Annotated in this window: 50 protein-coding genes and 3 pseudogenes; 30 read left to right on the forward strand and 23 right to left on the reverse strand. The window is 70.5% G+C overall.

Annotated elements, in window-relative coordinates:
- Positions 1 to 91: 91 nt before the first annotated feature.
- From ACZ53K_RS38060 to ACZ53K_RS38070, 3 genes are all read right to left on the reverse strand, one after another.
- Entirely contained in the window at positions 92 to 622 is a 531-nt protein-coding gene (locus ACZ53K_RS38060; protein WP_468846327.1) for a toxin-antitoxin system HicB family antitoxin, read from the reverse strand.
- Positions 623 to 904: 282 nt separating this feature from the next.
- Entirely contained in the window at positions 905 to 1,465 is a 561-nt protein-coding gene (locus tag ACZ53K_RS38065; protein WP_468846330.1) for a cysteine hydrolase family protein, read from the reverse strand.
- A gap of 141 nt (positions 1,466 to 1,606) precedes the next feature.
- A complete protein-coding gene (locus tag ACZ53K_RS38070; RefSeq protein ID WP_468846332.1) occupies positions 1,607 to 3,262 on the reverse strand; it encodes an FAD-dependent monooxygenase in 1,656 nt (551 codons plus the stop codon).
- A gap of 88 nt (positions 3,263 to 3,350) precedes the next feature.
- Between ACZ53K_RS38070 and ACZ53K_RS38075 the strand changes: the two genes are divergently transcribed.
- Positions 3,351 to 3,980 carry a TetR/AcrR family transcriptional regulator gene (locus ACZ53K_RS38075; RefSeq protein WP_468846335.1) on the forward strand — a complete coding sequence of 210 codons (630 nt, stop codon included), beginning with the start codon at positions 3,351 to 3,353 and terminating at the stop codon, positions 3,978 to 3,980.
- Between the two features lie 602 nt (positions 3,981 to 4,582).
- Here the strand turns inward: ACZ53K_RS38075 and ACZ53K_RS38080 are convergent.
- Positions 4,583 to 4,744 (reverse strand): annotated as a pseudogene (locus ACZ53K_RS38080) (helix-turn-helix domain-containing protein); the annotation flags it as partial.
- Between the two features lie 79 nt (positions 4,745 to 4,823).
- On the opposite strand from ACZ53K_RS38080, the gene ACZ53K_RS38085 reads away from it, so the two are divergent.
- From ACZ53K_RS38085 to ACZ53K_RS38100, 4 genes are all read left to right on the forward strand, one after another.
- Positions 4,824 to 5,450 carry a class I SAM-dependent methyltransferase gene (locus ACZ53K_RS38085; protein WP_468846338.1) on the forward strand — a complete coding sequence of 209 codons (627 nt, stop codon included), beginning with the start codon at positions 4,824 to 4,826 and terminating at the stop codon, positions 5,448 to 5,450.
- A gap of 43 nt (positions 5,451 to 5,493) precedes the next feature.
- Positions 5,494 to 5,994, forward strand: a complete 501-nt coding sequence (locus tag ACZ53K_RS38090) for a DinB family protein (RefSeq protein WP_468846340.1) — start codon at positions 5,494 to 5,496, stop codon at positions 5,992 to 5,994.
- A 165-nt stretch (positions 5,995 to 6,159) separates the two neighbouring features.
- Positions 6,160 to 6,510, forward strand: a complete 351-nt coding sequence (locus ACZ53K_RS38095; RefSeq protein ID WP_468846343.1) for a hypothetical protein — start codon at positions 6,160 to 6,162, stop codon at positions 6,508 to 6,510.
- A 143-nt stretch (positions 6,511 to 6,653) separates the two neighbouring features.
- A complete protein-coding gene (locus ACZ53K_RS38100; RefSeq protein WP_468846345.1) occupies positions 6,654 to 7,088 on the forward strand; it encodes a VOC family protein in 435 nt (144 codons plus the stop codon).
- Positions 7,089 to 7,201: 113 nt separating this feature from the next.
- Here the strand turns inward: ACZ53K_RS38100 and ACZ53K_RS38105 are convergent, their stop codons facing one another.
- On the reverse strand, positions 7,202 to 8,290 hold the full coding sequence (locus ACZ53K_RS38105) for an NAD(P)-dependent alcohol dehydrogenase (RefSeq protein WP_468846348.1): 1,089 nt from the start codon (positions 8,288 to 8,290) through the stop codon (positions 7,202 to 7,204).
- Between the two features lie 297 nt (positions 8,291 to 8,587).
- On the opposite strand from ACZ53K_RS38105, the gene ACZ53K_RS38110 reads away from it, so the two are divergent.
- The 7 genes from ACZ53K_RS38110 (at position 8,588) to ACZ53K_RS38140 (ending at position 17,593) form a co-directional block, all read left to right on the forward strand.
- The gene (locus ACZ53K_RS38110) at positions 8,588 to 9,628 is read left to right on the forward strand and encodes a vWA domain-containing protein (RefSeq protein ID WP_468846350.1); all 1,041 of its coding nucleotides are present in this window, start codon (positions 8,588 to 8,590) and stop codon (positions 9,626 to 9,628) included.
- A gap of 131 nt (positions 9,629 to 9,759) precedes the next feature.
- Complete coding sequence (locus tag ACZ53K_RS38115) at positions 9,760 to 10,950, forward strand: sensor histidine kinase (RefSeq protein ID WP_468846353.1); 1,191 nt, start codon at positions 9,760 to 9,762, stop codon at positions 10,948 to 10,950.
- Positions 10,943 to 11,608, forward strand: coding sequence for a response regulator (locus tag ACZ53K_RS38120; protein WP_468846355.1), 666 nt, complete (start codon positions 10,943 to 10,945; stop codon positions 11,606 to 11,608). The genes ACZ53K_RS38115 and ACZ53K_RS38120 overlap by 8 nt, the downstream gene beginning before the upstream one ends.
- Positions 11,609 to 11,891: 283 nt before the next feature.
- Positions 11,892 to 13,199: a serine hydrolase domain-containing protein gene (locus ACZ53K_RS38125; protein ID WP_468846358.1), complete on the forward strand. Its 1,308-nt coding sequence runs from the start codon at positions 11,892 to 11,894 to the stop codon at positions 13,197 to 13,199.
- Positions 13,200 to 13,715: 516 nt separating this feature from the next.
- On the forward strand, positions 13,716 to 14,996 hold the full coding sequence (locus ACZ53K_RS38130) for an LAETG motif-containing sortase-dependent surface protein (RefSeq protein WP_468846361.1): 1,281 nt from the start codon (positions 13,716 to 13,718) through the stop codon (positions 14,994 to 14,996).
- Positions 14,997 to 15,425: 429 nt separating this feature from the next.
- Complete coding sequence (locus ACZ53K_RS38135; protein ID WP_468846363.1) at positions 15,426 to 16,316, forward strand: AraC family transcriptional regulator; 891 nt, start codon at positions 15,426 to 15,428, stop codon at positions 16,314 to 16,316.
- Between the two features lie 59 nt (positions 16,317 to 16,375).
- Complete coding sequence (locus ACZ53K_RS38140; RefSeq protein ID WP_468846366.1) at positions 16,376 to 17,593, forward strand: epoxide hydrolase family protein; 1,218 nt, start codon at positions 16,376 to 16,378, stop codon at positions 17,591 to 17,593.
- Here ACZ53K_RS38140 and ACZ53K_RS38145 read toward each other — a convergent pair.
- Both ACZ53K_RS38145 and ACZ53K_RS38150 read right to left on the reverse strand, forming a co-directional pair.
- Positions 17,532 to 18,527, reverse strand: a complete 996-nt coding sequence (locus ACZ53K_RS38145; RefSeq protein WP_468846441.1) for a GNAT family N-acetyltransferase — start codon at positions 18,525 to 18,527, stop codon at positions 17,532 to 17,534. The genes ACZ53K_RS38140 and ACZ53K_RS38145 overlap by 62 nt on opposite strands.
- Before the next feature lie 241 nt (positions 18,528 to 18,768).
- Complete coding sequence (locus ACZ53K_RS38150) at positions 18,769 to 19,632, reverse strand: SDR family NAD(P)-dependent oxidoreductase (RefSeq protein WP_468846368.1); 864 nt, start codon at positions 19,630 to 19,632, stop codon at positions 18,769 to 18,771.
- A 58-nt stretch (positions 19,633 to 19,690) separates the two neighbouring features.
- Here ACZ53K_RS38150 and ACZ53K_RS38155 point away from each other — a divergent pair, with 58 nt between their 5' ends.
- The gene (locus tag ACZ53K_RS38155; protein ID WP_468846371.1) at positions 19,691 to 20,425 is read left to right on the forward strand and encodes a TetR/AcrR family transcriptional regulator; all 735 of its coding nucleotides are present in this window, start codon (positions 19,691 to 19,693) and stop codon (positions 20,423 to 20,425) included.
- An 8-nt stretch (positions 20,426 to 20,433) separates the two neighbouring features.
- On the opposite strand, the gene ACZ53K_RS38160 is transcribed toward ACZ53K_RS38155, so the two are convergent.
- The gene (locus ACZ53K_RS38160; protein ID WP_468846444.1) at positions 20,434 to 21,186 is read right to left on the reverse strand and encodes an alpha/beta fold hydrolase; all 753 of its coding nucleotides are present in this window, start codon (positions 21,184 to 21,186) and stop codon (positions 20,434 to 20,436) included.
- Between the two features lie 192 nt (positions 21,187 to 21,378).
- Here ACZ53K_RS38160 and ACZ53K_RS38165 point away from each other — a divergent pair, with 192 nt between their 5' ends.
- From ACZ53K_RS38165 to ACZ53K_RS38185, 5 genes are all read left to right on the forward strand, one after another.
- Positions 21,379 to 22,278: a helix-turn-helix domain-containing protein gene (locus ACZ53K_RS38165; RefSeq protein ID WP_468846373.1), complete on the forward strand. Its 900-nt coding sequence runs from the start codon at positions 21,379 to 21,381 to the stop codon at positions 22,276 to 22,278.
- A gap of 127 nt (positions 22,279 to 22,405) precedes the next feature.
- A complete protein-coding gene (locus ACZ53K_RS38170; RefSeq protein ID WP_468846447.1) occupies positions 22,406 to 22,903 on the forward strand; it encodes a SigE family RNA polymerase sigma factor in 498 nt (165 codons plus the stop codon).
- A complete protein-coding gene (locus ACZ53K_RS38175) occupies positions 22,896 to 23,315 on the forward strand; it encodes a hypothetical protein (RefSeq protein WP_468846376.1) in 420 nt (139 codons plus the stop codon). Before ACZ53K_RS38170 ends, ACZ53K_RS38175 begins: the two co-directional genes overlap by 8 nt.
- A gap of 271 nt (positions 23,316 to 23,586) precedes the next feature.
- Complete coding sequence (locus ACZ53K_RS38180; protein ID WP_468846378.1) at positions 23,587 to 24,657, forward strand: mannosyltransferase family protein; 1,071 nt, start codon at positions 23,587 to 23,589, stop codon at positions 24,655 to 24,657.
- Between the two features lie 164 nt (positions 24,658 to 24,821).
- Entirely contained in the window at positions 24,822 to 26,216 is a 1,395-nt protein-coding gene (locus ACZ53K_RS38185) for an amidohydrolase family protein (RefSeq protein WP_468846380.1), read from the forward strand.
- 88 nt (positions 26,217 to 26,304) lie between these two features.
- Here ACZ53K_RS38185 and ACZ53K_RS38190 read toward each other — a convergent pair whose 3' ends face one another.
- On the reverse strand, positions 26,305 to 27,054 hold the full coding sequence (locus ACZ53K_RS38190) for an SDR family oxidoreductase (RefSeq protein ID WP_468846383.1): 750 nt from the start codon (positions 27,052 to 27,054) through the stop codon (positions 26,305 to 26,307).
- Between the two features lie 190 nt (positions 27,055 to 27,244).
- Between ACZ53K_RS38190 and ACZ53K_RS38195 the strand changes: the two genes are divergently transcribed.
- On the forward strand, positions 27,245 to 28,045 hold the full coding sequence (locus tag ACZ53K_RS38195; RefSeq protein ID WP_468846385.1) for a helix-turn-helix transcriptional regulator: 801 nt from the start codon (positions 27,245 to 27,247) through the stop codon (positions 28,043 to 28,045).
- A gap of 39 nt (positions 28,046 to 28,084) precedes the next feature.
- Here ACZ53K_RS38195 and ACZ53K_RS38200 read toward each other — a convergent pair whose 3' ends face one another.
- The 8 genes from ACZ53K_RS38200 to ACZ53K_RS38235 all read right to left on the reverse strand — a co-directional run bounded on the left by ACZ53K_RS38200 (position 28,085) and on the right by ACZ53K_RS38235 (position 40,252).
- A complete protein-coding gene (locus tag ACZ53K_RS38200; RefSeq protein ID WP_468846450.1) occupies positions 28,085 to 28,744 on the reverse strand; it encodes a response regulator in 660 nt (219 codons plus the stop codon).
- Complete coding sequence (locus ACZ53K_RS38205; RefSeq protein ID WP_468846387.1) at positions 28,639 to 30,012, reverse strand: sensor histidine kinase; 1,374 nt, start codon at positions 30,010 to 30,012, stop codon at positions 28,639 to 28,641. Before ACZ53K_RS38205 ends, ACZ53K_RS38200 begins: the two co-directional genes overlap by 106 nt.
- 83 nt (positions 30,013 to 30,095) lie before the next feature.
- Positions 30,096 to 32,747, reverse strand: coding sequence for an ABC transporter permease (locus ACZ53K_RS38210; protein ID WP_468846390.1), 2,652 nt, complete (start codon positions 32,745 to 32,747; stop codon positions 30,096 to 30,098).
- Positions 32,748 to 32,749: 2 nt separating this feature from the next.
- Complete coding sequence (locus ACZ53K_RS38215) at positions 32,750 to 33,496, reverse strand: ABC transporter ATP-binding protein (protein WP_468846393.1); 747 nt, start codon at positions 33,494 to 33,496, stop codon at positions 32,750 to 32,752.
- A 226-nt stretch (positions 33,497 to 33,722) separates the two neighbouring features.
- Positions 33,723 to 34,964, reverse strand: a complete 1,242-nt coding sequence (locus ACZ53K_RS38220) for a cytochrome P450 (protein WP_468846395.1) — start codon at positions 34,962 to 34,964, stop codon at positions 33,723 to 33,725.
- 87 nt (positions 34,965 to 35,051) lie between these two features.
- Positions 35,052 to 36,281 carry a cytochrome P450 family protein gene (locus ACZ53K_RS38225; RefSeq protein WP_468846398.1) on the reverse strand — a complete coding sequence of 410 codons (1,230 nt, stop codon included), beginning with the start codon at positions 36,279 to 36,281 and terminating at the stop codon, positions 35,052 to 35,054.
- A complete protein-coding gene (locus ACZ53K_RS38230) occupies positions 36,278 to 39,697 on the reverse strand; it encodes an amino acid adenylation domain-containing protein (protein WP_468846401.1) in 3,420 nt (1,139 codons plus the stop codon). Before ACZ53K_RS38230 ends, ACZ53K_RS38225 begins: the two co-directional genes overlap by 4 nt.
- 60 nt (positions 39,698 to 39,757) lie before the next feature.
- Positions 39,758 to 40,252 (reverse strand): pyridoxamine 5'-phosphate oxidase family protein, encoded by a 495-nt coding sequence (locus ACZ53K_RS38235; protein WP_468846404.1) that lies wholly within the window; start codon positions 40,250 to 40,252, stop codon positions 39,758 to 39,760.
- Between the two features lie 285 nt (positions 40,253 to 40,537).
- Here ACZ53K_RS38235 and ACZ53K_RS38240 point away from each other — a divergent pair.
- The 6 genes and pseudogenes from ACZ53K_RS38240 to ACZ53K_RS38265 all read left to right on the forward strand — a co-directional run.
- Positions 40,538 to 41,344, forward strand: a pseudogene (locus tag ACZ53K_RS38240) (pentapeptide repeat-containing protein); the annotation flags it as partial.
- A complete protein-coding gene (locus ACZ53K_RS38245; RefSeq protein ID WP_468846452.1) occupies positions 41,272 to 41,694 on the forward strand; it encodes a pentapeptide repeat-containing protein in 423 nt (140 codons plus the stop codon). The pseudogene ACZ53K_RS38240 and the gene ACZ53K_RS38245, both read left to right, overlap by 73 nt.
- 53 nt (positions 41,695 to 41,747) lie before the next feature.
- Positions 41,748 to 42,071: a hypothetical protein gene (locus tag ACZ53K_RS38250; protein WP_468846407.1), complete on the forward strand. Its 324-nt coding sequence runs from the start codon at positions 41,748 to 41,750 to the stop codon at positions 42,069 to 42,071.
- A gap of 211 nt (positions 42,072 to 42,282) precedes the next feature.
- Positions 42,283 to 42,639, forward strand: coding sequence for a hypothetical protein (locus tag ACZ53K_RS38255; protein ID WP_468846410.1), 357 nt, complete (start codon positions 42,283 to 42,285; stop codon positions 42,637 to 42,639).
- Between the two features lie 89 nt (positions 42,640 to 42,728).
- Positions 42,729 to 43,370, forward strand: coding sequence for an SRPBCC family protein (locus tag ACZ53K_RS38260; protein WP_468846412.1), 642 nt, complete (start codon positions 42,729 to 42,731; stop codon positions 43,368 to 43,370).
- A 139-nt stretch (positions 43,371 to 43,509) separates the two neighbouring features.
- Positions 43,510 to 43,839, forward strand: coding sequence for a hypothetical protein (locus ACZ53K_RS38265; RefSeq protein ID WP_468846415.1), 330 nt, complete (start codon positions 43,510 to 43,512; stop codon positions 43,837 to 43,839).
- Positions 43,840 to 44,002: 163 nt separating this feature from the next.
- On the opposite strand, the gene ACZ53K_RS38270 is transcribed toward ACZ53K_RS38265, so the two are convergent.
- Positions 44,003 to 44,173, reverse strand: coding sequence for a hypothetical protein (locus ACZ53K_RS38270; RefSeq protein ID WP_468846417.1), 171 nt, complete (start codon positions 44,171 to 44,173; stop codon positions 44,003 to 44,005).
- Here ACZ53K_RS38270 and ACZ53K_RS38275 point away from each other — a divergent pair.
- The gene (locus ACZ53K_RS38275) at positions 44,164 to 44,397 is read left to right on the forward strand and encodes a hypothetical protein (RefSeq protein WP_468846420.1); all 234 of its coding nucleotides are present in this window, start codon (positions 44,164 to 44,166) and stop codon (positions 44,395 to 44,397) included. The two genes, ACZ53K_RS38270 and ACZ53K_RS38275, sit on opposite strands and share 10 nt — an antisense overlap.
- On the opposite strand, the gene ACZ53K_RS38280 is transcribed toward ACZ53K_RS38275, so the two are convergent.
- A complete protein-coding gene (locus ACZ53K_RS38280; protein WP_468846422.1) occupies positions 44,390 to 44,875 on the reverse strand; it encodes a carboxymuconolactone decarboxylase family protein in 486 nt (161 codons plus the stop codon). The two genes, ACZ53K_RS38275 and ACZ53K_RS38280, sit on opposite strands and share 8 nt — an antisense overlap.
- Before the next feature lie 172 nt (positions 44,876 to 45,047).
- On the opposite strand from ACZ53K_RS38280, the gene ACZ53K_RS38285 reads away from it, so the two are divergent.
- Positions 45,048 to 45,989 (forward strand): RNA polymerase sigma-70 factor, encoded by a 942-nt coding sequence (locus tag ACZ53K_RS38285; protein WP_468846425.1) that lies wholly within the window; start codon positions 45,048 to 45,050, stop codon positions 45,987 to 45,989.
- Here the strand turns inward: ACZ53K_RS38285 and ACZ53K_RS38290 are convergent.
- Together ACZ53K_RS38290 and ACZ53K_RS38295 are read right to left on the reverse strand one after the other, a co-directional pair.
- Positions 45,916 to 46,380, reverse strand: a pseudogene (locus tag ACZ53K_RS38290) (hypothetical protein); the annotation flags it as partial. The gene ACZ53K_RS38285 and the pseudogene ACZ53K_RS38290 overlap by 74 nt on opposite strands.
- A gap of 418 nt (positions 46,381 to 46,798) precedes the next feature.
- The gene (locus ACZ53K_RS38295) at positions 46,799 to 47,422 is read right to left on the reverse strand and encodes an ATP-binding protein (RefSeq protein ID WP_468846427.1); all 624 of its coding nucleotides are present in this window, start codon (positions 47,420 to 47,422) and stop codon (positions 46,799 to 46,801) included.
- 105 nt (positions 47,423 to 47,527) lie between these two features.
- Between ACZ53K_RS38295 and ACZ53K_RS38300 the strand changes: the two genes are divergently transcribed.
- Complete coding sequence (locus ACZ53K_RS38300; protein ID WP_468846430.1) at positions 47,528 to 47,770, forward strand: DUF397 domain-containing protein; 243 nt, start codon at positions 47,528 to 47,530, stop codon at positions 47,768 to 47,770.
- A gap of 90 nt (positions 47,771 to 47,860) precedes the next feature.
- A complete protein-coding gene (locus ACZ53K_RS38305) occupies positions 47,861 to 48,775 on the forward strand; it encodes a helix-turn-helix domain-containing protein (protein WP_468846432.1) in 915 nt (304 codons plus the stop codon).
- A 58-nt stretch (positions 48,776 to 48,833) separates the two neighbouring features.
- Here ACZ53K_RS38305 and ACZ53K_RS38310 read toward each other — a convergent pair whose 3' ends face one another.
- Entirely contained in the window at positions 48,834 to 49,649 is an 816-nt protein-coding gene (locus ACZ53K_RS38310) for an SAM-dependent methyltransferase (RefSeq protein WP_468846435.1), read from the reverse strand.
- Positions 49,650 to 49,936: 287 nt separating this feature from the next.
- Positions 49,937 to 50,434, reverse strand: a complete 498-nt coding sequence (locus ACZ53K_RS38315; RefSeq protein ID WP_468846438.1) for a hypothetical protein — start codon at positions 50,432 to 50,434, stop codon at positions 49,937 to 49,939.
- A gap of 274 nt (positions 50,435 to 50,708) precedes the next feature.
- Here ACZ53K_RS38315 and ACZ53K_RS38320 point away from each other — a divergent pair, with 274 nt between their 5' ends.
- Complete coding sequence (locus ACZ53K_RS38320) at positions 50,709 to 53,027, forward strand: glycosyl hydrolase family 18 protein (protein WP_468846455.1); 2,319 nt, start codon at positions 50,709 to 50,711, stop codon at positions 53,025 to 53,027.
- The last annotated feature ends 91 nt before the right edge of the window (positions 53,028 to 53,118 follow it).

Here is a 53,118-nt window from a genome sequence, read left to right on the forward strand (position 1 = left end):
GGCCGGACGAACTCCCACTCGGCATCCGACAGCTCATGTCGACGTATCACCCGCCCATGATCCACCACACAAGATCATTTGAAGACACCGCCTAGCGGACCCAGCCGGTGAAGCTCCGGCCGCCCGAGTCGTTGCCGCGGCCCGGCGGGCTGACGCGCTGCCCGCCGTCGACGGCGGTGGACACGGCCCGCACCAGCCAGGCGTTGACCGACAGGCCCTCCGCCGCCGCGACGGCCTCGGCGCGGGCCTTGAGGTGGGCGGGGAGACGGAAGTTGATCCGCGCCATGGCGCCGTCGTCGACGTCCGCCGGCGCGGGTTGCGGCGCGGCCGCGACGGCTTCAGCGACCGGCTCCCGTGTCTCCTGGAACGGCTCGGGGGCGGGCGGCGCCGTCACCACGAACTCCGGGTCGAGACCCCGCAGCCGTACGTCGACCGAGCCCGGCGCCAGCTCCCGCGTGACCTCGCCCATGGCGGCGGACAGCGCGTTGAGAAGGGTCAGACGGGCGGCGGACTCCAGGGGGGCGGTGAGCCGCTCGGCGAGGGCGCGGGCGTCGTCGCCGCCGGCGTCCGCGGCGACGGCCAGCTCATGCCGGAGGTTGTCGACGTAGGGCGTGAGGTCCATGACGCCATCATGGCACATTGGTGGCGCCATGGCGAGCCACTTTGGCCCCGGCGCGACTCGTCCGCCTCCGACCTGCGGTTATTGGCAGAACTTGCGGCGTACTGGTGTCACTTTGAGGGAGTGGCGGCTCGTTCTGGCGTCGCAGTGACTCCATGTCGGCACCATCCGGGCGCCGGGCTCGCGCCACAGCGCCGCCGGCGTGGCGTCACCGTCGTGTGGCACCGCGGCGGGTGGCGTTCCGTCCGGTGCCCGACAAGTGACCTGCCGCTGCTGAACCTGTCGCTACTGAGGCGCGATCACCTTGACCCACTCGTCGACGGTGAAGACATCCGCCCACTGCGGAAACAGTCGCTCGACGAGAACCCGGTGCACCTCCGGGTCGATATCCAGACAGGCGTCGGAGAGAACGGTGAGGCCGAAGTCCAGGTCGTTCGCCTGACACAGGGTGGACAGCACCACCGCGCTGGTGGCGATGCCGGTGAGCACGACACTGTCGATACCGCGCGCCCTCAACACCACGTCGAGATCACTGCCCGAGAACGCGCTCGCCCGTCGCTTGGTGATCACCACGTCGCCCGGCCGGGGCGCGACCTCGGGGTGGATCTCGGTGCCTGGGGCGCCCTCCACGTAGAGGCCGGCCTGCGCGATGGCAGCGAGAGGCTTGTTGCGCGTCCCGACCTCCGGGAAGCCGGGGCGTAGCGCGATGACCACGTAGATCACGGGTATGTCCGCCGCCCGAGCCCCGTCGATCGCCCTGCGCAGACGCGGCAGGAACCCGGAGCCGTCGTCGACGAGGTCCACGATGGCCTGTTGGACGTCCATCACGAGAAGGGCGCTGCTCATGTCGCCTCCAGGAGCGAAGTCGATCCGGCGTCGGGACGGGCCGGATTCTGGAGTCCGGATCCTATGCGGGCCCAGGCACGAGGTGGTGCGTACGTCGGGCAAGGCGGGACGCGCACCGGCGCCCGCAGCCACTCGGCCTCATCACGCGCCGATCCAGCGTGCGGCGGCCGCGTCGAGCCGCTTCGTGACATCGTCGCCGAGTTCGCTGTTCCGACCACCCGAGGCGTCCCCGGCATCCGCGGCCCAGATGACGATGCCGTCCGGCCGTACGAGCAGGCTCGGCAGCTCCGTATCGGCGGCAGGGTCGGCGACGCGGACGATCCGTTCGCCGAGATGCCGCACCGCGTCGGCGAACCGGCCGTCGTGCGTGCGGTCGACCAGGACGAAGCGGCCGTCGTGCGCGAAGTCGGCGAGTCGGCGGCCGGACGACAGGCGGACGTCGCCGACAAGGGTTCCGACAGGCGCGGTGGCGTCGTCCGCGACGTCGTAGCGCTGCATGATGCCCGATGACAGGGCGACCATCTTGTTCATCGCGCCCGGTACGGTGAGCAGTTCGCCGCCTACGACCTCGCGCAGATGCTTGGTCCGCTCGTCCCCGCGCAGGAGGGCGACCTGGGCGCGCGTCCAGTCGAGCACCCATTCGGCGATCGGAGAACGCTCCGTGCCGTAGGTGTCCAGCAGTCCGGCCGGGGCCCGGCCTTGGATGGTCGCGGCGAGTTTCCAGCCGAGGTTCACGGCGTCCCCGAAACCGAGGTTGAGGCCCTGTGCGCTGAACGGCGAGTGGACGTGGGCGGCATCGCCGGCGAAGAGCACCCTGCCGTGGCGGTAGCGCTTGACCCGGCGGGCGTTGTCGGACCAGCGGGTCGCACGGCCGTGTACGGCGTTGAGGGTTACGTTCGTCCGGGTGACGTCGCGCACCACTTCCTGCAGTTCCGCGAGGGTGATGGGTGCGTCGCGGTCCTCGGGCTGCGGGCCGAAGCGTGCGACGAGGATCCGGCCGGGGGTGGGGCCGTAGGCGTAGACGCCGCGGGGTGTCCAGTTCCAGCCGTGGTTCAGGCCGGTGGCGTCGTCGAAGTCGGCGACGGCCTGGTAGCCGACCAGCTCGGGGTCGGTGCCGACGAAGTCGATGCCGAGCTGCTTACGAATGGTGCTGCGCCCCCCGTCGGCCGCCACGACCCAGCCGGCGGCCACTTCACCCGCGTCCGTCTCGACCACGACACCGGCATCGGCACCGGCATCGGCGCTGGCACCGCCATCGGCATCGGCGGAGGCATCGGCGGAGGGAGCGTCGCCAAGGTTGCGCACTCCCTTTACGACGACGCCTCGGCGGATGTCGACGCCGAGCCGGGCGCAGCGGTCGGCGAGCAGCAACTCCACGTCGTACTGCGGCACCGCGACACCGCCCGCCACTGCCGTATGGGAGGCCAACACCGGATCCTCCTGGTCGACGAGGTCGTTGCGGAACATGATCCCCGCGAAGTGCCCCATCACCGGAAAGCGCGGCGACGTTCCCTTCATCCCGCCGACCAGTCCGCGGGTGACAGCCGTGCCGCCGCTTCCGGTGAACTTCCCGGCGGCGGCCATGCGACGGCGCTGGACCTCCTCGGCTTCCGGCAGCATGCCGCGCCGGTCGAGGATCTCTGCACTGGCCACGTTGACCGAACCGGCCTTGATGGTCGGGTCCGGCTCCCACAGGCGTTCGAGCACCGTCACCTGGACCCCCTGAAGTGCCAGCTCACTGGCGAGGAGCAGTCCGGTGGGTCCGGCTCCGACGACGATCACATCGGTCCGCTGCATGGCGCACCCCTTTACACTGAAGTCATTATTAACTCAGTACATTTACTGGGTAAGCTTTACTGGGTAAACATAACATGAGAGGTGAGTCATGCCGAACCGAGGAGATCGAGGCGGCGCGAAGACACGGGCGCGCATTGCGGAGGTGGCCACCGAGCTGTTCCTGGAGCACGGCTTCGACGAGGTCACGATCGCCCAGGTCGCGGCCGCGGTCGGCGTCTCGAAGGTGACGGTGTTCTCGCACTTCAGAAGCAAGGAAGACCTTCTGCTGGACCGGCTCCCCGGCGCGGTCGACATCCTGCGGTCCGCCGTCCGGGAGCGCGACGAGGGGGTCGGCCCCGTGGAAGCGTTCCGGGCCCTCGCTCTCACCCTGGTGGACGAGCGGCACGTCCTGTCCGGGTTGGGCGAAGGAGCCGATCCGCTCCTTCGTACGATCGCGGGCTCCCCCGCACTCATCACACGGCTCCGCGCCTTCGAGTACGAATCGGCAGCGGCCCTGACGGAGGATCTGCGCGACGACGCGCACTTCACCGGCGACCCGGACCTGGTCGCGGCGCTGCTCATCGCCGCGTACCGCGCGGTCGCCGTGGCAACGGCCCAGCGCCGGCTCGCCGGAGACGACCTCGCCGAGATCGCCACCGCGCACCGGGAGCGTCTGGAGCGGGCGTTCGACGCGGTCGAGTACGGCGTCTCACCGGGCCGCAGCACGGGGGTCGTGTGACCTGCACCCACAGCACTTCGAGTACTCCGAGTACTCCGAGCGTTCCGCGTGTGAGTTCCGCGCGGTCAGTCAATTGATCCCCAGGCCCGGTACGGCCGTTGCGGCACAGGCCCTGAGGTGTTCTGCCCGGAGGCGGTCCGCCCGGCGCCCCTTGCCCCCGGTGCGCCGGAGCGCCGCTCGCGCAGGACGTACAACGCCACGACGAGGGAGGCTGCCACGAGAAGAAGGAGCACGGCAGCGAGGACCAGGCTGATGGCCGCCGCCGCGGTCTTCCCGTCCCGCACAGCGTCGATGCCGGGTGACGGTGAAGGCCCCACCGATCACCAGCGGAGGCAGCAGCCAGGGCCACGGGTGGGGCTCGGGAACGGGTGGGGAGGACCGCCCCTCCCGAAAGACCGCGTACCAGTAGCGGGCACACCCCCACTCGCAGCCTCCGTCCTCGGCTGAGCCCGGTCTCCGTCTCCATCACCGAGAGGCGGAGCCCCCCCCCCGGCCGGGTTCACCGCTGAGTCTCGATCTGAGACGACCGGTTGGGGTCGGTCCGTACGTGCGCACGCAGCCCTTGCAGGCCGAACAGGATGAGCAGTTCGACCACACCGCCATCGGCGCTGCCCGGTCTCCAGCCTGGACAGGGTGCTCTCCGACACCGCGGTCGTCGCCGCGAGTTGGGCGAGGGTGATGCCGCGGCCACGACGCAGTGCACGGAGCCGCGGCCCCACCGCGTCGAGCACGTCGTCGTCCGTCGTGGGGTCCGTGGGGCCCATCTTGCCGTTACCGCAAGTTTTCGTGCCAGGGCGTGGTGTGCCTGGCAAGACTGGGCGCCCACCGACACAAGGAGCCTTGATGAGCACCACCGATGCGGTCGCGTTCTGGGACGGCGTCTACGCGGACCGGCCGGCCACCGGCGATCCGAAGCCGAATGTGCGTCTCACCGAGACGGTGACGGGCCTGCCGCCCGGTGACGCGTTGGACCTCGGGTGCGGCGACGGCGGCGACGCGCTGTGGCTCGCCGGCCGGGGGTGGCGGGTCACCGCCGTCGACATCTCGGCCGTGGCGGTCGAGCGGCTCGCCGCCCTCGCCCGCGTACACGGCCTGGACGACCATGTCAGCTCCGCGCAGTACGACTTGCACAGGTCATTCCCGCCCGGCGGTTTCGACCTGATCTGCGCCCACTACCTGCACACCCCGTGTGACCTGGACCGGGCAACCGTCCTGCGCTCGGCCGCGCACGCACTGCGCCCCGGCGGGCGGCTGCTGGTCGTCGATCACGGCTCGGCCGCGCCGTGGTCGTGGAAGCAGGACCCCGACACCCGGTACCCGAGCCCGCAGGAGGTCGCCGCCGGTATCGGTCTGGCACCGGATACGTGGACGGTCGAACGGGCTGACGCACCCCGCCGGATCGCGACCGGGCCGGGCGGTCGAACCGCCGAGGTCACCGACCATGTCCTTCTCATCCGCCGCACCGCCTGACACGGTGGCCGGCGCCACCTACGACGCAGGAAGGCGACCAGTGTTGTCCAGCACCACGCGCCACAACAGCCGCGGCGACAATCCGCCGCCCCGGACCGGAAGCAGCGAGACCGAGGTCCTGCGCGGCTTCCTCGACTACCTCCGGGCTTCGCTCGCCGCGAAGGTCGACGGCACACCGGAACCGCAGGTGCGCACAGCCGCGGTGCCGTCCGGTACGAACCTGCTCGGCCTGCTCAACCATCTGACCCACGTCGAGCGCGCGATGTTTCTCGGGGACGGCGTCACCGACTGGCAGGCGACGTTCCAGGCCGCACCGGCGGACAGCGTGGCCGATGTGGTGGCCCGCTACAGGCAGGCGGTCGAGCTGGCGAACGACGTTCTCGACGGGTGCGCCGACCTCGGCGCACCGGTCCCCCGACCGGGGCCGGGGCGCCCCGGCCCCAGCGTTCGCTGGGCTCTGACCCACCTGATCGAGGAGACCGGCCGTCATGCCGGCCACGCGGACATCCTTCGCGAAATGGCCGACGGGTCGACCGGCCGCTGAGTCAGCCCGGCCGCCCGTCGCACGTTCGCCCCGTGGGGCCCCTCGGCCTCAGAACGCGAAAGAGGCACCAACGACTTGTACGAACACTCTGGTGCCCCTCGGTGACACGGGCTACTTTCAGACGCGACGTGACCCACACCGGGACATCGCGACACAGGGGGACATATGCGCAAGTTTGCTGTATCCACTGCAGGTCTGGCTCTCGCTGTGGGGGCTCTCGGGCTCACCACGGCCCCCAGCGCCAGCGCGGCGACGCCCTGTCCGTCCGGGGCGGTCTGCATCCGCGAAACGAACGGCAGCATCCTCAGCAAGAACATCTTCTACAGCTACGGCGCCCACAACCTCTCGAATGTCACCGGCGACCGGGTAATCGTCAACAACCAGACAGGCGGCGCCGGTTTCCGGTTCTGCTATGGGTACAACGGCAGTGGTGGCTGCTCCGTCGTGATGCGCGGGGTGGGTGAATCCGCGCCGTACAACATGACGCCGATCAACTCCGTCGTGCTCGTGCCGTAAGCACCGGCCAGGCCAGAGTCTCCGGCCAGGGTTTGCCTGCGCATCACCGCGGTGTGAGCGGCGGGGTGAACTCTGGTCGGTACGACAACGTGCTGCCCCATGCCGGGACATGAGCAACAGCGTCCCCCTGCTATGGTGCGCCGATGTCATCTATCAAGCAGTTCCAGGTCACCTTCGACTGCGCAGAACCTGAGCGCGTCGCTCGCTTCTGGTGCGAGGTGTTGGGGTACGTCGTACCGCCGCCACCGGAAGGATTTGCCACGTGGGACGAATTCGATCGCTCACTACCGCCTGAGCGGCAGGGTTCGGCGTTCGCCTGCGGCGACCCCTCGGGCGTGGGCCCGCGGCTGTATTTCCAGCGCGTCCCCGAAGGCAAGGTCGTAAAAAATCGGGTGCATCTGGATGTGCGGGCCGGCACCGGGCTCGTGGGTGCAGAGCGCCTTGCCACGCTCGAAGCCGAGTGCGCGCGACTGGTTGCGCTCGGCGCGACACGCGTGCAGTTGCTGGCTGCCGATGAGCACAATGAGTCGTGCATCGTGATGCAGGACGTCGAGGGCAACGAATTCTGTCTCGACTGAGCATTCTTTTGAAGCGTCGAGATGGAAGCCGTCGCCCTCGGGGGCGATCCGGCCTGGTGATCGGTCACGTACGTACCGATGGTTCTTCGGCCACATGATCCGTGGACGGCGTGCTACGTGGTGAGCACAGGTTTGACGACGCGCCCCGACGATGCCGCCTGCGCGGCGGCTTCTATGTCGTCGAAGGAAAACTCGGTGATGAGTTTCTCCAGCGGAAGCTTGCCCTGCCGGTGCAGATCAAGCAGGCACGCGATGTTCTCAGCCGGCCTGCCGTCACCTTCGGTCACGCCCCGAATGGTGAGGCCTTTGGTCAGGACCGGCATGGTGTCGAATTGCGCCGTGCCGATGCCGATCAGGGCGAGCGTGCTTCGTTTACGCAGGGCACTGATGGCCTGGGACACCGCGGTTGCCTGACCGGTCGTGTCGATGGCGTGCTGCGGTCCGCCATCGGTGAGATCCCGTAGGACCGCCGCCACGTCATTCTCGGCGTCGGGATCGATGGCCGCCGCGGCGCCCAGTTCCAGGGCCAGTGTGCGACGCGCGGCAATGGGGTCAATGGCGATGACCGTGCATTCGGCGGCGACTGCGGCCATGACGGCACTCAGGCCGACGCTGCCGGCGCCGAAAACGGCCAGCGTGGTGCCCGGAGAAGGCCGCAGGACCGTACGCACCGTGCCGACACCGGTCTGGACGCTGCACCCCAAAGGGGCGGCCATGGTCGCGGGGAAATCCGCCGGGACTTTGACGGTGTTGCTCTCGGTGGTCAGACAGTGCGACGCGAAAGCGGACTGGCCGAAGAAGTTCCCGTGCACCGGAGTGCCGTCCGTACGGGAGAGCGGGGTGCTGCTGTCCGGTCGAGAGCCGCCGGCGTTGAGGGACCCGGCATGTTCGCAGTAGGCCGGTTCTCCCGTCGCACACTGCGCGCAGCCGCGGCAGCTTCGGTACGTGAGGCACACCGTGTCGCCGGGGACGAACCCGGTCACCGCGCGGCCCACCGCCTCGACGACACCGGCACCTTCATGGCCGAAGACCATGGGCAGACGCTGCGGAGGCCATACCCGTCGCATGCTCAGATCGGTGTGGCACACGCCTGCGGCGGTGATCCGCACCAGGATCTCCTCCGGCCTCGGCTCCTCGAGCTCCAGATCCTGAGTGATGAAGGGGCCGCCGGGGGCCGTCACCAGTGCCGCGCGTATCCGCATGTGTGCCTTCCGTCTCGACGCTTGCCCACGCCGAAGGTGCCATGGAGCCAGGTGATCACACGTTCGACCCTACGGGGACCGCTCCGCTCGGCAGGTCACTTCCGGACACGGTCGGAAGCAGGTGCCCCGGCAGCCCCCTGACTCCGTACTCGCTCCTTCTTCGGCGCAGAAGCCGGTGGGGCGCGACTGCTCGGCCGCGCCCTGGTGCGGTGGGAGCCGCCTCCGCCCGGCGGTCAAGATCGATTGTCAGTGGTGGGTGAGAAGGTGACTGCATCGAGTGAAAGAGGGGGAGCGATCATGTCCGGAAACCAGAACTACATCAACCACGTTGCTCTTGTGCTGGATGCCAGTTCGTCCATGTCACACCTGAGCCGCAAGGTCGTCGACGTCGCCGACCAGCAGATCGCGTATCTGGCCCGCCGGTCGAAGGAGCTGGACCAGGAGACCCGGGTCACGGTGTACGCCTTCGCGGACGAGGTGGAGTGCGTCATCTACGACAAGGACGTGCTGCGGATGCCGTCCCTGAAGCAGCTCTACCGGGTCGGTGGCATGACGGCTCTGCTGGCGGCCACGCTGAAGTCGCAGCGGGAGCTGGCGCAGACGGCCCAACTGTACGGCGACCACAGCTTCCTGACGTTCGTGCTGACCGACGGGCAGGAGAACGCGAGTCATCGCTGTCCGGATGCCCCGGCCAAGGATCCGCGTGCACTGGTGCAGGCCGTGGCCAAGCTGATCGCGACACAGAAGGACAACTGGACGCTGGCCGTCCTCGTGCCGGACCAGATGGGCAAGCGCGAGGCCATGCAGTGCGGGTTCCCGAAGGACAACATCGCTATTTGGGACGCCACCAGCACCCAGGGCCTGGAAGAGGCGGGGCAGGTCATCCAGCAGGCCACCGAGAACTTCATGATGGGCCGCGCCAAGGGCATCCGGGGATCGCGAGCCGTGTTCTCCACGGGCGCGGAGGCGGTCAACAAGGACACCATCGAGGCAGCCGGCCTCACTCCGGTGAACCCGTCGGAGTACCAGCTGATTCCGGTGGCTCGCGCGGCGGCGATACGGGACTGGGTCATCGAGTGCGGGCACACTTACCGTACCGGCTGTGCGTTTTACCAGCTGAGCAAGTCGGAGAAGATTCAGGCCCGGAAGCAGATAGCGGTGCTGGAGAAGAAGACGGACCGGGTGTACACGGGGCCGGAGGCCCGGTCCCTGCTGGGTCTGCCGGATACGGAAGTCCGCGTCAACCCCGACCGCAACGACGACTTCACCATCTTCGTGCAGAGCACCAGCGTGAACCGGAAGCTCGTACCGCACACGCGGCTGCTGCTCATGCTCTGAGCCATCGGATTTCCAGGAGGTCTTGGAAGCCTCGGAGGTCTTGGAGGTCCCGCCGGCCCGGCTGGCGGGGCCGGCGCGAGTCGTTCTTTGGAGTGATGAAGATCGATGAGTGATCTTTTAGTGTCGGGCGTATGGAAGCAGGTGACGGCAAGTGGCCCAGGTGGGGCGCTGATGCCGGGCTGGTCGCGCTGATTTTTCTGCCGCCGCTGCTCTCGCAGCCGTATGTGGACACGTCAGGAGTGGCCTGGTCGTCGCTCATCGGTTTCGAGGCGGTGGCCGTGGTGCTCGTGGTGCCGCGACGACGGCTGCCGGTCACGGCGTTCGTGACGGGCTTGGCCGCGCTCGTGGTGGCGCTGGTGGGCAGCGCGGGACAGGACGCCAAACTGACCCCGCTGGTCTTCCTGCCGCTCGCCGTGCTGCTCTACAACCTGGGCTGCTACTGCACGAGCTGGGTACGCACCGTGCCGGCGATGCTCGGTGGCGGTGCGCTGATCCTGTCCGGCCTGTGGGTGAACCGGATGACCGTCGGCGCCAGTGAGTTCCAGGGCGGTCTGGACATCCTCGCTTCCCTGGCCCCGATGCCGCTGGTGTGGGTGATGGGTTTCGCCGCGCGTACCCGGCGTGTGCTGCTCGCGGCGGCCGAGCAGCGGGTGGCCGACGCGGACCGTACGCAGCGTCTGCAGGCAGCGCAGGCCACTCAGCGGGAGCGGGCCCGGATCGCCCGCGAGATGCACGACGTGGTCGCGCACTCGCTCACCCTGCTCGTCGTGCACGCGGAAACCCTGCGCGCCCGTGGTGACGAGCTGCCCGGCTGGGCCCGTACCCAGATCGACGGGCTGGCAGCGGCGGGCCGGCAGACCGGTGGTGAGCTGCGCGACCTGCTGCGGATGCTGCGCGACCCCGCGGAAGCGGCTCCGCTCCAGCCAATGCCGGGGCTCGGGGAGTTGGGCGCGTTGCTGGGCAGCCATCGTGCCGCGGGAGGATCGGTCGAGGTGAAAGTGGGGACGGAGTTGGCGTCGTTGCCGGGTCCGGTGCAGTTGGCGGGGTATCGCATCGTGCAGGAATCGTTGGCCAACGCCCGGCGCCACGCGCCCGGGGCGCCGGTTCGGCTCACCGTAGGCGGCGCCGCCGGACGGCTGCGCTTCGAGGTGGTGAACGGCCGCGGGGCACGGCGCGGCACAGCGGGCGCGGGGGTCGGGCTCGGTCTGGTCAGCATGCGGGAACGGGTGGACGCGCTGGGCGGCGAACTCACCGCCGGCCCGACCGGCGACGGCGGATTCCGTGTCGTGGCCACGATGCCGCTGGAGACCGCCGATGTCTGAGCGGATCAGCGTGCTCATGGTGGACGACGAGCCGGTCATCCGCGCCGGCCTGAGCGCGATCCTGGACAGTCAGGCCGATCTCACCGTGGTCGGCACCGCGGGCGACGGAGAGGAGGCCGTCGAGGCGTGCGCGCGGCTGAGGCCGCACGTACTGCTGCTGGATGTCCGTATGCCCCGGCGGGACGGGCTGTGGGCGCTGGCCGAGCTGGGCCGTCGGCGTCTGCTCGGTCCGGGGCGGAGCCAGGCGCTCATGCTGACGACGTTCGATCTGGACGAGTACGTCGACGAGGCACTGGCCGCCGGGGCGGCCGGGTTCCTGCTGAAGAACAGTTCGTACGAGGAGCTGACCGGGGCGGTACGGGCCGCCGCGGCCGGGCACAGTGCGCTGAGTCCGGCGGTGACCCGGCGGATCATCGAGGGGCATCTGAGCACCAGGCGTCCGCCGGACGGCCATGAGCTGGCCCGGCTGAGCGAGCTCACCGAGCGGGAACGCGACGTGCTGCGGCTGGTCGGAGGCGGGCTGAGCAATGCCGAGATAGCGGACCGGCTCGTGGTGAGCCTGCACACGGTGAAGACGCACGTCAGCCGGATGCTGGCGAAGACCGGCTGCCAGAGCCGGGCCCAGGCGGCGGTGCTGGCCAGGAACACGCTGTCCTGACCTCCCATGTCCTGACTTCCCATGTCCTGACTTCCCGTGCCCTGACCTTTCGTGCAGCGAACGGGACACCGGGCTCCCGTACACACGCCGGTGTCACTCCTCCGGCGTGTCACTCCTCCGAGTGACACGGGGCCCGGAGGAGGCCCGCCAACGAGCGATGTGGCGAGTGGCGGTCCCTGGCTGAATGGCTGGTGTGCGGCGGGCCCGCCGTGAAACCCCGTAGTGGGAAGAATCCCGGCCCTCGACGCACGAAGCCACTTGTCATGCGCCGAAGGGAACCACCATGTCCGCACTCACATCATCTCGCCGCCTGATCCTCCGCGGGGCGCTGACGGTGGCCTTGGTGACCGGTATGAGCGGGACGCTCACGGCCTGCTTGGAAGCGGATTCGGACGCGGGCGCGGGCGCGGGTGCGGCGAAGACGTCGGTCAAGCAGGAGGGGGCGGGGGCATCGGCCGGCAAGCGGCTGGCCGGCCTCGCGCAGAAGGCGGCGGACCAGGGCTCCTCGGGTGTGATCGTCCGGGTCCTTCACGAGGACGGAGAGCCCGTGGAAATCGCTCGGCAGACAGCCTGGACGAAAGCCGATCACCGCCTCGCCGCCGACGACCAGTTCAGGGTCGGGTCCAACACCAAGACGGTCACCGCGACCCTCGTCCTGCGGCTGGTCGCCGAGGGGAAGGCCGGTCTGGACGACACGGTGGAGAAGTGGCTGCCCGGTCTCGTGAAGGGCGGTAAGGGCATCACCGTGCGGATGCTGCTCAACCACACCAGCGGGCTGGGCGACTTCCTGCTGACGCCGGAATTCCTGCCTTCCCTCACGGGGCAGAAGCAGCGCGCCTGGCGAGCAAAGGACCTCCTCGCCATCACTCCCCAGCAGGACCCGCCGGCCGCGCCCGGCGAGAAGTACTCCTACAGCAACGCCAACTACGCGGCCCTCGGGCTGATCCTCGAAAAGGTCACGGGCAAGGGCCTCGCCGAGCTGATCGAGCAGCGGATCACCAAGCCGCTGGGCATGAAGGACTCCTTCCTGGCCACGGATGCCCGCTGGAGCACCGGCAAGCAGCACGTAACCGGATACGAGCCGGACACCGAACGCCTCGGAAAACTCCTGGCCCCGACCGTGGACCTGCCCGAAGGCGTCGGGTTTGCCGGCCCCGAACGCCCCAAGGGCAACATCGACACCAGCGGTATCGATCCGAGCTGGTCCGGTGCGGCCGGCGGCATGGTCTCCACCGCACAGGACTGGCAGCGGTTCCTGACCGCGCTGATGTCCGGCAAGCTCCTGCCCAAGGCCCAGATGGAGCAGATGCGCACCACCGTTCCCGCCCCCGAGGAAGGCGGGGGCTACGGACTGGGCCTGATGAAGGTGAACACCCCCTGCGGCACCGTCTGGGGCCACACCGGCGGTCTGCCCGGCTATTCCAGCGAGTTCTACACCGACGCAAGCGGTCGCCGGAGCGTCGCGGTCCTGACAAGCACGAACTTCGCCATCAAGGAAAAGGCGGCCGCGACCGCCAACAAGACCCTTGTCAACGAGGCGGCCTGCACCATGCTGGGCAAGTCGCTGCCCTCCGCGAATCCGGCCAAGTGATGGGCGTCGCCGCCTTCGACTGGGCCGAAGGCGGCGATCCGGGCCACTTCCACACCTGAGCCGTACTTGTCGGCTCGGGGGGGAAGGCGGCTGATGCGGTCAGCCGATGGGGTTGAAGAAGGCGGCGGGTGGGGGCGAAGCGTACGGCAACGGGCGGCTCGGACAGTGGCGTTGGAGATCATTTCGGGCCCCGGGGCCGGGCGGTGCCGTTGTTCCTCCCTCCAGGGTCGAGGCCGGGTGGAGCGCAGTCCGGCCGGGCAGCCAGACACGGTCAGACAGTCGAAGAACGATCCGAAAGTCGCTGTTCGATAGATCACAGAGAAACCTGCCATAAGCTGGGCAACTGCACCTTTCGCCCCACCTTGCCCACTGCCGTCACACACGCGACCCCTCACACGGGTCGATTTTCCGTTGCCACCCCCCTTTATCCCGGTCATACGATCCGATGGTTTCGCCCTATGGGCGCGCTGCTCACGCGCGGCGCATCGCTTTCTCTCTGACCAGGAAAAGGCTCCAGTGAACCTTCGCCGTACCCTCGCGACCGCCATCGTCGCTGTCGCCACGCCCACCGCCCTGCTCGCCGCGGGCCCCACGGCCCTGGCCGACGCCATGCCGGCGGCGCAGCCGCAGCACAAGCAGACCTCCGCGGAGCTCAAGAAGGCCGCCGCCGAAGCGGAGCAGGCGTACAAGGACGCGGTGGCGGCCAAGGCGGCCTCGTGGCAGAAGCTGGAGGACACGCTGGCCGCCCAGGACTCGCCCAGCCACCCGCTCAGGATTGCCTCCGCGGCCGCGGACAAAGCCTTCGAGGCTGCCGACGCCGACAAGGTGACCGCGGACAAGGCCGTCGCGGACGCCAAGGCCAAGCTGGCGGCGGCCACGGACGAGGCCGGCAAGGCCACGGCACAGAAGGCCCTGGACACGGCCGAGGCCGCCGCCGGGAAGGCCGCCCAGGCCAAGGCCGAAGCGGAGACCAAGCGCGCGGCGGCCATCAAGGCGAGGAAGGATGCTCGGGTCAAGGCGGTACAGGAGTACAGCAAGGCTCAGAATGCTCCGGAGGAGGCCCTCAAGGTCAAGAACGCGGCCGACAAGGCGCTCGCCGCCGCCAGGCAGTGCGTTGACGTGCCGGGCCTGACCGTACTCACCAACGGCCTGCCCTCGAAGGTCGTGATGGGAACCACCGTCGACTTCTCGTTCACGGTGGCCAACGGGACCGACCGCACCCTGGACGTGACTCCGCTGGTCTTCTTCCATCTGGGCGCCAAGAACCCGTACCAGCACTTCATGAAGGTGCAGTGGTCCGACGGCACCGAATGGAAGGAGCTGGACTCGCGGAACCATTCCTCCACCGCACCCGTCAAGGCCATGAAGCCCGGTGCACGCACCGACGTGAAGATGCGTATGACGATCGAGAAGGGCGCTCCCGCGAAGGACGGCCTCGCCCTGTTCGCGGGGAACGCTTCCGACCAGTACAACGACTGCGTGCTCGGCCCCATGAAGCGGTACGACTTCGAGGTGCTCGCCGCCGACAGCAAGCCCGGCAAGGTCGACGACGCCAAGCCCGGCAAGGTCGACGAAAAGGACCGGCCCAAGCCCGGAAAGTCTGCGCAGGGCGGCAGCTCCGCCAAGCCGGTGGCGTCCGGCCCCGCCGCCAAGGCGACCGCGAAGGACGCCGAGCTCGCCAGCACCGGTACGTCGTCCGCCACCCCGCAGCTGGCCCTCGCCGGCGGTGCCGCCGTGCTGCTCGGCGCCGGGGCGGTCTTCGTCGCACGCCGCCGCGGGAGCAAGGGAACCAACTGACCCGTAGGCACCCGGCCGTACCGTTCGGCACCGTGGAAACGGTTGCCGGGGAGCGGCCGGCCGGGCGCCTGGAGCGTGGTCAGCCGCGCTCGCCCGCGATCATCTCCGCCGCCCGCTCGCCGACCACCATGGAGGGGGCCATCGTGTTGGCGACCGTCACATAACGACTGCCGCCCCCCCATGCCCGTTGCACGGCCGCCGTGTTGAAACGGTGCGGCCGGCCGGGCAGTTCGCCAATGTCACCATAACCGCCTTGATCAACAGCACGGCCCCCGACCACCCGCCACGACGGGACGTGGCATCGGCCACCTGCTACGACGAGACCGACGGGTCTCCTGGTCCTCCGAACAGCAGCTGCCCTGCTGACCTGCCCCGCCTGCTTTCCTGCCGTCTGTTCGGCGGGCCTTGGCTCTCCCTTACTCTCGGCGCATGGTGTTCGATTCTGCTCATTTCGACCTCCAGCCCTACGTCGGCTTCGACATGGACTCCTACGTCCGGCGCACGCACTGCAGCTGGGAGGACGCCGACTGGCAGTCGTTGCTCGTCCAGCGGTTCCACCACGTCCCGGTGGTCGAGAACATGGAGTTGCCGGCCGCGGCGGACCTGCACCTGGTCCTGCCCGTGGCAGGCCGGACCGTGATGGAGACGCGGACCGGTGGCCGGTGGCACCACCGCACCTGGGCGCCGGGCCGGCTCGGCATGGAGGTTCCCGACCAGCCCGTCCTCCGCCGCTACCGCGGGGACGAACCGTTGCGCAGCGTGCAGGTGCACATCCCGCGCGGCACCGTCGAACGGGCCGCGGCCCAACTGGGGTTCAGTGCAGTGGACTACGAGAGCATGGCGGCATCCGTGGCCGCCGGGGATCCGCTGCTCGTGGAGGCGATCCGCGCCGTCGGCTCGGCAGAGGAGACCGGGGACCTGTACGCGGAGGCCGCGGCCGCCTTCCTGGCCGTACACCTGCTCACCCGTCACTCCCGGGCCCCGGGCCGACCGGCGCCTTCGCGGGAGGACACGCGCGTCCGTGCGGCGATCGCGCTGATGCGCGACCGGCTGACGGAACCGCTCACGCTGGCCGACATCGCGGACGAGGTACACCTGAGCGTCTTCCACCTCGTCCGCGTGTTCCGCCGGGCCACGGGAGACACGCCCCACCGTTACCTCATCCACCTGCGCATCGAAGAGGCGAAACGCCTGCTGCGGGACACCGGCTTCACGGTCGCCCAGATAGCGCCGCGCTGCGGATTCGCCAACGCCGGCGCCCTGTCCACGGCATTCCTGCGCCACACCGGTGTCCGTCCCACGGCGTACCGCAATTCCTGACCACTTCGCGGCAATCCTTGGCATGGGCCAGGGTGGCGACCGTACCTAGGGTTTCGTCCATGTCCGGAAACGCGGTGCCACCGTCTGAGATCACGCAATGCGAGCAGATCGAGCCCTATCCCCTTCGCATTCCGCAACGCGAACTGACGACCCTGCGGGCTCGCCTCGACGAGGTGCGGCTCCCCGAGCCCGAAACGGTGCCGGACGCGACGCAGGGCATCGAGCTCGATCGGCTGAAGACATTGCTGCATGCCTGGCGGCTGCACGACTGGCGGGCCACGGAAGAGCGCTGGAACTCGATTCCGCATTACCGCGCCCGTATCGACGGCCTGAACATCGCGTTCTGGCACGTACGCTCGCCCGAGCCCACGGCGCTTCCCCTGGTGCTGACCCACGGCTGGCCGGGCTCGGTGCTCGAATTCGAAACCGTCCTCGGACCGCTCACCGACCCCGTCGCCCATGGCGGTTCCGCCGCCGACGCCTTCGATGTGGTCGTACCGGCGCTGCCCGGGTTCGGTTTCAGCGAGCGCCCGCGCGAGCGCGGCTGGCAGCCCGCCCGTACGGCGCGGGCGTGGGCCGCGTTGATGACCGCGCTCGGCTACGAGCGGTTCGGCGCGCACGGTGGGGACTGGGGCGCGTTCGTCAGCACGGAACTGGCGCGCCAGGTGCCGGAGCGCGTCGCGGGTCTGCACCTGACGATGCCGCTCGCCTCTCCCCTGCCGGCGGACCGGACCGCGCCGAGCCCGGCGGAGCACCGCATGCTGCAGCGGCGCGACACCCATCTCGCGGACGGTTACGGCTTCGGCATGATCATGGCGACGCGCCCGCAGACGCTCGGCTATTCCCTGCTCGACTCCCCCGCCGGCCTGGCGGCGTGGCTCGGCGAGAAGTTCGCCGCCTATTCCGACACCCGGCCGGAGGCCGGTGGCGGGGTGAGCCTGGCACAGCAGGTGGACAACCTCGCCCTGTACTGGCTGACCGGGACCGGCGCCTCCAGCGCCCGCTGGTACTGGGAGGCCATGCGGTGGGTGCCCCGCAGCGCCGAAGAGGAGAACGCGCAAGCGGTGACGACACCCACCGCCTGCTCACTGTTCCCGGCCGAGCCGTGGCCGACCGCCCGGCGCTGGGCCGAGCGCCGCTACCACGATCTCCGCTCGTGGCACGAGATGGACCGCGGCGGCCACTTTCCCGGCCTGGAACAGCCGGAACTGCTGGTCACCGAAATCCGGGCCGCATTCCAGCACGCGCGGAACCCATGGGGCGGTCTCGTGCGGTGATGGCTTCGCTTTCCGGTATTGCCAGGTATTGCCGTGGGTGCGAGGGGCTCCCGTCACGCCCTTGACGTCCTGCATTCCGGCACAGATCCCGAGTCTCGGGGAGCTGCCGAAAACCGGCTGACGCATACGTGGCGACAGCACCGGCATTGGCGCTCGGGGTGCAGACGATCACGCTCGACGAGCCGAGTGCCTGAAGTGCGGCCGCCGCGGCGTTGGCGATCGCCTTGCCGTAGCCGTGACCGCGATGTTCCCGGTGCACGCCCATCGGTTCGAGCAACCCCGGTTGCCCCGGGCCGGCCGACCACACCGTCACCGCCGCCACCGCGCTGCCCTGGTCGTCGTACGCGACCAGGCACCGGGCGTCGGCGTACGGCAATCCGGCCGCCATCGCACGCCAGCTCTCGTCCGTGAACGTCGACCTGTCGAACGATGCCCGCTGTACGGCGGCCCGCACATGTGCCTGCTCCGGCCCGACCACCTCCACCCGTAAGCCCGGGTCCTTCACCGGCTCCGTGAGATCGCGGTGCAGCGGTGTCCACGGTTCGTCTGCGTTCCAGCCGTACTCGGACAGCAGGTCTCGGACCAGTGCCCCCGTCGGCGCTTCGACGCACACCTTCCCCGCCGGCAGTACGCCACGCTCCGGCTCGGTCATGTCCTCGACCAGCTGCTGCGCCAGCTCCTCGTTCCGCTGAGCGTCTGGCGCGATCGTCAGCCGCAACAGCTCGGGGCCTTCCAGTAGCCCCACGGCGAGAATCCGTCCGTTCTGGCTCCAGGTCCGGACCGCCGCGGCCGTCGTCTCCGCACCGAACCGCCAGAACCAGCCCAGGTCCCCCGGATGCAGTCTCATCGGCGCCCCGTCGTACTGCCACCTCCGCAGCACGCCCACAATCTCGCTCAGCCCGCCAACTCCCGGCTTGCTCAACACCATGGCCACGCCCCGATCCCACACCACCGGGCCGACCGGCCGCACCCGGGTTTCGGCTCGGTATGAGCCGACGTACCGGCAGCCCGTGCGGAGTTGAGCCCGCTGCACATGATCTGACGACCCCCAAGGCCGGCCCCGCGCTGCCGGGCACCCGGACCGTGCACGATGCGTACCGCGGAACGGTGACGGGACCGGTAGACCTGGCTGTCCCCCACCTTCACGCTCAAGCGCTGAGCCGTCGATCGCCTGCCTACGCGGCGTCCGCCGGGAGCTCGACGGGGTACTCCGCGCCGAAGTCGGCGGAGACGGAGACGGCCCGCCAGGCCTCGGCCTCGGCGGTCTGCTGCCGCGAGTGGTCGAGCGCCATCCGGGCCGCGGTCGCGCCCAGGGGCAGGTGGGTGGGGATGTGGTCGCGCTTGACCACACGTACGAGGATGTGCGCGGCGCGGTCCGGGTCGCCGGCGGTTCGGCTGCCGCGTACCCGGTCGGTGAAGGCGCCGACGGTCGGACCGTACTCCGGCGGGATGTCCTGGATGTCCGTGGAGGCGCCCGCCCAGTCGGTGGCGAAGCCGCTGGGCTCGACGACCAGGTAGCGGATGCCGAACGGCGCGGTCTCGGTGGCGAGTACGCGGGTGAGACCGTCGATGGCGAACTTGGCCGCCTGGTACGAGCCCAGGCCGGCGCTGCCGCCCACCCGGCCGCCGATGGAAGAGAACTGGACGACGATACCGCCGCCCTGCGCCTTCAGGAGGGGCAGCGCCGCTTTGGAGACGTTGTACACGCCCCAGAAGTTCGTCTCGAACTGGCGGCGGAAGTCATCCTCCGGAGCCGTTTCGACCGGAGCGACATTCGCATAGCCGGCGTTGTTGACCAGCACATCGATGCGGCCGAAGCGGTCGCGGGCAGCGTCGAGGGCGGCCGACGCCGCGGCGGCGTCGGTCACGTCCAGCGCGACCGGGAGAACGTTGTCGCCGTACTGCTCGACCAGGTCGGCCAGCCGTTCCGGCTTGCGCGCGGTGGCGACGACCTGGTCACCCGCCTCCAGGGCGGCGAGCGCGAGGGAGCGGCCGAAGCCGCGGGACGAACCGGTGATGAACCACGTCTGGTGTGCCATACGCATAGCGAAACACGGTTGCGTTAATAACGCAACCTGGTTGCGCTAGGATGCCCGTATGGCGAGCAGCAGTCAGCCCACCCGAGCCCGGAGCCCCGAGGCCAAGCGCGCCCGCGAGGCCGCGATCCTCGCCGCGGCGGCCCGCCTGGCCTCGGCGAACGGCATCCGATCGGTGACGTTGACCGACATCGCCGCCGAGGTCGGCATGCACAAGTCGGCGATGCTCCGCTACTTCGAGACCCGCGAAGAGATCTACTTGCGCCTGGCTGACGCCGGGTGGGTCGAGTGGTCGCAGGCGGTCCGCGAGCAGCTCGCCGACGCCTCACCCGGTACGGACGGCGAGGACTCCGCCGACACCGCCGACGGCGCGGCCGCGGATCCCCGCCCGCACGCGGTACGCGCCGTACACGAGGTCGCCGGCCTGCTGGCCGAATCGCTGGTGGCGCGGCCCCTGTTCTGCGACCTGCTCGCCCACACACCGATGAACCTGGAACGCAACGTCTCGCTAAAGAGCGTCCGGTCCTTCAAGCTGACCGCCATCGCCGAGGTCGCGGCCGTGGGCGAGGCCCTGCGCCGGGTGGTCACACTGAGCCCGGCGCAGGCCGGCAACGTCGTCGCCACAGCCACGGCGATGGCCGGAGCGCTGTGGCAGATGGCCGCCCCGGGAACCGAACTGCGCCGCCTCTACGAGTCGGACCCGTCTCTCGCCCACGCCGTCGTCGACGTCGCTCCCCGGCTGACCGACATTCTGAGCGCGCTGCTTCGAGGCTACGCCGGCGGCGTAGCCGAGTAGGCGCGCGGTCAGCCGCGAACAGTCGCGAGGAAGTCCTGCAGGGCTGCCGCAACGGCGCCCGGGGCTTCCACGGGCAGCAGGTGGCCGACGTCAGGGACGGTCGTCAAGGTTGCGTGCGGAATGTGGGGCAGGAGGTGGTCTCGCAGGACCTGCGGCGGCTCCACCACGTCGTTCTCCGCGGCCAGCACGACCACCGGCACCTCGATGTCCCGTGCCGCGCGCGTGATGTCCTGCGCGATCCCGCGCAGGGGCCATTCGCGCCGGGCCTCGGCACCGCTGGCGAGGCTGTCCCGTATCGCGGTGGCCCGTACCGTCCGGGGCAGCGGTGTGGCGGTCAGGACGTGGTCGAGGGCGTGCCGCACCGTCTCGGGTGAGTCGTAGGCGTGTGACAGGCCCTGCCGGTACTCCTCGGTCACCGTGGCGGGCGGCTGCGGCGGCGCGGGCGCGACGAGCACCAGGCCGGCCAGTCCGGCGGGCCTGCAGGCCGCGAGGAGCTGGCTGACCTTGCCGCCCATCGAATGGCCGACGAGGACGAACGGTCCGGGTACGCCGGCCTCGACCACCCGGGCCAGATCGTCGGCGAGCCGGTCGAGGTGGCAGGGGCCGGGCAGCGCCTGGGAGGTGCCCCAGCCGCGCTGGTCGAAGCGGACCGTCGCCTGCCCGGGCGGCAAGTGGCCGATCACTCCGTTCCAGGTGTCGGCGGAGCCGCCCCAGTAGTGGACGAAGACCAGCGTCGGCCCGAGGTGCCCCCCTGCTCGCATGTCGAGCGATCCGCCCGGCACGGCAAGGCTGGTTGTTGTTTCCGTCACGTTCGCGCCTTTCTGTCGGCTGCGGAAAGCGGCTGCCGTCGCTCTTCCGAAGCTGCTAACCGGTAACCTGACCTGCTCGTCAGGCTCAGCTCCGACAGTAGGAGCGGAAGCGTTCACCCCATGGTGGAAAGGAACACGTTCGTTGTGGAAAGCGGACACGATGCCGTACGGCAACTGCGCTACCTGCCTGCCGTCGGTGCGGCGTACGGGGTGGAGGTCCTCGATTTCGCCAAGCTGCGTGCGATGGACGTCCACCGCCGTCGCACCCAGCCGCAACGCCCCGACTTCCACGTGTTCGCTCTGGTCGCCGCCGGAACCGGCGCCCACGAAGCGGACTTCCACGGCTACCGGCTGCGGAGCGGCAGCGCCGTGTGGATACGGCCGGGCATGGTGCACCGCTGGAGCGACATCGACACCTGCGACGGCCCCCTGATCCTGTTCCGGCCCGGATTCCTCCCCGACTCCCCCGGCTTCACGGTGTCGGAGGTCACCACGCCGACGTGCTGGCACCTTGACCAGCAGCGCCTGTCACTCGCCCTGCTCGCCGCCGAACATCTCGGCCGCGAGCACAGCGCCGTAGCGCACACACCGCGCCTGGCCTCGCCCGCGCTGCTCTCGCACCTGCTGGCGGCTCTGATGCTGCGCGCCCTTCCCGACACCCCGGCTCCGGCCGACGCGAGACGGTCCGGCAGTCGGCACACCGATGTGTTCCGCACCTACCGGGCCACCGTCGAAGAGCACTTCACCGACTGGCACCACGTGGCCGATTACGCCCAGGCACTCGGCTACGACGTACGCACCCTCACCCGGGCGACGCGGGCCGCCACCGGCACCAGCGCCAAGACCTTTCTCGACCAGCGCATCCTGCTCGAAGCCAAGAGGCTGCTCGCCCACACCGACCTGCCGGTCAGCAGCTGCGCCCGACGCCTCGGCTTCCGGGACGCGGGCAACTTCACCACGTTCTTCAAGCGCCAGGCCGACATGCCTCCCGCCGGCTGGCGCGCCGCCTACAGCGCCGTCAGCGCGCCCAGGCCTGACACCTAGAGCCCGCGACACGCTGCGCAGGCTCACCTCGTGGCGAGCGTCACAGCGTTTTCTCGTCTTGCGTGTCGACCGAACGTCGCCCGCGGGGCGTATGGCAGATGAAGCGAGAGAGATCCGGGAGTGGCTGTTGACCGTCGAGGAGTTCGAAGAGTTCTACGCCCAGACGGTCGCGCGGCTCACAGGACAGTTGTACGTGATGCTCGGCGACCTGCATGAGGCGCAGGACGTGGTGCAGGAGGCGTTCGTCAGGGGGTGGAACCGGCGTCGGCAGCTCGACCGGAACGGGCAGCCGGAGGCGTGGATCCGCACGGTCGCCTGGCGGCTGGCGGTCAGCCGGTGGCGACGCCTGCGCCGCAGCGCCGACGCATGGAAGCGCAGCGGTGCCCCACCCCATGTCGAGGGGCCGGAGCCGGCGCAGATCGCGCTGGTCGAAGCGCTGCGTGAGCTGCCGGTCCAACAGCGCCGCACGCTCACCCTGCACTACCTGTGCGACCTGTCCGTCGAACAGATCACGGGCGAGACGGGGCTGTCGGCCAGCACCGTCAAGACCCACCTGAGCCGTGGCCGCAAGGCACTCGCTGTCCGTCTGCACGACCCGCGCATCGAGGAGGCGCCCGGTGTCTGAACCTCAGGACCCGATGCGGTCCCTGTTCCAGCAAGCGGCCGATGCCGGGCGGGACGCCACCGTGGCCGCGCCGGTCGCCGAGATCGCCTCGCGCGGGCGGCGGGCGCGCCGGCGACGTGTCACCGCGCTGGTGGCGGTGGCGTGCCTGGTCTTCGGTGGCGGTGCCGCCACCACTGCCGCTCTGCTCTCCCGTACACCGGCCCCTGTGGGCCCGGCCGGCAAGCCGTCCCCCAACAGGCCGGCTCCGGACCGGCTGCCGTCCCCCTTGTCCACCGCGCCGGGCTCCTCCTCCACTCCCTCTCCCGACTCCGCCTCCTCCCCTCCGGAGTCCTCCGCCCCTCCCCCTCCGGAGTCCACGGTGAACACCTCTCGCCCGGACGCCACGCAAGGTACGGCCACCGAACCGCCCTGAGCCGGCCGGATTCCGTGACCCGGCGGACCGCCACCGGGTGGTCAGGCCTGCCCATCCACGCCCTCAAGGAGCCCTTTTGCCCCCCTCACCCACCGATGCGCGCGAGCACTCCCCCGCCCGCATCCCGGAAACGCCCCGGCATCTTCCACAGCGCCCGAGATCCCCCGCCCGGACCGGCCGCGCGCGATGGGGACTGCGCGGCCGTGCGACCTGGCGCCCCAGCCCCGCGGACCGGGATGTCCTGTGGCTGTATCTGTCGACGCGAATAGGGATGTGGCTGACGGCTTACTGCGCCCGGTGGCTGTTCCCCTCCGACCCCGCCACCCAGGACCCCGGCCCGTCCCTCGCGCCGTTCCAGCACTGGGACTGGGACCACTTCCTGCACATCGCCCAGCAGGGCTACTTCCCCGGGCAGGCCGGGCCGTGGACGCCCGACTGGGACAACCGGGAAGCCTTCTTCCCCGGCTTCCCCCTCGTGCTGCGGGCGGCCCACGTCCTCATACCGGACTGGGCGCTGGCCGGGCTGTCGGTCTCCCTCGTCTCCGGAGCCGTCGCCGTACTGGCCCTGGCCCGGATCACCCGGCACTACCTGTACGACGCCTCGGCGGGCCGCCGCACCGTCCTGTTCTTCCTGCTCTCCCCGTGCGCCGTTTTCCTGGCCGTCGGCTACACCGAGGCCCTTTTCCTGGCCCTGGCACTGCCCGCCTGGCTCGCGGCCCAACGTCACAAGTGGCCCCTGGCCATGACACTGACCGCCGCGGCCACCGCCGTACGCGTCAGCGGACTCTTCCTGGCAGCGGCTCTGGCCACCCACTTCCTGCTCACCCTCCGCAGCACCCGCAACCTGCGCCCGTTGCCCTGGCTGGCCCTGCCCGCACTGCCCCTCGCCCTCTACAGCTGGTATCTCCAGGCCCACACCGGCGACTGGATGGCCTGGAAACATGCCCAAGAGCGGGGCTGGTACCGCACCTTCCACACGCCCTGGGAAGCCTGGATCAACACCTGGAACAACGCCTTCGACCACGCCCAGAGCACCGGTTACGCCCTCATGTTCCAGGCCGAACTGGCTGCCATGGTCGTCGGTGTGGCGCTGCTCGTCGTACTGGCGCGCAAACGCCGCTGGCCCGAGACCGTTTACGTCGCCCTCAGCCTGTGTGCCCTGGGAACTTCGTACTGGTACGTCTCCATCCCTCGCGCCGCCCTCCTGTGGTGGCCTCTGTGGGTCATCCTGGCCGCCTGGAGCCTGCGCAGTCCCCGGTTCAAGACGGCGTACCTCTGCATGGCCGCGCCCTTGAGCACCGTGTTCGCCCTGACGTTCCTCACGGGACGGTGGACGGGGTGACCGACGGCTCGCACCTCGGCCCCCCAGCGGGGCCGGCCGGGTGTGGGACACCTGGGGAAACGGCGGTCTGGCTGCCGTAGCGAGAGCGATCGAGGCTGGAGGCCGAGCGGGCCCGGCAACCCGGGCACGCATCGCCCCCACTCGACGCGCGGAAGGCACCTCCCGTGAAAGCCAACGACACCACCAGCGCCGCCGTTCTCGAACAGCTCCGGCGTCGCCCCGCCCGCCGGCGGCGCATCCTGTTCACCGGAGCGACCCTCGTCACCATGGCCCCCGGCCTGGGCGTCATCGACCGCGGCGACCTCCTTGTCGACGGCGACACGATCACCGCCGTGGGGCCCGGCCTCAGCGCCGACGACGCCGTGACCGTCGACGCCGTCGGCACGATCCTCACCCCCGGCTTCGTCGACACCCACCGGCACGCCTGGCAGGCCCAACTGCGCAGGATCATGCCGGACGTCGACGACCTCGGCGGCTACGTCACGGCCACCCTCGCCGGCCACGCCCTGGTGTACCGGCCCGAGGACATGTACATCGGCACCAGGCTGGCCGCCCTGACCTCGATCGACAGCGGCATGACGACCCTGCTCGACTTCTCCCACAACTCCCGCACCCGGGAGCATTCCGACGCCGCCGTCGAAGCCCTCCGCGACACCGGCATTCGCGGCGTGCACGCCTCCATGGGCCCGCACTTCGGTGCCTGGGACCGGCAGTGGCCCGGCGACCTGGCCCGTCTCAAGGACCGGTACTTCAGCAGCGACGACCAGCTGCTGACCCTGCGCCTGGCGGCGCTGGCCACCGACGAGATCGCCGGACCGGCACTCGCCTACGGGCCGGACCTCGCCCGTGTGGCGGCCGACCTGGACATCGGGGTGAGCCTGGACGCCGTCTTCGGCGCTTCCTCCTCCGAGGCGGTTCTGCGCTGGGCCGGGGACGGCGTCCTCGGCCCCGACGTCACCCTCATTCACGCCACCGGCCTGACCGGCGAGGCGTGGAAGGCCATGGGAGACACCGGCACCACCGTGGCACTCGCTCCCACCTCCGACGCGCAGATCGGTCTGGAGACCGCGGTCCCCGCGGTCGACGAGGCCCTGTCCGTCGGTATTCGCCCCGGTCTGAGCATCGATGTCGAAGTGGCCCTGGCCAGCGACATGTTCACGCAGATGCGTGCATTGCACGCCATTCAGCGGATGCGCGCGGCCAACGCCGCCCACGGCACCGGCCGGCAGCCGTCCTCCCGCATCACCACCCACGACGTCCTGGATTTCGCCACCCTCCAGGGCGCCCGCACCAACGGCCTGGCCGCTGTCACCGGCTCACTCACCCCGGGACGGAAGGCCGACCTGCTGGTCATCCAGGCCGAGGCCCTCAACACCATGCCGCTCAACGATCCGATCGGCACCGTCGTGCTGGGCTCCGACGCCCGCAACATCAGCGCAGTCCTCGTGAACGGCGAGCCCCGCAAGTGGAACGGCCACGTCCTCGACGTCGACCTGCCGGCCCTGCGCCGGGAGGTCCACGCCTCACGCGAGTACGTGCTGAATGCCTCGGCTGCCTGAGTAGCGCCCTCCCCGTCGACCTGGGATACGTCCGAAACGGAGTCTGAGCGGGCAGTGGAGTCGAGGAGAGCGGCGGGCCGCTCCGCCGTCATCGCTGCGCGGTGGGCCGAACCACGATCTCGTTCACGTCGACCTGTTCCGGCTGGGTGACGGCGTACACGATGGCATCCGCGATCGTCGCTGGGTCGAGGGCCATGGCGTCGCGGCGGGCCAGCAGCGCGGCGCGGGCGTCGGGGTCGGCGACCGCGTTGACGAAGTCGGTGTGGACGAAGCCCGGGGAGACGATGGTGACGCGCAGATCGTCGACCTCCTGCCGCAGTCCTTCGCAGACGGTGCGTACGGCTGTCTTCGTCGCGGAGTAGACCGCCTGTCCGGGGACGGTGCGGTACGCGGCGGTGGACGCCACCGTGACGAAGTGCCCGGCCCCCTGACGGCGGAAGATCGGCAGCGCGGCGGCGATGCCGTGCAGCACACCGCGCAGATTGACGTCGATCATGTCGTCCCATGCGTCGACGCACAGGTCCTCCAGCGGGGAGATCGGCCCGATGCCGGCGTTGTTGACCAGCACGTCGAGCCGGCCGAACTCGGTGACCGCCGCGTCGAGGAGACGGACGAGGTCCGCACGCCGACGTACGTCGGCCGGCACGCCGACGGCGCGGCCACCGCTTTCCCCGATCTCAGCGGCGAGTTGCCCGACGCGATCGGCGCGCCGGGCACCGAGGACGACCGTCGCCCCGCGCTGCGCCAGGGCGAGCGCGGTGGCCCGGCCTATTCCGCTGCTGGCGCCGGTGATGGCGATGACCTTGTCGAGGGTTTGGGTCGTGTCCGTGTGTGTCATGGGTGTGGTTTTCCTCGGTTTCGGTTGTCTCGTCGGCCGCGGGCCGGTCCTGCGGGAGTCCGGCGTCGGGAGAGCCCGGCGCCCGTCGGTGCCGGAAAGCGAGCGGAGTCGCCTGCCCGAGGAAAGTCTGCGATAGCTTCAGCCTGGTATACAGAGCCTGTTTATTCTGGAACCGGAAGTGCCATTCACCATGCAGCAACGGCAGGACCAACGCGACGAGCTGGGAGCTTTCCTCCGCAGCCGCAGAGAGCGAATCACCCCCGACCAGGTGGGGCTGCCGGTCACCGGCCGTCGCCGGACGCCGGGGCTGCGCCGGGAGGAACTCGCGCTGCTCGCCGGGATCAGCGCCACCTGGTACACCTACCTTGAGCAGGGCCGGGACATCCGCACCTCGGACCAAGTGCTCGGCGCGCTCGCCTCGGTGCTGCGGCTCGATCCGCACGAGCGCGATCACCTCTTCCGGCTCGCCGGTCGGACTCCCGGGCCCAGGCCCGTAGCACCTGAACCGCTCGCCCCCGAAGTGGCGGCCGTGCCGCTGCTGCTCCAGCCGCAGCCGGCCTACATCATCGGCAGCGACTACGACGTGCTCAGCCACAACCAGGCGGCCGCCGAACTGTTCCCGAACCTCACCGCGGCCGCGGGCCGGCCGGCGAACTTCGTCCGCTGGATGTTCCTCGACCCGGCGGCGCGGGACCACGTGGTCGACTGGGAGACGGAAGCCCGCGGCCTGCTCGCCCGGTTGCGGACACTGGCCGGGCGCAGTCCGGGCGATCCCCGGTACCCGCGGCTGATCGACGAACTGAAGGCGGGCAGCTCGTACGTGCGTGCCTGGTGGCCGCGGTACGACGTGCAAGTCCAGCGCGGCGGACGAAAACGGCTGCGGCGCCGGGGAGGCGAGGTGGTCGAGTATGTCTACACCGCGTTCCACCTGGCCGAACGGCCGGACTTGACGCTGGTGATCTATACGGAAGGCGGGGCGCGGACGGGCTGAGGTCCGCGCATGCCTCAGCCCGTGATGCGGGCCCGGGAGTCACTCGTCCCGCAGGTGTGCCAGGACCGCGAGCACCCGGCGGTTGCCGTCGTCGGGCGAGAGTCCCAGCTTGGCGAAGATGTTGCCGATGTGCTTGGCCACCGCCCCGTCGCTGATGTGCAGAGCGTCCCGCACCATCGCGTTGGAACAGCCCTGCGCCATCAGTCCCAGCACCTCTTGTTCGCGGGCGGACAGCAGTTGGTTCCGGTGGCGCCGGTCGTGTTCCCTCAGCATGTGCTGGACCACTTGGGGGTCGATCACCATGGCTCCGGCCGCGACGCGCTCGACGGCCTGGGCGAATTCACTGACGTCACCGATGCGGTCCTTGAGCAGGTAGCCCAGCCCGGCCCGGCTCTGGCGAAGGGGCGCCCTGCCGGGGGTGAAGAGCTCCTTGGCGTACGCGTTGGCGACGTACTGGGAGAGCACCAGGACCGGCAGATCCGGGTCGTTCTTGCGCAGCTGTGTCGTGGCGCGCAGTCCGTCGTCACCGTGCCCCGGGGGCATCCGTACGTCGGTGACGACGATGTCCGGCGAGCAGTCCCGTACCGCCGTGATCAAAGAGTCGGCGTCCCCGACCGCGCGGACGACCTGGTGGCCGAACTTGTGCAGCAGCTCGACGATCCCTTCGCGGACGAGAGCCGAGTCCTCGGCGAGGACGATACGGAGTGACTGTTCCGGCACGGAATCTCCAGGCTGAGGGCGGTGGGACCGCCGGCGGGGCTGTTCAGCACCAGTCTTCCATCGACCACCGCGACCCGGTCGGCCAAGCCCTGGAGTCCGCCGCCCTCGCGCAGTGCGGCGCCTCCGACGCCGTCGTCGGCGACCGTGACGGACAGCCGGTCGTTCGTCAGCCGGCCGTGCACCGTGGCGGACGCGGCACCGCTGTGCTTGACGACGTTGGTGAGCGCCTCGCTGATGAAGAAGTAGGCGGTGGCCTCGATCTGCGGGGGCAGGCGCCCGGCCAGCTCCACGTCGACGGCCACCGGTACCCGGCAGCGCACCGCGACCTCGGACACCGCGGCGGCGATGCCGTGGTCGGTGAGTACCTGTGGGTGGATGCCGCGGACCAGGTCGCGCAGTTCGTCCAGTGCCTGCTTCGCCTCGCGCCGGGCCCGGGACACGAGTTCGCCGCCCTTGCCGGCTGCCGGGCCCGCGGCGCCGAGTTCCATCTCGGCCAGGCCCAGGGCCATCACCAGGGCCACCAGGTGCTGCTGTGCGCCGTCGTGCAGATCCCGCTCGATACGGCGCCGCTCGGCCTGGAAGGCGTCGGCCATCCGGGCTCGCGAGCGGGTCAGTTCCACGACCCGGTCGGTCCGCTCGGCCTCATGGGGGACCAGCATCAGCCGGACGAACCAGGCTTGCGCGGCAGCCGCCGCGCCCAGGACGTACGCGGCCACCGGCAGCGCGGCGATCCCGAGGCCGGTGAACAGCAGCGCCTCCGGCTGTGCCGAGGTGACGGCGGCCTGGACCGGGAAGACGATCACCACGGTCACCAGCCCGGCCATGGTCACCAAGACCAGGTCCACGACGGAGAGCAGCACCGCGAACACCATGGCGAAGCCGAACTCCCGCCACGTCACGCTCTCCTGCAGCCGGGTGTGCAGCCACGGCCACAGCCCCGGCCGGGTGACGGCGCGGTGCGGGGTGGCCGGCAGGTCCGCGTACGGGCCTTCCAGCAACCGCAGCCGGCGCCGCTCCAGCGCGGCCAGCGGGATACCGAGGAGGACGGAGCCCGTCAGTACGACCAGCCCGATCCCCACCACCGACAGCAGCAGTCCGCACACCACCACGCCTCCCAGCACGAGCAGGGAGAGCAGCCCGAGAACGCCGGAGGAGGCGAGGTAGGCGAACGATCTCCAGGGCGTGGCGGAGGTGAGGTAGCTGACCGGGTTCCGGGTGACGGCCCGCCAGGTGGGAGAGGAGGTCATTCGGCTTACAGTAAGGCTCTGCCGGGATGACTCCGTCATGGACGGTGGGCCCGCGTGCGCGTGGCATCGAGGGGGTGGCGGGCTCATCCCACCCCCGTCAGTAGCGGTTTCCGTGTGCCGGCTGCCTCGTCCTCCTCGGAGCATTCATCGGAGTCGGCGGAGCGTAGCCGGAGCAGGGTGGGTATGAGCGTGGCGAGCATGGCGACGGCCAGGCAGCCGGCCAGTATCGCGCCCATCTCCCGCCACGGCACGGGGAATTCGGCGTCTTCGCCGGACTCGGAGAGCGCGCGGCTCATGCCGAACAGCGTCACCCCGTTCGCGAGGATGCCCAGTGCTCCGCCGACGGCGACCACGATCAGCGTCTCCCAGACGACGGTGCGCAGCACCTGTCCGCGGGTCGCGCCGATCGTACGCATCAGCGTGATGCCCTCGGCCCGCTCCCCGGCCGCCATGACCAGGGTGTTGGCGATGGCTATACCGGTGTAGAGCATCGCCGCGCCCAGCAGCACCAGGGCCAGGATGCGGCCCTCTTCCCGCGTGGCGGAGGCGCGCTGTGCCAGCCAGTGGTCCCGGTCGTGCGCCGCCGCGCCGTACGAGTGCGCGGTCTTCTGGGCGGCGGCCGTCGCGGCGGCGTTGTCCGCGCCCCGCTCCAGTGACAGGTAGACCGTGTTCGCCATCGTGTCGGGGGTGTGCCGCGCCAGCGCGTCCCGTGGGAACAGCACCGGAGGCAGCCCCGCCGACGAGCTGAGCACCGCGGCGACCTTCACCCGTACCTTCGTGGCGTCGGCGAGGTGGACCTCGGCCTCTTCGCCCACGCGCCAGCCCAGCTGTGCGGCCACCGGTTTCGTCACTGCCACGGTGTCGCCGCGCAGGTCGCCCAGCGATCCCTTGGCCACGTTCAGCCCAAGGACTCCGGGCAGGGTCGTCGGGTCCACCGCGCCGATGCCGCTGGACATGACGTAGCTGGAGCCGACGAGGAAGCCGCTGGTCTCGGCGACCGGCGAGGCGACCCGTACACCGGGAACGGAGGACAGCTCGCGCAGCGCGGCAGCGGGCAGGCCCACGCCGCCGCCGGAAGAGACCACCACGTCGGCCGTCAGGTGCTTGCGGGCATCGGCGATGGTGGTCGCCGCGCTCGCGTTCATGACGCCGATGACGGAGCCGGCGACGGCCACCGTGACGAGGACGGGGGCGGCGGCCGAGGCGGTTCTGCGCACCGCGGCGCGGGCGTTGTCACCGGCCAGCGAGCCGGTGACGCGGGTGACCGCGGCCAGGGGGAAGGCCGCCTGCCGTACCAGCGGCGGAACGAGCAGCGGCGAGAAGGCCACCATCGTCACGACCAGGACCTCGGTCAGCACCAGCGAGATCACCACGGCTCCGTCACTGCCGGCCTGGGGCAGCATGATCAGGAGCAGCACCGATACGCCCAGGAACAGCGAGCCGGTGATCCAGCGGCCCTTCGTCATCACGCGGCTCTCCAGCACGGAGTCCCGCACGGCCTCGGACGGACGGACCTCGGCGGCCCGGCGGGAGGCGGCGAACGCGCCGAGCAGCGCCACGCCGAGCCCGACGAAGAAGCTGATCAGCAGGACCGGCGGGGACACGGGGACGTCGAAGTCCTCGGGTGCCATGCCGACGGCGGACAGCACCGAGGCGAGCCCCTGGCCGCCCACGGTCCCGATGCCGCAGCCCACGGCCGAGGCGACGACGCCCAGCACCGCCGACTCCGCCATGATCATGCGGCGTATCCGGGGCGGGGAGGCACCCACCGTGCGCAGCAGGGCCAGTTCCCTGCGCCGCTGAGCGACGGCGAAGGCGAAGGTGCCCGACACCACGAAGACCGATACGAAGCCCGCGATCACCGCCATGACGGCGAGCAGGGTGGCGATGTCCGCGAGTGCCGCGGCGCGCGGGGCGGCGGCCGGGTCACCTCCCTTGGCGGCGCCGGTCACGGCCTTGAGGGTCGTGTCCGGAAGCGCGGAGCGGATCCGGTCGGCAAGGGCCGTGGCCGAGACGCCGGGCTCGGCAAGTACGGCCACCGCGTCGGCGCGGTCCGGGTCGGCCGACAGTCGCTGTGCGGTGGCGTCGGCGAAGAAGACAGTGGCCTCGCCGGGCACCCCGCCCTTGCCAGGCACTCCCACTCCTCCCCCGCCGGGAGGCGCCGCGACGCCGGCGACGGTCATCTCCCGCCGCCCCTGCGGGGTCACCACGCGGACCTTGTCGCCGACGGTGACCCCGGCCCGTTCGGCCGGCTCGGCAGCGAGCACCACCTGGTCGTCGCCGACGGGCGCGTGGCCCTGAGTGAGGCGGAAAGGAGTGAGCCGGGCGCTGGACCAGCCGTGACCCACCGGGCGGCCGGACGGGTCACCGGCCTCGCCGGCCACCACCTGGGCGGGCAGCGAACGGTCGATGACGGCCTGCCGTACGCCGGGCACCGCGCGGACCGCGTCGGCGGTCCGCCGCGCGTCCTTGAGGCGATGCGGGGCGGTGGCGGTCTGACGCTGGTCGTACGCACCGTCCCCGGTGCCGAAGCCGACGGTGAAGGACTGGTCCGCCCGCACCACGACGGCCGCGGCGTCGTAACGCCCGGGACCGCCGGGCTTCGAGGCGCCCCGGGTGGCGTCGAGAACCTGACCGGTACTGGCGGTCAGTGCGACGCCGAGCGCCAGCGCGACGAAGGCCCCGACGAAGAGAGCCCATCTGGCGCGCAGGGTGGACAGAGCTATGGACACCATGGTCAGCCGCCCAGCCGCGCCATGTGCTCGCTCACCACGGCCACTGTCGGGGCCATCAGTTCGCCGTGCACCGAGCCGTCGGAGAGGAAGAGCACCCGGTCCGCCCAGGAGGCGGCGACCGGGTCATGGGTGACCATGACCACCGTCTGTCCCGCGCGGTCCACCACGGACCGCAGCAGGCCCAGCACCTCGCGGCTGGTGTTGGTGTCCAGGGCGCCGGTCGGCTCGTCGGCGAACAGTACGTCGGGCCGGCTGATCAGCGCGCGGGCGATGGCAACCCGTTGCTGCTGGCCGCCGGACAGCTCCGCGGGCCGGTGGCCGCCCCGGTCGGCCAGGCCCACCTGCCGGAGTACGGCGTCCACCTGGGCGCGGCTCGGGCGCTGCCCGGCCAGCCGCATCGGCAGTGCCACGTTCTTGCGCGCGTCCAGCGACGGCATGAGGTTGAAGGACTGGAAGACGAAGCCGATCCGCTCCCGGCGCAGCCTGGTCAGCTCCCTCTCGGTCAGTGCGCTGATGTCGGTGCCGCCGACGAACACCCGGCCCGAGGTGGGACGGTCCAGGCCCGCCGCGCACTGGAGCAGGGTGCTCTTGCCCGAGCCCGAGGGCCCCATCACCGCGGTGAAGGACCCGCGGCCGAAAGCGCAGTGAACCCCTCGCAGGGCGGGGACCTTTCTGTTGCCGCGGCCGTACAGCTTGGCCACCGCGTCGAGTGTCACGGCCTGCTCGACGCCGACTCCGGTGACGGGCACGTCTCCTCCTCGCCCTTGGGGCTCCAGCTCCGGTCTTTCCTGGCGCGCCGTGCACGGTCATGTCCACGGCGTGCCGACCAGTCAAGCCGGGTGGGGCGGGGGCGCACACTGGCGCCACATCCCGTCTTCCGGGTGGAGAAAACTCCACCCGCTCATTCACTGGCACGGGCCCTGTGGTCAGGCCGGCCATGCCGGCCGCACACCGCATCCACAGGGCCCGCGCAGCTCACCAGGTCACCGGGACCTCGGCCGGCATGATGGCCATCCGGTTCGGGTGCCAGGGGACCTCGGCCGGTGGTACGGCCAGGCGGATGTCCGGCAGACGGTCGAGGAGGACGCGGAAGGCGGTCTCGGACTGGCGGCGGACCAGGTGGGCGCCGGGGCAGTGGTGGCGGCCGTAGCCGAAGCGCAGGTGGGGGTTGGGGGTTCGGGTGGGGGTGAAGGACTTGGGGTCCGTGAAGGCGGTGGAGTCGAAGTTGACGGCGTCCAGGGAGAGCAGAATCATTTCGCCCTCCTTCACCTGGGCCGGCCCCAGGTCCGCGTCCCGGGTGACGAAGCGGGGGATCGCGTTGCCCAGGACGACGCTGCAGCGCAGCAGCTCTTCCACGCACTGCGGCATCGTCTCGGGCCGGGTGCGCACCTCGCGCATGACCTCGGGGTGCTGGAGCAGGTTGAAGGCCGCGACGCCCAGGAAGCTCGCGAAATCCTCGTAGCCGCTGACGAACAGGACGGCCAGGATGTTCGACAGTTGCCGGCCCGTCAGTGTCCGGCGTGTGTCCTGGTGGGTGGTGTTGAGGTCGGCCAGGCGGTCCGCGAGGCCGCGCGGCTCGCCGGGGCGGCGGCCGGCCATGTGCGCGTCCATGTACGCGCGGATCTCCTCCCAGTTGCGGGCGAGTTCCTCGGGGGCCGGGGTGACCATGGTCAGGTCCAGGTCGGCCCGTACGGCGAGCCAGTCGTGGTCCGCGAAGGGCAGTCCGAGGAGCCGGCACATGCACTGGGCGGCGACCCACTCGGCGAAGTGGCGCTGGAGGTCGCCGGGGCTGCCTTCGCGGACCATGGCGTCCAGGCCCTCGGCGGTGCGGTCAGCGACCCAGTCGGCGGGCAGTTCGGGCTGGTCACGGCCGAGGGACCGGAGGACTTCGTCGCGCAGTCCGGCCTGGTGGAGGTGGTTCATGACGTCGAGCAGCTCGGGCGCCAGGATCGGGGTGTCCTGGGCGGGGCTGTCCGCCTCGGCCAGCGCGGAGCGGGCGAACGAGCGGTCGCGCAGGATGTCGCGGGCCAGCTCGTAGCCGGTCACCAGCCAGGCCTGTCCTCCGGAGTTGGTGCTGACCCGGGACACCGGGCAGCGGCCGCGCAGCTCGTCGAGCTCGGGCGCGAGCCGGTCACCCTTGGTGCTGAAGGGGTAGTGCGGCAGCGGCTCGTCGTGCGGGGCGGGTCCGGGCGCGGGCGCTTGGGGTGGTGTGGTCACGTGGTGCGGGCCTCTCTGGAGGTTGATGGTGGAAGCGGCTGGTGTGAGCCGTCCGTGGTGCCGAGGCGAGTCGGTGGTGCGGGGCTTTCACCAGCGCACGGGGAGCCGGGCCGGTGCGCGCAGTGGGGTGGATTCGTCCCAGTCGATGGTCCTGGCCGGAACGGCCAGTTCGATGCCGGGCAGCCGTTCCAGCAGTACCTGGATCGCGATGGTGAGCTGCATACGGGTCAGGTGGCCGCCGGTGCACGCGTGCGGGCCGTGCCCGAAGGCGACGTGCGCGTTGGGGGTGCGTGCGAGGTCGAGGCGGTCCGGCTCGGCGAACGCCTCCGGGTCGCGGTTGGCGGACGCCGGTACGGGCACGACCGCGTCACCGGCCCGGATGTGCTGCCCGTGCAGGGTGAGGTCCTCGGTCGCCACGAGGATGTTGATGGCGTTCATCAGCGGGACGTACCGCAGCAGTTCCTCCACCGCGGTGCCGGTCCGCTCGGGCGTCTCGCGCAGCTCGCGCAATTGCCCGGGGTGGGTGAGCAGGGCGAGCAGGGCGTTGCCCGTGTGCTGGATGTTGGTCTTGTAACCGGCCATGAGCATGGTGACGACGAAACTGACGACGTCGTCCCGGGTGATCCCGCTTCCGGGCCGGCGGGCCTGGGCGAGCAGCAGCCGGATGTAGTCCTCGCCGCCGCCGTCCCTCTCCTTGCGGTCGATGAGTTCGCCTGCGTAGTCCTGCAGGGCGTACAGGGCCGCCAGTACCTCCTGCATCGTCAGGCCGGACGCGCCCAGCAGCGCGAGGGTGTGCGGCAGGTAGATCTCGCGGTCCTCGTACGGCAGGCCGACGGTCGCGCACAGCACCCGCAGGGGCAGCGGTTCGGCGTAGGAGGCGACGAGGTCCGCCGTTCCGCCGCCGTCCGTCCCGGCCACCATCGCGTCGATGAGTTCCCCGGCCATCGCGCGGATCCGGGGTTCCATGAAGGCCAGCTGCCGACGGCCGAACATCGGCAGGACGGCACGCCGTACGCGCTCGTGGTGTGCGCCGGTCATCTCCAGGAAGGTCGGCAGGCACGGTGGCGGAGCGTCGTCTCCCTCGCGCGGCGGCCAGGCCGACAGCAGCGGCCGTACGAGCCGGGGGTCGGCGAACGCGGCCCGCACGTCCTCGTAGCGGCTGAGGAGCCAGCCCGTCTCGCCGTTGGGGAGCTGGGCCTTGACGACGGGCGCCTCGGCACGCAGGCGGGCGTAGGCGCACGGCGGCCCGGCGGTACCGGGTTCGACCTCCGGGACCGGAATGGGGGCAGTGGAGGCGGGGGCTTCGGGGTGGTTCATGAGGTGGGCTTCCGTCCCGTCGTGGGGGTGCGCGGCGCGGCGCGGCCCGGTACGGGCGCGGGGCCGGATGCGGGGCGCGTGAGGTACCCGGAGGTGAAGAAGTACTCCAGGTAACGGTCCAGCAGAGCGGAGTCGACCGGTGGGCAGACCAATCCGCTGCCGGCCAGCGCCTGTTCGGCGTTGCGGCGTCCCAGGACGGGGAAGGTGCCCTTGAGGTACATCTCCTTGACCGACATGTCGGCGGTACGGCTGCGGTCCACGCACAGGGACACGAACGGCGCCGTCGCGCTCGTCGGATTCTCGGCGACGTGCCGCACCAGCTCGCCGACCCATGCGTCGTACGGCAGGGTGCGCAGGCTGAAGCCCGCCGCGCGCATCCGGTCCAGGACGTCCGACAGCATCGCCGGGCGCGGGTTGGTCAGGTGGTAGACCCGGCCGTCGGCCGGGTGGTGGGTGGCGATGTGGACCATGGACTCGACGAGGTGGTCGACGGGGACGAAGTCCATCGGCAGCTCGATGGCCGGGGCCAGCCCCGTATCGGCGATCATCTTGAACAGTGAGCAGATGGCCGTCTCGGTATTGCACACGCCGTGCGTACGGTCGCCCGTGACCTCGTACGGCCGGTACACGGCCACCGGCAGGCCCTGTTCGGCCGCCCGCCGCAGCACTCCTTCGGCAACCCACTTGCTCTCCGCGTAGCCCATGGTCAGCCCCTCGGCGTGGGCCGGCGGCAGGTCCTCGGCCACCTCGCGCACCCCGGCGGTGCCGAAGCCGGCGACGACGGCGACGGTGGAGACGAAGTGCACCGGCACCCGGCGGGGCGCGGCGATCCGGATGACCTCGCGGGTTCCGTCGACGTTGGCCGGGCGCAGTTGTTGGTAGGGGTAGAGGAAGTTGACCCGGGCGCCGTTGTGGACGATCAGGTCCAGGCGGCGGGCCAGTGTGCCGGCGTGGCCGGCGTCCAGTCCCAGCCGCGGCTGGGTCAGGTCCCCGGGGAAGCATTCGACGCGCTGCCAGTCGGCCTCGTCGAGGTGCAGTCCATAACGGCTGAGCGCGGTGCGGACGCGCCGCTGGGCGTGGCTGCGGCTCGTCGCCCGAACGGGGCAGTGGACGCGGGCGGGCGTCGCGTGCAGCAGACGGTGCAGCAGGAACGCGCCGACGAATCCGGAAGCCCCCGTGAGCAGGATGTCCTGCGGGTTGTGCGGTCGGGGGGCCGGGCCTTCGGCGGGCGGGAGGGTGAAGCCGAGTTCGGTTTCCTTGACGAAGTCGACGACTGGCTCCTGCGCGTCCGCTGCTCCGCCGGCGCCGGCGCCGGTGTGGGAACGGCCTGCCTGGCGGGTGTGGAGGGACTGGCGTACGGCCTCGGTGAAGCGTTCGAGTGTGGGCGCGGCCAGCAGGGCCCTGATGAGGGTGGAGCCCAGGGCGGCGTCCAGGCCGAGCACGGTCAGGGTGCGGGTGACGGCTTCCGAGGCGAGGAGGGAGTCTCCGCCGAGGAGGAAGAAGCCGTCCTCGGGCGTGGGCCGGACGCGCAGCACCTGCTGCCAGATTTCGCCGAGGAGGTCGAGCAGGCCGTCGGACGGTTTCGGCCCGTCCGGGTGCCGGCCGTTCGCTGCGACGTTGCCCGGGGTGGGCGGTGGTATGACGGGATCGCAGCCGGTCAGGGTGGTTCGGCCGGATATGATCCCCCCGGACTCCGAACCGTCGTGACCGCCCTGGTCGGGCAGTGGTGCGGCGGACTTCAGGCGGGTTCGGTCGATCTTGCCGCCGCTGGTCACGGGGAAGCGGTCCAGGGGCACCAGCGCCGGGACGGCCTGTGGGGGCAGCCACTTGGCGCAGTACGCGCGCAGGTCGGGCAGCGGCAGCGGGCGGCCGGGGACGGTGGCCGTGACATAGGCGGTCAGACTGTGCCCGTCGATTTCGACGGCCGCTTCGCCGACCTCGGGGTGGGCTCGCAATCGGGTCTCCACCTCGTCGAGTTCGATGCGTGCGCCGCGCAGCTTGACCTGGCGGTCGAGCCGCCCGCGGTACTCCAGCAGGCCGTCGGCGTGCCGTACGACCCGGTCGCCGGTCCGGTACAGCCGTCCGCCCGGTGCGACCGCGGGCAACGCCACGAAGCGCTCGGCGGTCAGCTGCGGGTCGCCGAGGTAGCCCAGCGCCAGCCCGTCCCCGCCGACGTACAGCTCGCCCTCCTCCCCCGGGCCGGCGGGCGAGCCGTCGGCCCGCAGGACGTGGCAGGTGGAGGCGCCGAAGGGACGGCCCAGCGGAACGTGCGCGGCGCCTTCGGGCAGCGGGCCGAGTACGTGGGCGGTGGAGACCACGGCGTTCTCGGTCGGGCCGTAGAAATTGACCACCGTGGTGCCGGGGCAGGCCTTGAGGACGGCGTTCGCCAGGCGCGGGTCCATCGCCTCCCCGCCCGCGGAGACGAAACGCAGCGGGGCCAGTGCCTCGGGGCGCGTCCGGGCGACGAGGTGGAAGACGCTCGTCGTCAGGTAGGCCACGGTCACACCGCCCTCGTGGAACAGCCGCTCAAGGGCCGTGGGCGCGAGCAGTTCCGCTCGGTCGGCGATGACCAGGCAGGCGCCGGTCAGCAGCGCGCCCCAGATCTCGATCGTCGAGGCGTCGGAGGACAGCCCGTAGGCGTGCAGCACCCCGTCACCCGGCCCCGGCGGGGCAATGCCGGAGTCGGACAGCACGAGGCGGACCACGCCGCGGTGGGACAGCGCGACCGGCTTGGGGCGACCGGTCGTACCGGAGGTGAAGGCCACGTAGGCGCAGTCCGTGGCGGAGCCGGTACGGGGGACGACGTCGGAGTCGGGGGCGCCGGAACGGGTGAGGTCGAGATCGGTACGGGCGAAGCCGGCACCGGTCCAGCCGGTACCGGAACTGTCCCTGTCCCTGTCCCTGTCGCTACGGGTGGCGGGACGCGACGGGCCGTCGGCGCGCCGGTCGAGCGGGCCGACCTCGACCGACACGCGTAGACCGCGCACCCGGCGCGTGCTGCCCGGCAAGGTGACCGCGGCACTGAGCCCCGCGTCCTCGGCCATCGCCCGCAACCGGGCCGGCGGAAGATCCTCGTCCAGTGGTACGTACGCACAGCCGGCCTTGAGGATGCCCACCAGCGCCACCAGCGCCTCCAGCGCCTCCAGCGAGCGATTGCCGCACACGCCGACCAGGTCGCCGGACCGGACCCCGTGGGCGGCCAGGCGCGCCGCCAGGGCGTCGGCGTGGGCGTCGAGCCGCCCGTAGGTCAGCGTGCGCTCCCCGTGCCGGGCCGCCGGGGCGTGCGGCAGCGCCGCGGCCTGGGCCTCGAACAGCTCCGGGATGCGACGGTCCCGGGGGTAGCCGGGCGCGGGCGTGCCGGCGTCCCGGGCCGGCGGCCGGGACAACGGGCGTGAGGAAACGTAGGTGTCGGTCATCGGGTCTCTTTCGCTCCAACGGCTTGCATGCGGTACGGCGATGAGCGGGCGAGGGCGCACTCAGGGAGTGCCGGGTCCTTCACCGGCGTCTGCTTCGGCGAAGTCGGCCGCGAAGGCGGAGAAGTCGGCGCTGCGCCAGTGCTGCGGGCGCATACGGAAGACGATGTCGTCCGCCAGCTGGCCGGAGGTCGCCGCCAGATATCCGCGCGCCTCCTCGGCGTCCAGGTACCGCCGGGCCAGTGCCTCGCGTGCGGCAGCGTCCACCGGGTCCTCGATCGCCGTGATGGGCCCTTCGACGCTGACGTAGCGGTAGGGCCGTCCCTCGTCCTGCACGCAGAGGCTGAACCGCCCGGCTGCGCGCAGGAGTTGGGCCTTGATGGTCTGGCGACCCGTCTCGACGACGACCTCGCCGCCGGGCTCATAGGCGTACCAGACCGGCACGGTCAGAGGCCCCCGGTCACGGTCACCGCCTCTGGAGTCCGTCACGCTCAGGACCCCCACGCGCGGTTCGGCGAGGAAACGTTCACGGTCGGGGCGCGACATGGCGGGAAGCATGGGCGGACTCCTGTCTCGACTGCGGCTGAAGTGGTGGTGGCGCGGCGACGTCGCCGCGAGAACAATCTTGAAGGCGAGGGGATCACTCCCCTGGCGAGGAGATCACTCCCCTGCCGAATGACCAACAAACATACGCTTTAGGCGGTTTCAAGCCCCTTCTTCTGGGGCTCGGATGAGGTGCCCCGAAAGTGCGGTTCCTCACAGGCGGACGCGGCCGCCGTGACCGGTGACGGCCGCCCCGGGACCGCGGAACATCGCCGAACGGGCGGCACACACGCCCCACTTATGACCCTCACCCCACGGCTCCGCGGCCCGCTCTCCAGTGCCCCACGGCATCGGTCGAGCACGCTGCGCACGGAGGTATACGGAGGCGTACAAGACGCTTACGCCAGGAAGCGGGCTCCAGCGGGCGGCGGGAATTCTTCGCCAGCGCGTACGGCACGGTCGGCGAGCGGAAACACAGCGGGTACCGCGCCGTGCCCGCATCGGCTCCAATGGCACCGCGACCGAGGGAAGGCCCCACCCCGGGGCACGCAGCGCACCGTTTCGCCGTACGCCCGCACGCAGGACGCGCACCGCGCAAGCCCGCGCTCCGCCGGGAACGCGGCGGCCGGGCAGGAGCAGCCGAAGCCGCGGCGCCCGGCAAGGCCGCATCGCCTGTGGCCGTCGAGAACCTCGGCAACCGGACGCAGGAGGTCCGGCTGGGCGGCACCTACGCCCTGCAGCGCATCATGCGGGACTCCCGGCGGGACTACCCCCACCGTCATCGACGTGCTCTCCGCCTATGTCCGTACCCACGCGAAAAAACCGTCGAAGAACGGTGCGGGGCCGAGGCGGCCGACGCAGGATGTCAAGGCCGCGCTCGGCGTCTTCCGCTCCAGAGAGCCCGGACGGGGCAGTGACCGCCTGGTCATCGACCTGGCCGGCGCCTATTTACGTGGTGCGGTCCTCAGGGGTACGCATCTGACCCACGCGGATCTGACCGGCGCGGATCTCTCCCAAGCGGACCTGGGCCGGACATCCGGCCCCACGTTGACGAGAGCGGGCGACCCGGACCGGGTACGGTCCACCGACCTGAGCGGCGCGCCCCTGTACCGCGCCAACCTCGACCACGCCAACTTGCAGGCCGCGACAGCGAACGACGCGGACCTGCGCCGCGCCGGCCTGCGCGGCACGCGACTGGGGTCCGCGGACCCGACCCAGGCGATGATGGCGGATGCGGACCTGCGGGTGCCGACCTCAGCGGCGCTCAGCTCACCGGCGCGGACCTGCGTGGTACGGACCTGAGAGACATCCTTGAGGCGGCGGGGCCCTCGTATCCGACTCGCGTTGCCGTGCCGACGCTGATGCGGGCGCGGCTGGACCACACCACCAATTCACCGGCCCGGTTGGCGAACGACCCGCGCGTGCGGGCGGCCATGGAGAGGGGAACCGGCGGCTGAGACGGGTGTCAGTGAACAGGCGGCCCGAATCCGCTTCCGGACGAGTCGAACTGATGCGGGATCTTGACGCTGTGGCGCCGGGCTTCGTGACGCCCCCGTGCCACTCGCACTCCATCGGCGACGGGGCGTCGCGGCAAGCCGTCCTGGAGACCCTGGCGGAATGGCTGCAGTCACGGTTCCGTACGGCGACAGTCGCCCTCGCCGACGCCCAGGACCGACTGGTCCGGCACCACGAGAGCATGGCCATCGAGGACGCCCGGAACGCGGACGATCACCGCAGCCGCGCCGCACAGGCCCGCCAAGCCGCCGACCCGTCCGTCAGGCCGCGCACCTGGGAAGCAGCGGGCAGCAGCCGACTCGATAGGCGAGGCCCGTAAGCCCCGCCCCCACCTCCACCTCCACCTCATGCCCCAACCACCCACCCGCTGAGGTCTCCTGACGCGCACGAGGAGATCGCCTCCGCCCATACGTCCACGCACCCACGCGCATAAGTTAGAGGCTATTACTAAAGCATTGACCTCTCACCCTTGCGGCTATAGCTTCTAACTAACGCTTCAGCCCCCCGCATCAGACGAGAAGGGGAATCGCATGTCCATCACAGTCCAGTCGCCCAGCACCCGCACGGAATCGCGCACACCGCTGTCGATGACCGTCTCCGCCTGGGCGGCCCCCGTCATGGTGGTCGGTCAGTTCGCCCTGCTCGCGGCCGTCCCGGTCGTGATCGCGCTGGTCGGCGCCCTCCGGCACGCCCACGACCGGGCGGTGCGCCGGGCGGCCGTCCTCCTCGCCGTCGCATACGCCGTCCCGCTCGCCGTATGGCTGACCCGGCCCGACGGGGCGCAGAGCCTGTCCAAGGATCTGCACCCCGCGTTCGCCGCACTGATCGTCGCTGCGGCCGTCACGCTCCTCGTCACCCTCTACCGAGCCCGTTCTCGCAACCGGTGACACACCCTCCCGGCGCCCTCAGGCACCTGACACTCAACGCACGCCCACTCAACGCGCCCTACTCGCCCGGCAACCGACAAGGAACCCCCATGTCCGGCATTCGCCGCACCAGCATCCGCGCCGTCCTGTCCACCGTTCCGCTGCTCATCGTCCTTGGCAGCACTGCCGCACCCGCCGGGGCCACCACCTCGCACCCGGCGAGGTCCCTCACGTGCCGCGGCGCCGGCGTTGATCCCGACGCGCGTGTCCACCACCGGACCGAGACCGTGATCCATGCGCCGCTGCACGTCATATGGAAGGTGCAGACCGACGTGGAGCGCTGGCCGACCTGGCAGGCGCCCGTCACGACCGCGGAACGCCTCGACCACGGCCACCTCCGCGAAGGTTCGGCATTCCGATGGACGACTCCGGTGCCCCCCAACCCCTCGACTCCCGCCACCAGCCTGGACATCACCTCGACCGTCGAGCAGCTGAAGCACAACTCCTGCATCCGCTGGACCGGCCCCGCGACAGGTGAGGGGCTGCGCATCGACGGCATTCACGTGTGGAACTTCACCAAGGTGAGAGGCGGCGTCCGCGTCAGCACCGAAGAGACGCACACCGGTGAGCAGGTCGAAGCGGACGTCCCCACCGCGACCCGAATCCTGCGCGAGGGCCTCGAAGGCTGGCTGCGCGACCTGAAGCCCGCAGCCACGGCCAGCCGCGCTGAACCGGCGCCGCGCCCGCCCTGACGTACGGCGGAGACGACCGTTTCCCCGCCTCACAGCGGCCCCCGCCGGATCGTCGGCCGGGGCTGCCTGAAAGAGTGACCGGATACTTCTCGACCCCGAAAACACCCTGTTCATCCGGGGTGCCACCCCCGTACTGCTGATGTCCGACGCCTCCGTTCACGACGCCCTGCCGGTCCTGACCGCGCCCGACGGGGCGGTGCCCCGGTGCGACGGCTGGAGCATCGTTCCCAAACTCACCCTGTGCGTCGTGGACAGGCCCGGAGAAGCAGGCCTCATGATCCCCTCCCTTGTCGCGCCGGTGCTCGACGGAACCGGCGAACCGGGCGAGATGGCCGACTGGTGCTCGGACGCGGAACAGGCCGGCGGCGCGGTCGTCCTGTCCCTCGACACGCTCCCGGAGGTTCTCGACTGGGCCCGTCTGCTGGGTTCCGGCACCTCCCATGGCGGATTTCTGCCCGGCCTGGCGTGATCTGGTCCGCGGTCTCGGCGGAGGCCGCTCCGGCGCGGCATCAAAGTCCATGACCGGGTGCAGCTACGCGGCCCGTGGATGGCCACCCGAGTGGTCACCGCCTCCGGGGCGATCGGCTGAGCGCGACGCCTCTCCCCCACTGCCCCATCGGCAGCCCGGCCACCTACTCCTCGAACTGTCCGCCGTTCATCTGCCACACCGCGCTCAACGCCCGGCGCACTTCGCGGTGTTCCTCTTCCTGCTTGCGGACCCGCTCGGCGCGCGCCTCACGCCGCCCGGCGCGCACCAGCCCCGTGACGACAGCGGCCACCACCAGCAGTACCAGTGTCACCATCCCCGCTCCTCTCCGATGCCCGCGGGATGTACGGCTTCCGGCTGTACGGCTTCCGGCTCTACAGCTTCTACCCGTACGGCTTCTGGCGCAGGGCTACGGTGACGGCGACGGCGAGGGCCTCTGTAGCCGCGTCCCGCATCCCGCGTCTCAACACGCCCGGGCCCGGCCAGGAGCTGATGCTCCTGAGCCGGGCCCGGGCCGGGACGGGTTCGCCGATCAGCTGAGCAGGGAGTCGAACATGCCGTGCTCGTAGGAGCCTCCCGGCTGGTGCACGATGACGGCGAGCCGGTTGGCGGCGTTGACGAGGGCGACCAAGGAGACCAGCGCGCCGATCTGGTTGTCGTCGTAGTGCTTGCGCACCAGGGCCCAGGTTTCGTCGGTCACCCCCTGGTGGGCGTCGGCGAGGCGGGTGCCCTCTTCGGCGAGCGCCAGCGCGGCCTGCTCGGACTCGGTGAACACGGTGGTCTCGCGCCAGGCGGCGACGAGGTGGAGCCGGGCCTCGGTCTCACCGGCGGCCGCGGCTTCCTTGGTGTGGATGTCGATGCACCAGCCGCAGCCGTTGATCTGGCTGATGCGCAGCGACACCAGCTCCTGCGTGGACTTCGGCAGCGACGACTGGGTGACCACCAGGCCCGCGGTGAAGAAGCGCTTGGCGAACTTGGCGGCCAGCTCGTTCTCGAACAGGTTGAATCGGGTCTCCATGATGATGTCCTCACTTGTGGTGTCGCGTTGACGAACACCAGATGCCGGCGGCCCGCCGCTTGTGACAGGACGGCTGTGTGACGTAGCCCACCGCTCGCGGATGTCACAAAGCGACCGGGACCGGCGTCTTGTGCGCGTAACGAGGTGGAGAACGAACAGGCAGGAGCAGCCGGTGAAGAGCCAGCAGAGCGAGCGCGCAGCGGACCCGACCGGACGGCTCGCCGGCGGCGGGCGTACGGACCCCGCCACCGAGGTGTTCGTCGCCCATCGCAACCTGCTGTTCACCGTCGCGTACGAGATGCTGAGCTCGGCGGCCGACGCGGAGGACGTCCTGCAGGAGACCTGGCTGCGGTGGGTGGCGGTCGATCTCGGCACGGTGCGGGACCAGCGTGCGTACCTGATACGGATCACCACGCGTCAGGCGCTGAGCCGGTTGCGTACGCTCGGCCGCCGTAAGGAGTCCTACGTCGGCTCCTGGCTGCCCGAGCCGCTGCTCACCTCGCCCGATGTGGCCGAGGACGTCGAGCTGGCCGACAGCCTCTCGACGGCGATGCTGCTGGTGATGGAGACGCTCACGCCGACCGAGCGCGCGGTGTTCGTGCTGCGTGAGGTGTTCGCGCTCGAATACGACGAGATCGCCGGGGCCGTCGACAAGAGCCCGGCCGCGGTCCGCCAGATCGCGCACCGGGCACGGGCCCACGTCGCGGCGCGCCGGCCGCGCGGGATCGTTTCCCCGGCCGAGAGCCGGGACGCGCTCGACGCGTTCCAGCGGGCGGCCGAAACGGGTGATCTTCAGGGCCTGCTCGCCATCCTCGCTCCGGATGTCGTCCTCACGGGTGACGGTGGCGGCGTCAAGCAGGCCGTCCCGCGGCCGATCGTGGGAGGCGACAAGGTGGCCCGCCTGCTGATCGGCGGGCTGGCGAGGACGGCCGTCGGAGGGACGTTGCAGCCGACGTACGTCAATGGTCACCCGGCGCTGATCCTCCGCTTGGGCGGCACGATCGACACGGTCCTGACGCTGCGCATCGACGAGGGCCGGATCATCGGGCTCTACGCCGTACGCAATCCGGAGAAGCTGTCGCACATGCAGCAGGAGAACGTTCTGCGGCGCTGAACGAGCCGCCGAACGGCGCGTAGTGCAGCAGGTCGCACGGGATCGGCTCGAAGCCCCACCTTTCGAGGGCGCGCAGCATCTCGGTGTGCTGCCGCTCCGCGATCACCCGCTTTTCGTCGACCATCAGGACGTTCATGCTGAGCCACTTGCCGCACATCGAGGTGAGCTTGAGCAAGCGCCCGTCAGTCGGTGCCCATCCGGTTGGTGACGTTGCTCCGGGCGACGAACAGGTCGCGCCCCCCGCGCGCACAAAATCCGCCGCGTCGAAGACCGGCTCGAACTCAGTGAGGATGTAGCGCATGGGCTCGCCCGCTGCGGGGATACGGAAATCCGCCTCGAAGAGTTCGTCCGTGAGCTGGGGTTTCGGTGCCGCCGTCCAGCGCGCGCCACGACCGATGTCGGGTACTTTTCCAGTGCACGTGTGAGACAGGTTCGCGTCAATGACTGAATACGCCGTCCGGCCGCTGATGTGGCGGCGAGCGCCCCGGTTGGGATCGGTCAGGTTTTCGCATCCAGTGGGGTAGGGGCCTCTCGTCCGGCCGGGTGGATTGCCCATTGATCCGATCGGCTATGAGTACGGGCTGCCCCTGTGTATCGGGCGGCGCGAACTTGACGGGAATCCGGCGTACGGCGCCGGAGGCTGATGCGCAGGCGGGGGTGTGCGGTGCCGGTGAGGGCGGCGTGGGCGTCCGGAGCGGCGTGGGCGTCCGGGCTCGCGTGGCTCTCCGGGTCCGCGTCACCATCCGGTCCCGCCCACCCGGCATCAGGCTCGCCTCAGCGGCATCAAGCCCACCCCACCGGCTCGGAACCTACCCGACCGGCTTGCGGCGCCCCTGCCCGAACGGCTTCGGGGCCGGGAGCTGGGCCCAGACCGTCTTGCCCGTGTCGTCCGGGTGCGTCCAGCCCCAGGACTCACTGAGCCGGTCCACGATCCACAGGCCCCGCCCGCCTTCCGCGAGCAGGTCGGGGACCGCGAGGGCGGGGACCGCCCGGCTGGAGTCGGACACCGCGCACAGGACGCCGGAGCCCTGGTGCGCCAGCGCGAGCCAGGCCGCGCACACGGTGTCCGGCCGCGCCCCGTCGGCGCCCGCGCTGCCGGGAGCGGCGTGGCGCAGCGCGTTGCTGGTGAGTTCGGAGACCACCAGGACCGCGTCCGCGACGACCGGCGCGTCGATGCCCCACCCTTCGAGGGTGGTGGTGGTGAAACGGCGGGCCTGCGCGACGGCGCTGTAGGCGCAGCTGAGCGCGCACACGGCGAAGTCGCTGAGGGCCGCCGTCGGCCGCTCCTCACCTGCTTCCTCGTGGAGTACGTCGTGCACGGTCGGTGCCGGATGTGTGGTCATCACGATCTCCGCCATGAGCATTTCGAGGGCTGGGCCGCGCAGTTCCGGAGGGCTAATATCCTCGTCGTCCGCCTTCCGCTGCAAGTACATCTGCAATTGCATCGGTAAGAACGGCCGCGCGGGGCCCGTTTCACGCCATCGCCCGTACAGGTCCGTACCGGGCGGAGGCAGTTCCTCCAGTAGGGAGAAGGTCTGATGAAGTCATTGCCCAACGGCATATGCGCCAATGCCATCGAGGGTGCGGTGTGGCGCAAGAGCGCCCGCAGCAACCCCAACGGGAACTGCGTCGAACTGGCGGTTCTCGCCGACGGCGGGGTGGCGGTGCGCAATTCCCGGCACACGGGAGGGCCGGCATTGGTCTACACCCGCGACGAGATCGCGGCCTTCGTCCAAGGGGCCAAGGACGGGGACTTCGACGACCTGGCCGGACTCGACTGACGCATATGTCGGCCGGATAGTCACCACTGCTGTACGAACTGTGCAGGCGATGGGACACTGAGTGTTCATCAGACCAACAGGGGAGTCAGCATGGTCGCCGCGCAGCCGGGGCGCGTACCGCCCCCGCGCCGTCACATCGAACACCCCCGGGGCGGCCCCACGGTCCTGCGGATCATTCTGGGCACGCAGTTGCGCCGGCTGCGTGAAGCGGCAGGCGTCTCCCGCGAGGCGGCCGGTCACGCCATCCGCGGCTCGCACGCCAAGATGAGCCGCCTGGAGCTGGGCCGCGTCGGCTGCAAAGAGCGTGACGTGGCCGATCTGCTGACGCTCTATCAGGTCACGGACGAGGCCGAGCGCGCCGAGTTCCTGGCCCTGGCCCGCGGGACCAGCACACCCGGGTGGTGGCACCAGTACAACGACGTACTGCCCGGCTGGTTCGAGACGCTCATCGGCCTGGAGGAGGCCGCCTCCGTCATCCGCGCCTACGAAGTGCAGTTCGTGCCCGGCCTGTTGCAGACCGCCGAGTACGCCCACGCGGTGTGCCGGCTCGGCAATCCGCAGGCGTCCAGGAAAGAGGTCACCCGGCGGGTGGAGCTGCGGCTGCAGCGCCAGGCACTGCTCACCGCGCCCGGAGCGCCTCGGCTGTGGGCGGTGCTCGACGAGGCGTCCCTGCGGCGCCCGCTCGGCGGCCCCGAGGTCATGACGGGCCAGCTGCGGCACCTGCTGGACATGGCGCGGCTGCCCAACGTCACCGTACAGATCGCCCCGTTCCACCTCGGCGGGCACGCGGCGGCGGGCGGCCCCATCACCATCCTGCGCTTCCTGGAGCCGGACCTGCCCGACATCGTCTACCTGGAGCAGCTGACCAGCGCGCTCTACCTGGACAAGCGCGACGACGTGGACCACTACCTCGCGGTGATGGACCGGCTCAGCGCCCAGGCCGAGTCGCCCCGGGGATCCCAGGCCATCCTGGAGGAGCTGCTCCGGTCCTCGGAGCACGGCTGACCGCGGGAGGGGCGACGGTTCCTCCTCTCGGCCGGGCGGGCCGGACGCCCCGGCCGCGCTACTGCTTGCGGGCGACCCCGCCGTACTCGATCCACTCCATGGTGCGCTGCTTCGGTCCGATGTCCGCGTCCGGCTTCCAGGTCGAGACTTCCACCAGGCCCGGTTCGAGGACTTCCAGGCCGTCCAGGAACGAGGCGAGTTCGGCGGCCGTGCGCACCCGGCCCCACTGGCCCTGGGTGCTGACCCGCATGAACTCGGTGACGAAGTCGCGGGTGGTCTGGTCCTCGCTGACGAGCTGGCACACGACCAGGAAGCTGCCGGGGGCCAGGCGTTCCGCGACCCGCCTGATCAGGCCCGCGGGGTCGTCGGCGTCCGGGATGCAGTGCAGTACGGACACGAACAGCGCGGCCACCGGCCGGTCGAAATCGATCAGCCGCTGCACCTCGGGGTGACCCATGATGCCGTCGGTGTCCCGCATGTCGGCCTGGATGACCGCGGTGTTGTCGTTCTCCTCCAGCAGGGCGCGGCCGTGGGCCAGCACGATGGGGTCGTTGTCCACGTAGACGACCCGTGCCTCCGGGGCGACCCGCTGGGCGACCTGGTGGACGTTGTCCTGGGTGGGCAGGCCCGACCCGTGGTCGATGAACTGCCGCATGCCCTGCTCCTGGGCCAGCCAGCGGACCACCCGCTGCAGGAACCGGCGGTTGTTGACCGCCAGCACCTGCGTGCTCGGGACGACCTTGCTCAGTTCCTCGCACGCCTCACGGTCGACGGCGTAGTTGTCCTTGCCGCCGAGGTAATAGTCATACATCCGGGCCACGCTCGGGATGCTGACGTCCACCGTGCCGGCCTGTGGTCGCGCGTCCTGGCTCATTTCCTGCTCTCCCGTCGCTCGGGCACCTCGCCGAGGCACCACGGCCGGCCGCTTCACGGGATGTGACCGCGCCGGTACGGCGTCCAACATACCCAGCTTGGGGCAGCTGTTGCAGGCCCACGGCCGCAGTCCGTCATGTACTGGGCAGAGAAACCGGAGGACCCGACGCGCCGGTGGCTAGGGCCGAATGGTCCCTCCATGGTCCCGAAATGTTTCTCGGGAGAGTTGGCGGAGCGTACGGTTTCGGCCTGCCGGACCTTGGCCTCGGCTGACGCGCCATATACGGCTCAGGACAAGGGGTTTCGCAGCTTGTGGATCTCCGGGCGCACCCGGTCGACGAGGTCGTCCCTCAGCATCGCGTTGAAGGCACGGCGGGCCGCCAGCGCTTGTTCGTCGATGTCCGAGCCGTTGCGCAGTTGACGTACGTAGGTCTGGCGCACCAGGTGTTCCGCCGGGAGGTAGGTGTTCTTCAACCATTGGTAGAGCTCGTCGGATGCCAGCAGCAGCAAGCGCCGAAACGCTTCGTCCCGGGCCCGTACCCGCCGGTTCAGCTCCTCCGCTTTGTCCGTCCAGCCCGTCTCCTGGATGTAGGTGAGCCAGTCCATCCACAGGCTGGTCGCCAGCATGAAGTTCTCGATGCCGGCCAGTCGCCGTTCCTGGGCCTTCTCCAGCAGGCTCGCCCGGAGCCGGAGCCGTTCCACCGAGCGCGTGGCGAATGCGGTCAGCAGACCGCCGACCACCGCCGCGACAGCGGCGACCACGGCGGGCAGGGTTGCGCTCTCCACAGTCGTCCTCCCCCATGGACGCCGCCCGGCGAGCGTCCCAAGAGCCCTGCCGCCTTCACCACCCGCACGCCACCCGAGTGAGTTCCGAGCAAGTTCCGAGTGAGTGATGCCCCGCCAACTCGCGTGACACTCCCGGACGTTGACGACTTGGTCCAGACCATTTATGGTGCGACTGCCCTCCGGTATCCGGCGGCACACCCGTCCCCTGGCGCGCGGCCGGGTATGCGCACTTCGGTTCTCACACCCTGTACCACTCACACTCACAGGGGTGCCTATGAAAGACCGGCGCAGATTCCGCAGCAGAGCCGCGGCCCTGCTCACCACCCTGATCCTGTCCGTGGCCGCCGTGCTGACCGGCCCGGCCGCCGCCCCCGCCCAAGCCGCGGGCACCCTCACCGCGGCCTACACCACCCAGGACAACGGCTCCTGGTGGAAGGGCACCTACGTCATCCGCAACGGCGGTTCTGCCGCTGTCACCGGCTGGACCTTGGAGTTCGATCTGCCGGCCGGTGTCACCATCAGCGGTCACTACCACGGCGAAGCCACCGTCAACGGCCGCCATGTGACGGTCAAGAACGCCCACTACAACGCGACCGTACCGGCCGGCGGCAGCACCGACCCGTACAGCTACTGGTTCATCGCCAACGGGCCCGTCGGCAGTCCTACGACCTGCGCCGTCAACGGGGACAAGTGCGACGGCAGCCCGGACGTACCGCCGTCCGCGCCCGGCGCACCCGAGGTCACCGCCACCACCGCGCGCAGCGTCTCGCTGAGCTGGCCGGCCGCCGCGCAGGGCGACTACCCGGTCACCTCGTACGAGGTGCTCAGCGAGGGCCGTACCGTCGCCACCTCCGCCGGGACCAGCGCGACCGTCACCGGTCTGACCCCGGCCACCCGCTACACGTTCACCGTCCGGGCCAAGGACAGGCGCGGCAACACCGGGCCGCCGAGCACGCCCGTGACCGCGAACACCGTGGACCCGGCGAGCGACCCGGTGCCGCCGACCGCGCCCGGCCGTCTGCGCAGCACCGCGACCACCTCGTCCAGCGTCTCCCTGGCCTGGGACAAGGCCACCGACAACGTTGGCGTGGTCGCGTACGACGTCTACCGCGGCGCCGATCTGGCCACCACGGTCCCCGGCGGCACCACCGCCGCCACGGTCACCGGCCTGACGCCCGCCACCGCGTACACCTTCTCCGTAAAGGCACGCGACGCCGCCGAGAACGCCTCGCCCGCCTCGGACGCCCTGACCGTCACCACGGACGACGTGGCCGGGCCCGGCAAATTCCTGAAGGTCGGCTACTTCGCGCAGTGGGGCATCTACGGCCGCCAGTACTTCGTCAAGAATCTGGACACCTCGGGCGCCGCCGCCAAGCTCGACGTCATCAACTACGCCTTCGCCAACATCGACCCGAAGAACCTCACCTGTCTGGCCGGGGTGACCAAGGGAGTCTCGGGCAATCCGCAGGACCCGGACGAGGGCACCGGCGCGGGTGACGCGGACGCCGATTACGGGCGCGCGTTCCCCGCCGCGCAGTCGGTGGACGGGGTCGCCGACGACGGCTGGGGCAAGCTGCGCGGCAACTTCAACCAGCTCAAGAAGCTCAAGGCGAAGCATCCGCACCTGAAGGTGGTGATGTCGCTCGGCGGCTGGACGTATTCGAAGTTCTTCTCCGACGCGGCGGCCACCGACGCCTCCCGCAAGAAGTTCGCCGCCTCCTGCATCGACGTGTGGATCAAGGGTAACCTGCCCGCCTACAACGGCGCGGGCGGCCCCGGAACGGGCGCGGGCATCTTCGACGGCATCGACCTGGACTGGGAGTGGCCGGGCGCCGAGGGCCACCCTGGTAACCACTACAGCCCGGCCGACAAGGCCAACCTCGCACTGCTGATCAAGGAGTTCCGCCGACAGCTCGACGCACTGGGCGGCGAGCACAAGCTGCTGACCGCCTTCACCCCCGCCGACCCGGTCAAGATCCAGCAGGGCTGGGACCTGTCCTCGATCTTCGCGTCGCTGGACTACGCCAACGTGCAGGGCTACGACTTCCACGGCTCGGGCAGTGACAACTCCTGGGAACCCAAACGCACCGGCCACCAGGCCAATCTCCACCGCGACACACAGGACCCGTACGACTTCCACTTCAGCGTCGAGGACGCCGTCACGACGTACCTGGACGCGGGGATCAGCCCGCGCAAGCTGACCATCGGCTTCCCGTTCTACGGCCGCGGCTGGAAGACCGTCGCCGACGGCGGGGCGCACGGCGAGTGGCAGTCGGCGGACGGCGCGGCCCCGGGCCAGTTCCCGGAGGAGGCGGGCATCCGGGGCTATCAGAACCTCCTGGCCAACGTGCCCAACATGACCGTCCACCACGACGAGCAGTCCGTCTCGACGTACGGGTACACCGGCGCGAACGGTCAGTGGTGGTCGTTCGACGACACCTGGTCGATTGGAAAGAAGACGGACTGGGTCAAGACGAAGGGGCTGCTGGGCGCCATGGTCTGGGAGATGTCGGGCGACACTCCGACGGGCACGCTGATGAAGGCGATCACGAACGGGCTCGCACAGCGGCAGGGCGCTGCTCCAGCCGGCTAGACGATTAGTTCCGATTGCGGGGTTCACGGACGCGGGGAGGGTGTCCAGCATCGGGTTGTGACGACCGAACTAGACACCCTCTTGACCGCAC

The organism is Streptomyces sp. NPDC033221 (genome assembly GCF_055577005.1).

What these genes read in the sequence shown, in the direction of transcription:
- ACZ53K_RS38060 (WP_468846327.1), bottom strand. Translation starts at nt 622, where the DNA reads ATGGACCTCACGCCCTACGTCGACAACCTCCGGCATGAGCTGGCCGTC.
- ACZ53K_RS38065 (WP_468846330.1), bottom strand. Translation starts at nt 1,465, where the DNA reads ATGAGCAGCGCCCTTCTCGTGATGGACGTCCAACAGGCCATCGTGGAC.
- ACZ53K_RS38070 (WP_468846332.1), bottom strand. Translation starts at nt 3,262, where the DNA reads ATGCAGCGGACCGATGTGATCGTCGTCGGAGCCGGACCCACCGGACTG.
- ACZ53K_RS38075 (WP_468846335.1), top strand. Translation starts at nt 3,351, where the DNA reads ATGCCGAACCGAGGAGATCGAGGCGGCGCGAAGACACGGGCGCGCATT.
- ACZ53K_RS38085 (WP_468846338.1), top strand. Translation starts at nt 4,824, where the DNA reads ATGAGCACCACCGATGCGGTCGCGTTCTGGGACGGCGTCTACGCGGAC.
- ACZ53K_RS38095 (WP_468846343.1), top strand. Translation starts at nt 6,160, where the DNA reads ATGCGCAAGTTTGCTGTATCCACTGCAGGTCTGGCTCTCGCTGTGGGG.
- ACZ53K_RS38100 (WP_468846345.1), top strand. Translation starts at nt 6,654, where the DNA reads ATGTCATCTATCAAGCAGTTCCAGGTCACCTTCGACTGCGCAGAACCT.
- ACZ53K_RS38105 (WP_468846348.1), bottom strand. Translation starts at nt 8,290, where the DNA reads ATGCGGATACGCGCGGCACTGGTGACGGCCCCCGGCGGCCCCTTCATC.
- ACZ53K_RS38110 (WP_468846350.1), top strand. Translation starts at nt 8,588, where the DNA reads ATGTCCGGAAACCAGAACTACATCAACCACGTTGCTCTTGTGCTGGAT.
- ACZ53K_RS38115 (WP_468846353.1), top strand. Translation starts at nt 9,760, where the DNA reads ATGGAAGCAGGTGACGGCAAGTGGCCCAGGTGGGGCGCTGATGCCGGG.
- ACZ53K_RS38120 (WP_468846355.1), top strand. Translation starts at nt 10,943, where the DNA reads ATGTCTGAGCGGATCAGCGTGCTCATGGTGGACGACGAGCCGGTCATC.
- ACZ53K_RS38125 (WP_468846358.1), top strand. Translation starts at nt 11,892, where the DNA reads ATGTCCGCACTCACATCATCTCGCCGCCTGATCCTCCGCGGGGCGCTG.
- ACZ53K_RS38135 (WP_468846363.1), top strand. Translation starts at nt 15,426, where the DNA reads ATGGTGTTCGATTCTGCTCATTTCGACCTCCAGCCCTACGTCGGCTTC.
- ACZ53K_RS38140 (WP_468846366.1), top strand. Translation starts at nt 16,376, where the DNA reads ATGTCCGGAAACGCGGTGCCACCGTCTGAGATCACGCAATGCGAGCAG.
- ACZ53K_RS38150 (WP_468846368.1), bottom strand. Translation starts at nt 19,632, where the DNA reads ATGGCACACCAGACGTGGTTCATCACCGGTTCGTCCCGCGGCTTCGGC.
- ACZ53K_RS38155 (WP_468846371.1), top strand. Translation starts at nt 19,691, where the DNA reads ATGGCGAGCAGCAGTCAGCCCACCCGAGCCCGGAGCCCCGAGGCCAAG.
- ACZ53K_RS38160 (WP_468846444.1), bottom strand. Translation starts at nt 21,186, where the DNA reads ATGCGAGCAGGGGGGCACCTCGGGCCGACGCTGGTCTTCGTCCACTAC.
- ACZ53K_RS38180 (WP_468846378.1), top strand. Translation starts at nt 23,587, where the DNA reads ATGTGGCTGACGGCTTACTGCGCCCGGTGGCTGTTCCCCTCCGACCCC.
- ACZ53K_RS38190 (WP_468846383.1), bottom strand. Translation starts at nt 27,054, where the DNA reads ATGACACACACGGACACGACCCAAACCCTCGACAAGGTCATCGCCATC.
- ACZ53K_RS38195 (WP_468846385.1), top strand. Translation starts at nt 27,245, where the DNA reads ATGCAGCAACGGCAGGACCAACGCGACGAGCTGGGAGCTTTCCTCCGC.
- ACZ53K_RS38205 (WP_468846387.1), bottom strand. Translation starts at nt 30,012, where the DNA reads ATGACCTCCTCTCCCACCTGGCGGGCCGTCACCCGGAACCCGGTCAGC.
- ACZ53K_RS38210 (WP_468846390.1), bottom strand. Translation starts at nt 32,747, where the DNA reads ATGGTGTCCATAGCTCTGTCCACCCTGCGCGCCAGATGGGCTCTCTTC.
- ACZ53K_RS38225 (WP_468846398.1), bottom strand. Translation starts at nt 36,281, where the DNA reads ATGAACCACCCCGAAGCCCCCGCCTCCACTGCCCCCATTCCGGTCCCG.
- ACZ53K_RS38230 (WP_468846401.1), bottom strand. Translation starts at nt 39,697, where the DNA reads ATGACCGACACCTACGTTTCCTCACGCCCGTTGTCCCGGCCGCCGGCC.
- ACZ53K_RS38235 (WP_468846404.1), bottom strand. Translation starts at nt 40,252, where the DNA reads ATGCTTCCCGCCATGTCGCGCCCCGACCGTGAACGTTTCCTCGCCGAA.
- ACZ53K_RS38250 (WP_468846407.1), top strand. Translation starts at nt 41,748, where the DNA reads ATGCGGGATCTTGACGCTGTGGCGCCGGGCTTCGTGACGCCCCCGTGC.
- ACZ53K_RS38255 (WP_468846410.1), top strand. Translation starts at nt 42,283, where the DNA reads ATGTCCATCACAGTCCAGTCGCCCAGCACCCGCACGGAATCGCGCACA.
- ACZ53K_RS38260 (WP_468846412.1), top strand. Translation starts at nt 42,729, where the DNA reads ATGTCCGGCATTCGCCGCACCAGCATCCGCGCCGTCCTGTCCACCGTT.
- ACZ53K_RS38265 (WP_468846415.1), top strand. Translation starts at nt 43,510, where the DNA reads ATGTCCGACGCCTCCGTTCACGACGCCCTGCCGGTCCTGACCGCGCCC.
- ACZ53K_RS38270 (WP_468846417.1), bottom strand. Translation starts at nt 44,173, where the DNA reads ATGGTGACACTGGTACTGCTGGTGGTGGCCGCTGTCGTCACGGGGCTG.
- ACZ53K_RS38280 (WP_468846422.1), bottom strand. Translation starts at nt 44,875, where the DNA reads ATGGAGACCCGATTCAACCTGTTCGAGAACGAGCTGGCCGCCAAGTTC.
- ACZ53K_RS38295 (WP_468846427.1), bottom strand. Translation starts at nt 47,422, where the DNA reads ATGTACTTGCAGCGGAAGGCGGACGACGAGGATATTAGCCCTCCGGAA.
- ACZ53K_RS38300 (WP_468846430.1), top strand. Translation starts at nt 47,528, where the DNA reads ATGAAGTCATTGCCCAACGGCATATGCGCCAATGCCATCGAGGGTGCG.
- ACZ53K_RS38305 (WP_468846432.1), top strand. Translation starts at nt 47,861, where the DNA reads ATGGTCGCCGCGCAGCCGGGGCGCGTACCGCCCCCGCGCCGTCACATC.
- ACZ53K_RS38310 (WP_468846435.1), bottom strand. Translation starts at nt 49,649, where the DNA reads ATGAGCCAGGACGCGCGACCACAGGCCGGCACGGTGGACGTCAGCATC.
- ACZ53K_RS38320 (WP_468846455.1), top strand. Translation starts at nt 50,709, where the DNA reads ATGAAAGACCGGCGCAGATTCCGCAGCAGAGCCGCGGCCCTGCTCACC.